The following is a 53714-nucleotide window of genomic DNA, read 5'->3' on the forward strand; positions in this document are numbered from 1 at the left end:
GGACAAGGCGCTGATCGAGCGCCTGGGGCTGGCGGCCAAGTGACGGCCGACCGCTGGCAGGCGCTCGACGACGCCGTAGCGCGGGACGTGGCCGCCGGCCGCATCCCCGGTGCAGTGATGCGGGTGCAGCACGCCGGCGACGTGGTGCACCAGCGCGCCATCGGCCAGCGCGATCCGGCCAGCGGCGCGGCCATGACCGAGGACACGATCTTCCGCATCTATTCGATGACCAAGCCGATCGTCTCGGTGGCCACGATGATGCTGGTGGAAGCGGGCCGCCTCGGCCTGGACGATGCGGTCGCGCTGCACCTGCCGGAGTTCGGCAGCCTGCAGGTGGCCACCGAAACGGTGGACGGCGACGGCCGCAAGACGCTGGCGCTCATGCCCTGCCCGCGCCCGCCCACGGTGCGCGACCTGCTGCGCCACACCGCCGGCTTCACCTACGGCATCTTCGGCCAGTCGCTGCTGAAGTCACGCTACCTGCAGGCGGGCGTGGAATCGCGCCAGGCCAGCAACACCGAATTTGCGCACCGCCTCGCGCGCCTGCCGCTGGCCTATGCGCCAGGCACGGTGTGGGAATACAGCCGCGCCACCGACCTGCTCGGCGCCCTGATCGAGCGCATCACCGGGCAGACCCTGGGCGAGCACCTGGCGCAACAGATCTTCCAGCCGCTGGGCATGGTGGACACCGGTTTCCATGTGCCGGCCGCGGAACAGCATCGCCTGGCGCAGCCCTTTGCGGCCGATCCCGAGACCGGCCAGCCGATCCGCCTGCTGGACGCCACCCAGCCGCCGGTGCTGGAGTCGGGTGGCGGTGGCCTGGTGTCCACCGCGGCAGACTACCTGCGCTTTGCCCGCCTGCTGCTGGCCGGCGGCGAGCTGGACGGCACGCGCCTGCTGCGCGCGGACACCATCGCGCTGATGACGCAGGATCAGCTCGGTGCGGAGATCATCCGCGCCAGCCAGGTGCCCGGCGCCACCACCGAGTACCTGCCCGGCCCCGGCTACGGTTTCGGCCTGGGCTTTGCGGTGCGGCTGGCCGACGCGGGCGCGCGCTACCCGGGCCATGCAGGCGACTACCACTGGGCCGGACTGGGCGGCACCAGTTTCTGGATCGACCCGCAGGCCCAGCTCATTGCGATCTGGATGATGCAGGCGCCTTCCTTGCGCGAGGCCTACCAGGCGTTCTTCCGCAGCGCCGTCTACGCGGCGCTGTGAGCCGGGTTCAACGCGCGGCGGATGCCGGGTCGGTCGCCGTGCGCATCACCGGATAGAGCCGGAACTGCTCGTCCCACGACGGGTGGCGCCGGTAGAAGAACTCCAGCCGCGCCTGCGGGCTCCTGGCGAACTCGGCGTCCTCGGCGACGCGTTGGCGGAAGGCCTCCGCCAGCGCCGGGTCGGCCGCCATCTGCTCGCGCGCCACTTCCTCCGCCACATACGGCTCCATGTACTCCTTGGGCTCGAAGGCGTTGTTGAACAGGCCCCAGGCCGCCAGCGAATCGGGCGCCTGCGGCTCCAGCAGCGCCATCACCAACCGGGCCTTGCGCTGCGCGATCGGCACGAAGAGTGCACCGGCCGCCAGGTCGCGCTGCTCAGGTTGCCAGCGGCCGTGCAGGGCGACGCGCTGGTGCGATTCCACCGAGGCCGCCGCAAAGTTCGCCTTGTCAGCACGGAAGGTTTCGAGCGGCACCCGGGCCATCGCCTGAGGCAGCGTGCGAAAGCTGATGCCATGCACAGCCAGGCGCTGCGCCACCCCCGCGGCATGCGCGGCCGGCACCACATACCCGGCGGCCGGCGCGGGCACGCTGAGCGCCGGCTGCAAGTCGTCGCGCAAGGGCACGCGCCACAGTTGCGGCCGGCTTTCGTCGTAGCGCGTCATCAGCGCGCCGGACACCTCCGACGGTGTGCGTGTGTACTCGTAGCCGCGGAACTCGACGATGCGCTGTTTCTCGCTCGCCTGGTAGTCCAGGGCCACGGGCTGCCCGGCCAGGTGCGCCGCGCGCTCGTCGGCCGCCTGCTGCAAGGCTCGCCACGCCTGGCCGTGGGCCGCCACCTGCGCCAGCACCGACACCACGGTGTTGCGCGTGATGCGCACGCGGGTGGGATAGTCCTTCCACGAATGTGCTTCCACCAGCATGGCGAAGCGGTTGCGCAGCAGGAAGTAGCCGGTGGAAAAACGCGGCGGCGACACGCTGTCTTCGAAGCCGGAGGCAGGATCGTCCTCGGTCACGAAGGACATGTAGAACGGCAAGGGCAACGAGCCCTGGCGCGCGAGGTCGCCGATCACCGCGTCGCGCAGCTGCCTGCCCGCATTGCGCAGCGCGGGGTCGCCCGCATGCACCGGCTCCACCTGGATGGACACGTCGTGTTCGAACTTCGCGCCGTCGGTGACATGGAGGTCGATCACCGCCAGCGGATCCCACTCGTTCACCAGGCGCAGCATGGCCTGCATCTCTGGCGAATCGGCCTTGGCGTAGTCGCGGTTCAGGTTGAAGTTCTGCGCGGTGGTGCGCCAGCCCATCTCCTTCGGGCCACGCTGGTTGGGCCGGTTCCAGGCGCCGAAGCGCTCATGGCCGTCGATGTTGAACACCGGCACGAACAGCAGCACCTGCCGGTCCAGCGCACCCGGCGCCGCTGCACCCTCCAGCACCTGGCGCAAAGCCAGGAAGCCCGCGTCCTTGCCGTCGATCTCGCCGGCATGGATGCCGCCCTGCACCAGCAGCACCGGCAGGCCGCGCCGTTGCGCCTCCTTGGCGGTCAGCGCGCCACTGCGCGAGGCCACCAGCGCCTTCATCGGCCGGCCTTCGGGCGTGTGGCCGAAGTCGATGCAGCGCACTGCCGCGGGGTAGGCACGCTGGAAGGCATCGCACAGCGCGATCACCTCTTCATAACGGCCGGTCTGCTGCCAGGCCGTGCGCTCGGCCAGCGTGGTCAACCCAGCGGGCGCCGCGGCCGCGGCGTTGAGCAAGGGCACCACACACAGGCCGGCAGGGAGCAGGGAGCGCAGTTTCATGGGCAAGCGTGGCCGGCGCCATGCCAGGCCACGGGCAGATGTTGGGAGGGCGGCAGCATAGAACCGATCCGGCAACGGCGCAGCCCGAATCCGGGCCGGCGAACGTGAGCACCCGTTTCAAAGGCGATCAGCTACACTGCCCGCTTGTCAGGAGAGAGCTTCACATGAAGCCGCCGAAGGCGCAGGGTCACCCCCGAACGCTCAGGCAAAAGGACTGGCAAGACGCTGCAGACTTGCGGCGTACCTCACTGGAGAGAGACGGGTTGCGAGCTCGTCCACCGAAGGGGCAAGCGGAACCACCGGCCACACCGGCTCCGTCAATCTCTCAGGTAAAGCGGACAGCGAGGGCATCCCCCACCTTCACCGGTGCAGGAATCGATGGCCCTCGGAGAACAACAGAATGTCCGCTGAAGAAAACCTGCTGAAGACCCCGCTCCATTCCCTGCACCTCGAACTCGGCGCCAAGATGGTGCCCTTTGCCGGCTACGACATGCCGGTGAGCTACCCCGCCGGCATCGTGGCCGAACACAAGCAGTGCCGCGAGTCCGCCGCGCTGTTCGACGTGTCGCACATGGGCCAGCTGCGCCTGATCGGCAACGAGGCCGCGGCCGCGCTGGAAACCCTGATGCCGGTGGACGTGGTGGACCTGCCCGTGGGCAAGCAGCGCTACGGCCTGTTCACCAACAGCAACGGCGGCATCCTCGACGACCTGATGATCACGCGGCGCGAGAACGACCTGTTCGTCATCGTCAACGCCGCCTGCAAGGACGCCGACACCCGGCATCTCATCACCCACATCGGCCACCGCTGCCAGATCGTGCCGCTGCCCGATCGCGCGCTGCTGGCGCTGCAGGGCCCCAAGGCGGTGGATGCGCTCGCGCGCATGAACCCGGGCGTGGCCAAGCTCACCTTCATGACCGGCGGCCACTTCGAGCTGGCCGGCGCCGACTGCTTCGTCACCCGCTCGGGCTACACCGGCGAGGACGGCTTCGAGATCTCGGTGCCTGATACCCATGCGATAGCGCTGGCGCGTGAGCTGCTCGCCGCCCCCGAGGTCAAGCCCGCCGGCCTGGGCGCACGCGACACGCTGCGCCTGGAAGCCGGGCTGTGCCTGTACGGCCACGACATCAACGAAACCACCACGCCGGTGGAAGCCGCGCTCACCTGGGCGATCCAGAAGGTGCGCCGCCCTGGTGGGGCGCGGGCTGGCCACTACCCCGGCGCAAGCGTCATCGAGGCGCAGCTCGCGGGCGGCGCCTCCAGCAAGCGCGTGGGCCTGGTGGGCCTGGAGCGCATGCCGGTGCGCGAAGGCGCGCAGATCTTCGATGCCCATGGCCACAAGCTCGGCCATGTGACCAGCGGCACGCTGGCGCCCGGCGTGAACCAGCCGATCGCGATGGCGTACCTGGCCGCCAACCACGCCCTGCCCAGCCACGAGGTGTACGCTGAGGTGCGCGGCAAGCGCTACCCGATGCGCGTGGCGCCCATGCCGTTTGCCCCCCACCGCTACCACCGCGGTTGAACCTTCCTTCTCCATCACGAACACGCCAGGAGCATCGAATGACGACCAAGTACACCGAAGAACACGAGTGGATCAACATCGAGGACCACGAAGCCGCGATCGTCGGCATCACCCACCATGCGCAGGACGCGCTGGGTGACGTGGTCTTCGTCGACCTGCCCGAAGTGGGCAAGAGCTACAAGAAGGGCGAGGTCGCCGGCGTCGTGGAATCGGTGAAGGCCGCGGCCGACCTGTACATGCCCTGCACCGGCGAAGTGGTGGAAGTGAACGAGGAGCTGCGCGCCAACCCGTCGCTGGCCAACACCGACCCGCTGGGCAATGGCTGGTTCTTCAAGGTGCATGTGACCAACATGGCCGAGTTCGACGAACTGATGGATCCGCCCGCGTACGACGCCCTGCTGAAGACCCTTTGATCCTCCCTTTCGGCATGCGGCCACCCGCCGCCTGCCGACGCCGGCGCCCACCGCGCCGTTTCTTTTTCTTCTGCCGCCACAAGCCATGCTGATGTCCGCCGTGAAGCCCCTGGGTGAACTCGAGAACTGTTCCGAATTCGTGGCGCGCCACATCGGGCCGGAGCAACGCGACGAACAGCACATGCTGAGCGTGATCGGCGCGGCCTCGCGCCGGGCGCTGATCGACGCCATCGTGCCGCAGGCCATCAAGCGGGCGCAGGGCATGCAGCTGCCCGCGCCGCTCACCGAAGCGCAGGCGCTGGCCGAGCTGAGGACGCTGGCGCAGCAGAACAAGGTGCTCAAGAGCTTCATCGGCCAGGGCTACCACGGCACCGTCACGCCGGGTGTCATCCTGCGCAACGTGCTGGAGAACCCCGCCTGGTACACCGCCTACACGCCCTACCAGGCGGAGATCAGCCAAGGCCGCATGGAAGCGCTGGTGAACTTCCAGACCATGGTGACCGACCTCACCGGCATGGCGATCGCCAATGCGTCCATGCTGGACGAGGCCACCTCCGCGGCCGAGGCCATGACGCTGGCGCTGCGCGTGGGCAAGAGCAAGAGCCTGAGCTTCTTCGTGGCCAACGACGTGCTGCCGCAGACGCTGGAAGTGGTGCGCACCCGTGCCACGCCGCTCGGCATCACCGTGGTGGTGGGCCCCGCCAAAGATGCCGCACAAGGCGAGCACTTTGCGGCGCTGTTCCAGTACCCCGGCGTGTCGGGGCGCGTGCGCAACCTGAAGCCGCTGACCGAAGCCGTGCACGCCAAGGGCGGCCTGGCGATCGTCGCCGCCGACTTGCTGGCGCTCACCCTGCTCACCCCCCCGGGCGAACAAGGTGCAGACATCGTGGTGGGCACCACCCAGCGCTTCGGCATGCCCATGGGCAACGGCGGCCCGCACGCGGCCTACATGGCGACCAAGGACGAGTTCAAGCGTTCCATGCCGGGCCGGCTGGTGGGCGTGAGCATCGACAGCCACGGCAACAAGGCCTACCGCCTGGCGCTGCAGACGCGCGAGCAGCACATCCGCCGCGAGAAGGCCACCTCCAACATCTGCACCGCGCAGGTGCTGCCCGCGGTGGTGGCCAGCATGTACGCCGTGTACCACGGCCCGGAGGGCCTGAAGCGCATCGCGCGCCGCGTGGCCAGCTACACCGCCATCCTGGCCGAGGGCCTGAAGTCCATGGGCTTCACGCTGGAGCACGAAGAGGCTTTCGACACGCTGGAAGTGCACACCGGCGTGCGCACCGACGAGCTGCTGTCCAGCGCCATCGCGCACGGCATGAACCTGCGCCATGCCAGCGCCACCACGCTGGGCATCACGCTGGACGAAACCACCACCCGCGCCGACATCGAGGCGCTGTGGCGCATGTTCGCCGGCGGCCAGTCGGTGCCCGGCTTCGACCGCTTCGAAAAAGGCATTTCGCCGCTGTACCCCGCCGAGCTGGAGCGCCGCAGCGCGTTCCTGTCGCACCCGGTGTTCAACGCGCACCACAGCGAGACCGAGATGCTGCGCTACCTGCGCGGCCTGGCCGACAAGGACCTGGCGCTGGACCGCACCATGATCCCGCTGGGCTCCTGCACCATGAAGCTCAACGCCACCAGCGAGATGATCCCCATCACCTGGCCGGAGTTTGCGCATGTGCACCCCTTCGCGCCGCGCGACCAGCTCAAGGGCTACGAGCTGCTGAATGAGCAGCTGTGCGCCTGGCTGAGCCAGGCCACGGGTTATGCCGGCGTGAGCCTGCAGCCCAATGCCGGCTCGCAGGGTGAGTACGCCGGCCTGCTGGTGATCAAGGCCTGGAACGAAGCGCGTGGCCAGGGCCATCGCGACATCGTGCTGATCCCCGAAAGCGCGCACGGCACCAACCCGGCCAGCGCCATGATGGTGGGCATGAAGGTCGTCGTCACCAAATGCGATGCCGATGGCAACGTGGACTTCGGTGACATGAAAGCGAAGTGCGAACAGCACAGCGACAAGCTGGCCGCGGTGATGGTGACCTACCCGTCCACCCACGGCGTGTTCGAGGACCACATCAAGGAGCTGTGTGCCGTGGTGCACCAGCACGGTGGCCGGGTGTACGTGGACGGCGCCAACATGAACGCGCTGGTGGGCGTGGCCGCGCCCGGGGAGTTTGGCGGCGACGTGAGCCACCTCAACCTGCACAAGACCTTCTGCATCCCGCACGGCGGCGGCGGCCCGGGCGTGGGCCCGGTGGCGGTGGTGGAAGACCTCAAGCCCTTCCTGCCCGCGCACCGCACGGCCGGCATCGGCACCGACAAGCAGATCGGCGCCGTGAGCGCTGCGCCCCTGGGCAACGCCGCCGTGCTGCCGATCAGCTGGATGTACTGCCGCATGATGGGCGCCGACGGCCTCACCCTCGCCACCGAAACCGCCATCCTCTCGGCCAACTACATCGCCGCGCGCCTGAACGAACACTTCCCCGTGCTCTACAGCGGCGGGATGGACGGCCTGAAGGGCGGTGGTGTGGCGCATGAGTGCATCCTCGACCTGCGCCCGCTGAAGGACGCCACCGGCATCAGCGCCGAAGACGTGGCCAAGCGCCTGATCGACTACGGCTTTCACGCGCCCACGCTCAGCTTCCCGGTGCCCGGCACGCTGATGGTCGAGCCCACCGAGAGCGAGCCGCTGGTAGAGCTGGACCGCTTCTGCGACGCGATGATCCAGATCCGCGAAGAGATCCGAAAGGTCGAACAAGGCGCCTGGCCGAAGGAAGACAACCCGCTGAAGAACGCGCCCCACACCGCCGAAGCCCTGCTCAAGACCGAGTGGACGCATGCCTACACCCGCGAGGAGGCCGCCTATCCGGTGGCCACCTTGCGGCGGCAGAAATACTGGGTGCCGGTGGGCCGGGTGGACAACGTGTACGGCGACCGCAACCTCTTCTGCGCCTGCATCCCCACTTCCGAATACGAAGCCTGATGTGCCAGCCGCCCGCGTCACGAAACTGTTCCTGGCGCTGGTGGTGCTGAGCTTCCTGGCCGGCTGCGTGGAGCGGCAGTTCTTCTACCCGGACCGCACGGTCTACACCACGCCGCAGCAGTTCGGGCTCGCGTCGCGGGACGTGACCATCCCCGGGCCGGACGGCAGCCGCCTGCATGGCTGGTGGCTGCCGGCTCAGGGCCCCGTGCGCGGCACGGTGCTGCACCTGCACGGCAACGCGGCCAACATCTCCAACCACCTGCCGCTGGTGGAATGGCTGCCCAAGGCCGGTTTCAACCTGCTCACCTTCGACTACCGCGGCTTCGGCCAGTCCAGCGGCGAGCCCAGCCTGGACGGCGTGGTGGCTGATTCCCTGGCAGCCCTGCGCTGGCTGCGCCAGCAACCGGGCGTGAACGCGCAGCGGGTGGTGGTGCTGGGGCAGAGCCTCGGCGGCGCCACGGCCGTGCGCACCGTGGTGGCAGATCCGGCGGGCGTGAAGCTGCTGGTGCTGGACTGCCCCTTCAGCAGCTACCGCGGCATCGCGCGTGATGCCGTGCGCGGCAGCGCGCTGGCCGCCCTGCTGCCCGCGGCGCAGTGGCTGCTGCCCGGCGCGGAGCGTGACCCGCTCACCGCCGTGAAAAAACTTACCGTGCCGGTGTTCGTGCTGCACAGCGCGGACGACACGGTCGTGCCTTTGGCACATGGCCGGGCCTTGTTTGCGGCCGCACCCGAACCGAAACAGTGGCTGGAAGTCCAACAGACCCAGCATGTCGACGGGCTCACACACGAGCCCGTGCGGCAGCAGGTGATCGCCGCGATGCAAACCGCATTGCAGGCGCCCTAGAACCGGAGACAACGAGATGGCAGTTTCAGCCTTCGATCTGTTCAAGATCGGCATCGGCCCCAGCAGCTCCCACACCGTGGGCCCCATGCGCGCCGCGCGCATGTTCGCGCTGCGCCTGCAGCACGAGGGCCTGCTCGATCGCACCGCCCGCGTGCAGTCGCAGCTGTATGGCTCCCTGGGCGCCACCGGCAAGGGCCACGGCAGCGACAAGGCCGTGCTGCTGGGCTTGCTGGGCCATGAGCCCGACACGGTGGATGTGGAGGCGGTGCCCGCGATGCTCGACGGCCTGCGTGGCACCGGCCGGCTGCGCCTGCTGGGGCAGCACGAGATCGCGTTCAACGAAGCGCAGGACCTCATCTTCCTGCGCCGCGAGACCCTGCCCTTCCATGCCAACGGCATGCGCATCACTGCCTTCGACGCCGCCGGCGCCGAGCTGCTGAGCAAGACCTACTACTCGGTGGGCGGCGGCTTCGTGGTGAGCGAGGAAGTGGCGGCCGACGGCAGCAAGCACAAGGCCGTCGCGCCTGACACCACCGTGCTGCCCTACCCCTTCCACAGCGGCGACGACCTGCTGGCGCTCACCCGGCGCGAACACTGCAGCATCGCCGAGATCATGCGGCGCAACGAGCGCCACTGGCGCACCGACGCCGAGATCGACGCCGGCCTGTTGCGCATCTGGAAGGCGATGCAGGATTGCGTGGCCCGCGGCTGCCGCACCGAAGGCATCCTGCCCGGCGGCTTCAAGGTCAAGCGCCGCGCGGCCGCGCTGTTCCAGGCGCTCACCAGCAACCCCGAAGCCGCCCTGCGGGACCCCCTGCAGGTGATCGACTGGGTGAACCTCTACGCCCTGGCGGTGAACGAGGAGAACGCCGCCGGCGGCCGCGTGGTGACGGCGCCCACCAACGGCGCTGCCGGCATCGTGCCCGCCGTGCTGCACTACTACGCGCGCTTCATCCCGAATGCGAATGACCAGGGCGTGATCGACTTTCTGCTTACCGCCGCGGCCATCGGCATCCTCTACAAGGAGAACGCCTCCATCTCGGGCGCCGAAGTGGGCTGCCAGGGCGAGGTCGGCGTGGCGTGTTCGATGGCTGCCGCCGCATTGGCAGCGGTGCTGGGCGGTACGCCGGAGCAGGTGGAGAACGCCGCCGAGATCGGCATGGAGCACCACCTGGGCCTCACCTGCGACCCGGTGGGCGGGTTGGTGCAGATCCCCTGCATCGAACGCAACGCCATCGCGTCGGTGAAGGCGCTGAACGCCGCCCGCATGGCGCTGCGCGGGGATGGCACCCACCATGTGAGCCTCGACAAGGTCATCAAGACCATGCGCGAGACGGGCGCGGACATGCAGGTGAAGTACAAGGAAACGGCGCGCGGCGGGCTGGCGGTGAATATCGTGGAGTGCTGAGGTTGTTCGGGTTGCTGCTCGTGCGTTGACCGAGCGAGCCAAGCCCCAGACGGGCAGCCGTCGGCGCTTCATCTGCTGGCCCTCGCTGCGCGAGGGTTCCCTGCGATGCTCGGTCTTGCGGCCCGTGGCTCAACTCGCTGCGTTCGCTTCGCTCACTGCGCTCAAACAGTCGCCACGAGTCAGTTGTTGATGCGCGCTAACGCGCGCGGCCGCAAGTCCTGTGCTTCTCGGCTGCGCACAGGCGCGCCGCCGTCTGCCCGCCTGGGGCTTGGCGGAAGCGTGGTGGGACTGGAGTGAACGCATGCGACCCTGAAGAGAGATACGGTGTCCCAATCTCTTTTCCGCAAAAGGTGTCGGTCCCACCTGATCGCCTGCTTCGAGCGGCCTGCCGAGTGCACGGTACACGTGGACGGCACTGCGCAGTCGCGACCCGCCCAAGAGGGCATCGTCATCTCGCAGCGGCCCACCCGCATCCAGGCGCAGTTCGACGCGAGCTGCCGCATTCGCGGCAGCTCGCGTCGGTTGGGGCATGGGCCCGGCGGGTGGCAGTGTCTGACGAATTCGGGGCCTTCAGCACCGCCCGCGCCGGCGCCCCGACTCACTTGCTGCCAAATACCTTGTTGACGTATCCCAGATCGAAGCTAAGCCCGAAGCTGGTGCCCTTGGCCCAGGTCTGCTTCGTGGGGATGGCGGTAGCGTCTCCCGTGAACGCGCTACCCACCGCCACGCCATCCAGCGCGGTCTGCTTGTTCCACTCGCGAACCACCAACAGGTTGATGCCGTTGGCGATCTCGTACGACAGGCCCAGGCCGAATCGTTTCGTGGGCTCCTTAAGACCGAACACGAGCAAGAGGCCGGTGCGATCGGCTACGTCGTTGTCGTGCAGTAGATCGCGGCCGGGGTACCCGAATCCGCCGCCCTTCATGAAATAGCGCGGGAAGGCTTGGACGACCACCGCGGCAACGTACTGCGTACCGCGTTGCTCAGCTTCTCGATCGGTGATCACGGATCCGGCTGAGGTGCTGCGCAGCGCATAGTCGGGCTCGCGCAACTTTGAGGCCAGCACCCCCAGGTGCAGCGTCGCGGTGTGGCGTTGGTACAGCGGGACGGCCTGCCCTTGTCCGGCCTGACCGCCGTCGATGCTGACGGCGACGGTCACCGAATCGCTGCTACACGACAGGGGCGAGCCGACGGTTTCCAGGACGGTCGGGCTACTGGCGCGAGTGGCTGTCTGCCCGCTAGGGCCGGACTGCAGTTGAGGCAGCGATCCACTGCTGAAGACCCGGACACCGGGAGCCGGCGTCGTGCAACCCGTGACGTTGGTGCTACGCCGGGCGGGTAGCACCTCTCCTGTGTTCACAACCACGCCGACATGCAAGGTGTCGTACTGGCGCACCGGGTACGGCACATGGCAGATAACACCTTTGCTGTCGAACAGTATCCAGCTGTGATTTCGCACCGTACGCTCCTCGGCGAGTGCGGCGCACACTTCCGGCGGGGCCGGTGTGGTGGTGGGCGTGTTCGCGGCCAGATCGGCCAGCGCAGGCGCGGCCTCCTTGCACGCCACCGCCTTGTCGGCGTCTTCTGCGGGTGTCACGTAAAACGGCTGCGCAACGCCGGGATCGGTGAGCTTGCCATTTTTGATGAACGCGAGCCGAAAGGCCTGTCGGTTCGGCTTGCCCTTGACCTCCGCCGTGACTTGCTCCACGGCCTGCTTGGGCGCGGTCCATCGTCCGCCCGATGCCACGGTTCCGCCCAGGCTGGCGATCACGACCTGGGCGTTGGCATCAGCGCCGCGGACGAGCCCGACGGCGGTGGCACCGGGCGGGGTGTCGACCTCCATTTGCGCGCCCGGCTCAAAAGCTAGGCACGTGTTCGCTGCGTGCGCGTGTACGCCTCCGCACAGCAGAGCCATGACCAGCATGTTGCGTGCAACTTGGCATGCTCTGCCAGCGTATGGATCGATTTTCTGTCGTTTCATAGTTCCTCCAAAACATCACCCCTGAAACAGGGACACACCTGCTACGTCGAGCACGATCTGCGCTGGCACGTAGAACGAGAACCTCACATCGAGTCGGCCCAGCAGGAAGCCCCACAGCCGATTTCCGTCGTCGACGAGCGCGCCGCCGGAATCGCCGGATTCGGAGACTGCGTCGGTCAGGATGAGGTTGTTGTAAGTCGCTCCTGGCGCATTGAAGGAACCATTCACGCCGGAGCACCGGGTCCTTCGAATTCCGCCGTCACCGTGAAGCAGGTACACAGTTCGGTGCAGGTCCGCCGGTCCAGGGGTATAGACAGGACCGATACGCACCTGGTCGCGGAAGAGGTTGTCCAGGCGCGCCGAACCCGTCGGGCTGAGCAGGGCATAGTCCACCGAGCCCTTCTGGCGCCTTTCGATGACATTGCAAGCGATGCGGTTCACTCCACTTTGGACCACCGCGCCGATGGAAGAAACCTCGCCGTTAGCCGACGACACGTCGCCGGGACCGAAGACCGTGCCGGCCTGATGCTCGAACTCGGCCGGGAGTCCGATCACATCGGTGGGAAGTGAGAACTCGTTGCGCCCCTCCTGCCAGTGCACGCGTTGGGGAATAGCGGCCACGGCCGAGGTGGGTGACGGCGCGTGCTTATCCGAGGTCATCACCACCAAACACAGTTCGTTGACGCGGCGCCTGCGCCGGTGCCGATGGCCGACAAAGGCGCCGAAGGCGTACCAGCGCTCCAACAGCGCGGGCAACTCGTCCTGCATCCACGAGGCAGGGGGCTGCCGACCGAACTCCGGGAGCGTCAGCCGCTTCAACAGTTCTGAGTCGATCGCCGCCTTTCGGATGCGGGGTGCCGAGCGCGCGCGAATTGTGTTGGATGGCATGGGCCCCAAGTGGAGAGCAACCGGGGCGACTTCGCATCCCCAATCCGGATGACGGCGCTGCGGCGACACGCGCGTTCGGGTTGCCAACGTTCCTGGAGAGATGTCAGCTTTGCAAGCTCGAAGGCCGACGCATAAGTGCTCGCCGTCGGCCAAGCGGTGGTGTACGGAGCGCCTGGCAGCAGTCGTTGTCGACGGTCAGCTCTTGGCCGTTTGCTGCCTCCCCATGCCACCACCCGCGCCCAGCCCCAGGCGGGCAGACGGCGGCGCGCCTGTGCGCAGCCGAGAAGCGCAGGGCTTGCGGCCGCGGGCGTCAGCGCGCTTCAGCGCCGCAGCGGCACCGCAATGACCTGCGGTGCCCTCAACGTGTCCGCATCCTTCAACGCCCCATCCGCCTGATACCGCCCGACCTGCGAATTCGCAATCACGTACAGCGCATCCCCCACCACCACGCCAGTGGTGGGCTCGTCGAACGCCGGATGGTGGTGCGACTGCAGCACCGTGTGCCCGGTGATGCGCCGCCCGCTCTCGTCCAGCGCGATGCGGATCACCCGCCCCGGGTTGCTCACGTTCTGGATGCCCACCAGTGCGCCGTCGTGCCACACCAGCCCGTCGATGCCGCCGGTGACCGTGTCGTCCGGTTGCGGCAGGCGCATCGCCTCGCCGGTCTGCGTGTCCACCAGCGCGATGCCGGTGGACAGCGCCACGTAGAGCCGCCCGTCCGGCGCCAGCGCCAGGCCGTTGGCCCCGCGCAGCCCACCTTCTGCGCCCACCCGGCTCATGGCCTTTTCGCCCGGGTGGCTGCGGAATAGGCTGCTGCCGCCGGAGTCGGTGGCGTACACCGTGCCGTCGGCCGCAATCGCCAGGTCGTTGAGCTGGTTCGCCTCCGGCGCCTCATGGCGCGACAGCAGGCGCCCGGTGCGCAGCTGAAAACACACCACCGCATTGCGGCGTTGCTGCTTCACGCTGTCTTCGAAGGCATTGGTGCTCACGGCGCACAGCCGCTGCCGGCGCGCGTCCACCGCCAAGCCGAGCACCGCGTCCAGCGCTGCTCCCTTGGGCGAGAAGTCGTGTGCGCGCCCGCGGGCGTTCACCGCCACGATCTTGTGCTGCGCCACGCTGCCCAGGAACACCCGCCGGCCGGCCGCGTCATGGGCGATGCCTTCCGGTATCAGGCGCGCGTCTGCCAGGCGCAGCACCACCGGCGCCGCCGGGGTGGCGGGCTCCTGGTCCCACAGGCGCTGGCGCAGGGCCTGAAACGCCGGGTCGCTCCAGATCGGGTCGAAGCCGATGCCTTGCGTGGGCACGATGCCCAGCCGCCGGCCCTCCAGCGCGCCCAGCGTCTTCAATGCCGCCGCGCGGTCGCCCAGCTGCACCTGCGTCAAGGCTTCGAAGTAGACGAGCAAACCATCGCCGGGCCGCTCGGTGCGCAGGGCCTGGATGCGGGCGAGCTGCTGTTGCAGCGGGTTGGCGGGCTGCTCTTCCGCCGCGCCGCGGGTGGGCAGCACCAGCGCGGCCAGCAAGCAGGTCCAGGGAATCAAGCGCAACAGTGGCATGGCGGCTCCGATGTCAATATCGTGGAATGTTGACGCTGTGGGCGGCGTGACGACGCCCCGGCGCCCGTCCCGGGGGGACCGGCGCCGCGGCTGCGCCGGCACAATCCCGGCTGCCTCGCAAGAGTGCGCACCACGCGTGCCGGAGGCCGGAGGGATTGCAACATGATCAGCACGTCATTGCGTGGAGGATGGCAGCGCCCGGCGCTGTGGAGTCTTTGCCTGTCGTCGGCCCTGCTGCTGGCGGCCTGCGGCGGAGGCGGTGGCGGCAGCAGCGGGCCGTCGTCCGTGAGCGTGGGCCGGGCCAGCCCCGCCAGCATCAGTGGCGAGGTGATGGTCAACGAGCGCATCCCCAGCGTCCACTTGACCGGCACCCTGAGCGGCGACGTCGAGAGCCTGCAGGGCAAACCGCTCTACGTGGTGGTGGAGGACCCAGCCTCGCTCTTCGAATCCACCGCCACCCTCATGGTGTTGCGGCAGGGCGTGGGCTACAGCTACACGCTGGACCTCTACCCCAAGCCCTTGCCCACCGCCGGCCACTTCACCGGCAACCTGCGCATCCACGCCTGCCTGGACAACCAGTGCAACCAGCACCTGGCCGGCACGCCGATGGCGGTGCCCTTCGACGTCACCGTGCTGGCCGGTCTGACGCTCAGCCGCAACGAGGTGACGCTCAACGTGCCCTTCGGCACCGTGCCGGACCCGCAGGCGATCGACGTCGCCGTGTCCAAGTACAGCACCGGCTGGGTGGCCAACAACACCACGCCGTACGTCTACGGCGTCCCCAAGACGACCAGCGTGCTGCCCGCGCAGGGCATGCTGCTCACCGCCCCGCAGCTCACGCTGCAGTGGCTGCCGGCGCCTCCCGGCACCCATGAGGAAACGGTGAAGGTCCAGGCGCAGGCGGTGCTGCCCGACAACCGCCACCTGAGCTACGAGCAGTCCATCGCCGTGCACTACACCGTGACACCCAACCCCGCCGTGGACCATGTGTTCTGGCCCGCTGGCGGGCTGGTGGTCCAGCAGTCGCGCACCGATAAGCTGATCCACGAGGTGAGCTACGGCATCGTCACCAACACCGGCGTGACCGCTGCACTCGTGGGTGTGGAATACCTGTCGCATCCCGCGGGCTCCGGCCCCAACGCGCCGGTGAACAGCTGGTGGAGCGAATACCCCTACCGCGAATACCACGCGTGCGTGGGCATCGGCGCCAGCTTCGACTGCCTGGTGCCCGGCGTTTACGCCGCGCAGGTTCGCTACCGGCTCACCTCGGCCGGCGGCACGCGCGACGTGCTGTACCCGATCACGCTCACCGTCACGCCCTGACCGCGGCGGTCTGGCGGTGAACACGGTCGAGTGCTGACCCTGGCACCGACCCGGCGACTGGGCTTCGGCCGGCGCGGCCGGTGCTACGCTGGCCTTCCGGGGGGAACATGCCATGTGGCTGCCACGCTGGAGCATTGCTCGCCTGCTGTTGTGGGCCGCCCTGCTGGGCGGCGTGCCGGCCGCGGCCGGCGCCGACCAGCGTGTGTTCCTGATCGGCACCGACCAGGTGGACACCGCGTTCACCGGCCTGTGGCAACGCCGCGTCTATGCCGAGGCGTTCAGGCGCCTGGGGTTGAAGGCCGAGTTTCCCTACTACCCGACCAAGCGCCTGAGCGCGCTGGTGGACGCCGGCGAGCTGGACGGCGACATGCTGCGCCGGCGCAGCTACGGCCTGGCCCACCCCGAGCAGGTGCAGGTCGATGTGCCAGTGATCGAGGTGCGCTTTGCGCTCTACACCGCCCATCCCGCGCTGCGCCTGGCGCGCCTGGAGGACCTGTCGGCCACCGGCTGGCAGGGGCACTACCGGCGCGGCGTGCTGTTCTGCGAAGACACGCTGAAGGCGCATGTGCCGGCACAGCGCCTGGCTGAAGTGACCACCACGGCGCAGGGCCTGAAAAGCCTGCTGGCAGGCCACACCGCCTTCCTGTGCGACATCGACCTCGCGGTGGACAACGTGCTCTACAGCCGGGAGATCCGGGGCGACGAACGTGTACGCGAGCTGCTCGCCATGGGGCCGCCCGAGCCGCTGTACCCGTATCTGCACAAGAAGAACGCGGACCTCGCGCCGCGCCTGGCGGCTGTGCTGCGGCAGATGAAGGCCGAAGGGCTGGTGGAGCGGTTGCGGCGGCAGGCGTTGCGCGACGTGATGTCGGGCCCGCGCTGAGCCTCCTGCCTCAGGCGGCGCCCACGCGCGTGGCGAGCAGGCGCTGCATGTCGGCCATGAAGCGCTCCAGGTCCAGCGGCTTGGTCCAGTAGTCGAGCGCACCGCAGCGTTTGGCGAGCTCCGCATCCTCCGGCTGGGCACCGGCCGACAGCACCACCACCCGCAGGCTCCGGGTCGCCGGGTGGGTGTGCAGTGCGGCCATCACTTCCACACCGTCCATGTCAGGCAGGCGCATGTCCAGCAGCACCAGGTCGGGCTGCAGTTCGCGCGCCAGCGCGATGCCGCGTGCACCGTCGGTGGCCTGGGCAAAACGCACCTGCGGCCAGCGCCCCAGCATCTCCTCCACGATGAGCAGGTTCACCGGGTTGTCTTCGATGTAGAGCACCAGGCCGGCCGGCTGTGGCGCGGAGGCCGGGTCGTCGGCAGGCGCCAGTGTCCCGGCCTCACCGTCCACCGCCGGAACAGGCAGGTGCAGGCGCACGGTGGTGCCCACGCCGACTTCGCTCTCCACCTGGATGGCGCCGTGCATCAGCTCCATCAGCTGGCGCGTCAGCGCCATGCCGATGCCCGAGCCCTCGATGCCGCCGCGCTCGCGGCCCAGGCGGTTGAAGGGCTCGAACAGGTGGGCCAGCTGGTCGCGCGTCATGCCCAGGCCGGTGTCGACCACATCCACCCGCACGCGGCCCGGCTCGCCCACCACCTGCACCCGCACCGTGCCGCCGGCTCGGTTGTACTTCACCGCGTTGCCGATGACATTGAGCATCACCTGGCGCACACGCACCGGATCGCCCCACACCGCGGCGGCCGGCTGCTGCCGGTAGGCCGGCTCCAGCGTCACGCCGTTGCTTTCGGCCTGCACCCGCAGCAGCTGCAGCGCCTCGTCGAGCAGGGCGCGCAGGTCGATGGCGCAGGTTTGCACCTGCAGCCGGCCGGACTCGATGCGCGAGACATCGAGCACGTCATTGATCAACGCCAGCAGGTGCCAGCCGGCCTGGCGGATGGTGTCCAGCTGCTCCTGCTCGCGCTCCGAGATGCGGTCGCGCAGGCCCGACTGCAGCAGCTGCGAAAAGCCCAGCACCGCGTTCAGCGGCGTGCGCAGCTCATGGCTCATGCGCGAGAGGAACTCGGTCTTCGCGCGGCTGGCCGCCTCGGCGGCCAGCTGGGCCTGGCGCGCACGTTCGGCCTCCAGCGCCCGGGTGGTGTCGCGCGCCACCACGGTCATCAACAGGTCCTCGCCCTCGCCCGAGCGCGAGATCGAGGCTTCGATCGGAAACTCCTCGCCATCGGCGCGCAGCCCTGCCAGGCGCCGGGCCTCGCCCATGCGCCGCGCCGACTCGCCGGAGACCGCGTAGGCGGCCACGTGGGCACGGTGTGCGGCACGCAGCGACGGCGGGATGAAGCGGTCGAGCGAGCCGCCCAGCGCCTGCGTGGCCGCGATGCGGAACATCTGCGTCGCGGCCCGGTTGAACACCACGATGCGTTGCTGGGCGTCCACGCTGACGATGGCGTCCAGCGCCGTTTCGATGATGGACGACAGCCGCCCCTCGCTTTCGCGCAGCGCACGCTCCATGCGCTTGCGCTCGGTGATGTCGCTCACGATGGTGAGCGCACAGGCGCGGCCGCCAAACTCGATCGGCTCCGCATTGATCAGCACGTCGCGCAGCTCGCCCGAGCGCACGCGTAGCCTGGTGTCGAAGTCGCGCGCCATACCGTCGCTGTTCACCTTCGCGATCAGGCGTGCGCGCTCGGCTTCGGACATGCCCACGCCCAGGTCCGACAGGCGCCGGCCCAGCAGCTCCGCGCGCCCATGGCCGAAGCGCTCGCAGGCCGCCGCATTGATCTCGACCACGGTTCCGTCGTCCAGCGCGCCCACCACCACCGGCATCGGCATCGCGCCGAACAGCCGGCTGAAGCGCCGGAAGCCGGCTTCCACCTCGCGCTGCGCGGCCACGCGGGCCGCGTCGCGGTCGAAGTTGTCCAGCGCAAACGACAGGTCGGCGGCGAGCTCGTCGAGCAGCTCGATCACGCCGTCGTCGAACACGCCCGTCTCGCTGGCATACAGGCTCAGCGCCCCCGCCACCCGGCCGCCACGGCGCACCGGAAAAGCCGCGCAGGCGCGCACGCCGTGCGCAAGGGCGCGCTCGTGCATCGGCACGGTGTGCGGGTCGGCCAGGTAGTCGTTGCTCACGCCGTGCCGGCCGGCGAACAAGGCCAGCGCCAGCGGGATGCCGGCATCGGCCACGCTGGAGTGCGGGCCCAGGTCGATGCCGGCGAACATCTCTCGCACCGGGCCCACCGAGCCCACGATCACCGGCCGTTCGCTTTGTTCGTCCAGCAGCCACAGGCAGGCCATGCGCGCGTGCCCGGTCTCCACGCAGATGCGGCAGATCTCCGCATACAGCGCTTCGGGATGGTGCTCGCGCAGGATGAGCTGGTTGGAGCGCGACAGCGCCGCATAAAACCGCGACAGCCGGTCGGTGCTGGCCTCCTCCTGGCGCAGGCGCTCCAGCGTGTGGCGCTGCTCGTCGAACAGGTGCTGCAGGGCGTCTCGCATGTGTTCGAGGCGCTCGCCCAGGCGGCCGATCTCGTCGTCGCGGCGGCGCCGCAGCACGGCCGAAAAGCGGCCATCGGCCAGTTCGTTGGCAAACCGGCCCAGCTCGCCCAGCGGCCGCGCCACCCGTGAATGCAGCAATGCCAGTAGCAGCAGCAGCGACACCAGCACCTGGCCGCCCACGGTCCACGCGTACAGCCAGCGCTGCTGCGACAGGGCCGCAGCGGCCGCGCTGTCGTTGATCTCGATGCGCAGCCGCCCCAGTACCTGCCCCTGGCGCTCGATGTCGCGCTCACCCGAGTGGAGGCGGCCGATGCGGCGCTCGCGCTGTTCCAGCGTCACGAAAGGCCGGCTTTGCGCGCGGTCGGTGACTTGCACGCTCACCATGTCGGGCGAGCGCATCGCAGCCTGCACCAGCTCGCGGGCCGATACCTCGTCCAGGCCCCACATCAGCTCGCTCAGGCCGCGCGCCAACAGGTCCAGCCGGGCGTCCATCTCCTGCTGCTGGCGTTCGGCCACCGCGGCCGGCTGGTGCACGCCGATGAGCAGCACCCCCACCAGCGCGGCCGGCACGAGCAGGCCCACGCAGACCACGAGGGCCATGGCCGAAAAAAGCGACCGGGGACTGCGCTCCTTCGACATCGATCCCTTCTCCGGCGAGGAAACCCGCGGGCAGCGTACACCATGCTGGTGCGCTGGAAGACCGCCGCCATCCCTGGCATAGGGTTTGCTCTACACCGGGTTTCGGGGTCTCAGGACCAGTCGCGGTCCGGCCGCAGTTGCAAGCGCCGCGCCGCCTCGGTCACGTCGCCCAGGTCCACCGGGTCGCTGAACGGGTCCTCGTCCAGCACCGTCACGCGGTTGAGCTGCTTCTGCCAGCGCCGCAGCTCGTCCACATAGGGCCCGAAGGGCTGGCGCTTGAGTACGCCGGCCTCGTCGACCAGGTCACACAGGCCGTTGTGCAGCCACTCGCCGGTGTGCCAGTCCGGCATGTCGACCGCAGGGAACAGGCAGATGCCGTGCAGGGCTATGCCCTGGTTCACCGCGGCGAGCGACTCTTCCATCACGTCCTTCAGCCAGGCCTCGCGGCCCTCTTTCATGCCGCTGGTCTCGGCAATGATCATCGGCCGGCCATAGCGCTTCCACACGCCGGCGAGCAGATCGCACAGCGGCACGATGCGCGGATCGCTGGGCTCCAGCGCCATGTGCGGCCCGTGCTCGCGGTATTCCATCTGCCCGAAGGAATAGCAGTTGCACCCCACGATGTCCAGCACCTCCGGCGCACCGCCCAGCTCCGGATGCTGACGGCCGGCCAGCACATCCCAGGCGAAGAACGCGTCGTCCTCCATCTCGCGCCGGGCCGCCTCCGCCTGGTCGGGGCGGTCGTGGGGCGGCACCACGCGGATCAGCGGCTCCACGTGCACCATGCGCGCCTCCCGGTCCACCCGGCGGATGGCATGCACCCCCGCCACCGCGGCCTGGCACAGCACGCGCCGCAAGCGCATGCGGGTGTCCCTGTCCTTGCCGAAGGGGCCCATCCAGCCCCACTCACCGCCGGCAAAGCCCCAGAAGGTGATCTCGTTGATGGGCGTAAAACAATGCGGCCCGCGCACGCGCTCGGTGACGTAGCGCGCCGCGGCTTCGCAATAGCGGGCGAAGCGCTCGCAGAACCCGGCCGAGAACGGCGCGGCGTCGTCGGGGTAGCCGTAGTGGCAGAGGTCCCAGACGGGCAGGATCTGCGCCTCGTTCATCGCCTCGATCAACGGGTCGATGAGCGAGAAGTCATAGCGCCCGCCGCCCTGGTCCACCATCGGCCAGGGAATGCCCTCGCGGGCCACCGCGATGCCGAGGCTGCGCAGGAGTTGGTAGTCCTCCCGCGCATGGCGCAGATGCTGCGTCTCGGCGGCGAGGTCACGCCGGCCCTTGTCCTTCCACAAGAAGGTCGAGCACTCGAAGCCCGACAGGAAGAAGGTGGGGAAGATGCCGGCGCGGCCCGCCATCGGGGTCACTTGCCGTCGCGGTCGGAGTCACCCGGCACGGCGCGCTCCACCGTGTCCTTCACCCGGTGCCAGGCATCACGGCTGGCGTGCCTGGCATCGTCCCAGGCCAGGCGCGAGCTGCCGCGGGCACTGTCCCAGCCGGTGGCGAGATCGCTTTCGCTTTCGTCCCAGGCGCGCTGGCCGCCCGTGCGGGTGTAGGAGTCGACGCCATAGCGGTAGGCGGGGCCATAGTCGTCATAGCCGTAGCTCTGGGACACATACGGACGGCTGGCGTAGTTGTCGCGCCAGTAGGCGTCCTCGGCCTCCGGGTCCACCATCTCGGCGATGCCGCCGCCGGCCAGGGCACCGGCGACCGCACCGGCAGCAGCGCCCACCAGCGTGCCCACCGGGCCGGCGGCAGAACCAATCGCTGCACCCGCGGCCAGGCCACCCACAGCACCCACGCTGGTGCCCACGGGATGCGAGCCGACGGCGTCGCGCATGGTGTCGCTCGCGGTCCTGGTTTCGCCCTTGGCGAGGGGTTTGTCTTCTCTCATCGCGTTCTCCTGTCGTTCAACACATGGGAGGGCATGCAGGCCGCCACCCCCGGCAGCCATTGCAGCGTGAACGCAGGCGGGCATGCATCGTCCACAGCCCCGTTGGCGTGTAGGGCTGGGATGACGCCGCGCTCATTCGTGGCCCAGCACCGGATGCGGCTCGTAAGCCTCCGCAAGGCTCTTGAGTTCCTGCTCGCTGAGCTGCAGCGACACCGCGGCGGCGGCGTCGTCCAGCTGGGGCAGCTTGCTGGCGCCGATGATGGGTGCGGTGACGCCGGGCTGGTGCAGCAGCCAGGCATAGGCCACCGTCGCAGCACTCACGCCGCGCTCGGCGGCCACCGCCTTCACACGCTCCACGATGCGGAAGTCGCTGTCGCGGTAGTAGTAGTTCTGCGCAATGGAATCTGTCTGCGCACGCGAGGTGGCCGCGCCGGCCTTGTCCTCGCGGCCGCGGTTGCCGGCCAGGAAGCCGCGCGCGAGCGGGCTCCACGGGATGAGCGCCACGCCCTGGTCGCGGCACAGCGGAATCATCTCCCGCTCTTCTTCGCGATACACCAGGTTGTAGTGGTTCTGCATGCTCACGAAGCGGCTCCAGCCGTGCTGGTGCGCCAGCGCCTGCGCCTTGGCGAACTGCCAGGCCCACATGGAGCTGGCGCCGAGGTAGCGCACCTTGCCGGCTTTCACCACCTCGTGCAGCGCCTCCATCGTCTCCTCGATCGGCGTGTGCGGATCCCAGCGGTGGATCTGGTACAGGTCGATGTAGTCGGTGCCAAGGCGCTGCAGGCTGCAGTCCACCGCATGGAAGATGCGTTTGCGCGACAGGCCTTGTGCGTTGGGGCTGCCGGTCCAGGCGCCGCCGCGGTAGTCCAGGCTCACCGGGAAGTAGAGCTTGGTGGCGATCACCACCTCGTCGCGCTTGCAGAACTCGCGCACGAAGCGGCCGGTGAGCACTTCGCTTTCGCCGGCGGAATACATGTCGGCGGTGTCGAAGAAGTTGATGCCGAGTTCGACGGCGCGTTGCACGAGCGGGCGGCTGGCGGCTTCGTCCAGCACCCAGGGCCGCCACTGCGGCGTGCCGTAGGTCATCATGCCCAGCGCGATGCGCGAGACGGAAAGGCCGGTGTGGCCGAGGCGGGTGGTTTGCATGCAGCGCGCTCCTTGGAGCGCAGCAGCCTACGCGCTCGCGCGCAACCCTGCAGGCGGCCGGGCAAGTGCCCGGCCCGTGCCGTCAGCCTGCGTTCAGAACAGGCCGGCCTTGTCGGCCGCGCCCAGCACCGTGCGCGCCAGCTCACCCACCTGCGCGCTCACGTCACTCGAAGGCGGCGCGCTGGCCTTGGCGGTCCACAGCATGCGGCCGCTGGCCACATCGGTGAGCGTGCCGTTGGCCGCATAGCCGTTGCGGCCCTGCCCGCCGCCCACCGGCAAGGTGACACCCACGCCGCCGCCCACATGACTGCCGCCGCCGAAGCCGCCCAGGCCCACCGAGAAGCCCGAGCCCGCCGACTGGTCGGCGATCTGCATGGTGGTTGACCACACCGCCTTGGCGCCCGCAAGCCGCGCGGCGCCGAGCAACTGGTCCGCCGGCACCGGGCGGCCCGGCGTGCTGTTGGGCACGTCGGCGGCCAGTACGGGCGAGGCACCGCGCGCGGTGAGCTCGGAGGCCATCTGGTCCAGGCACAGGCGCTTGACCACCGGCTCATAGGCCTCGCAGGCCACCATGACCTTGGCGCCGCGCAGCAGGCCGGGGGCGAGCTGCGGGTCGGCCCATTGCGCGTCCAGGCGGGTGGACGCGCAGCCGGCGGCCAGGAACAGTACCGCCGTGGCCAGCACGGTGTTCAGGGCGATGCGGGGTGCGAGCGTGTTCATGGCGTGGTCTCCAGTCACCAGGAGAGGGGCAAGCGCTGTGCCGCGGCAGGGCACGTGGGTTGCCGCCTGGACACATCACTCAACAACGGAGCGGGCCATGGGCTTGATGGACACTCTTCAGCAGTACGCCGTGCGGGCGACCGACACGCACACCGACTTCGACGAAGTGGCGCGCCAGGTGCCGCCCGACGTGCTGGGCGCCGGCGTGGCGCACGCCTTCCGGGCCGACCAGACGCCGCCATTCGGGCAGATGCTGGGCCAGCTCTTCGGCAACTCCGGGCCTCAGCTGCGTGCGGGCGTGCTGAACCAGCTGATCCGCACCGTGGGGCCGGCCGTGCTGAGCAACCTGGCCGGCGGCGTGCTGGGCCGCCTCGGTCAGGGCGCGGGCGGCAGCGCCCCGCCCAACATCACTCCGGAGGACGCCGCCCGGATCACCCCGGAGCAGGTGCACGAGATCGCCCAGGAGGCCGAAAAGAAGGACCCCGGCGTGATGGACAAGATCGGCAGCGTCTACGCACAACACCCCGAGGTGGTGAAGGTGCTGGGCGGCGCCGCGCTGGCCGTGGCACTGGGCCACATGGCACAGCGGATGAACCGCTGACGCGCCCGCATCGGCCGCAGATCGCGGCCCCCTGGGACAGGCCCGAGCGGTCAGGGGTCCTCCCCCACGCGCCTACCCGTCCCCAAGGGGCCGAGAGTCCCTCTGGGACAGGCCGCAAAGCGGCCAGGGGCAGCCTTGGAGGCGGGGCGAAACGCGGACGGGTTGCCCGGCCGCGTTTCGTAGCCCCCACGGGGGGCGGCCGCCAGGCGGCCAGGGGCTCACTTTCAGCGGCCGTCGCCGTCCGAATCGCCGGGCACGGCGCGCTCCACCCGGTCGCTCACCCGCTGCCAGGCGTCGCGAGTGGCGTGTTTGGCGTCGTCCCACTCCAGCCGGGAGCCGCTGCGCGCCGCATGCCAGCCGGCCGACAAATCGGTCTCCGCCTCCGAGAAGGTGCGGCCTTCCTGCCGGTTGAACTCGTCCACGCCATAACGGAACGCCGGGCCGTAGTCGTCGTAGCTGGCGCCCGGGCTCACATAGGGCCGGCCGGCGAAGTTGTCGCGCCAGTAGGCGTCCTCCAGCGTCGGGTCCACCAGCTCGGCCACGCTCTTGCCGGCCAAACCGCCGACGACGGCGCCCACCGCGGCACCGACCACCGTGCCCACCGGGCCGGCGACGGTGCCCACCGCCGCGCCGGCCGCCAGGCCGCCGGCGGCTGCACCCACGCCCACGCCGACCGGGTGGGCGCCGGGCGCACCGGTGAGTGGGTCCTTGTTCAGGCTGCCCTTGCGGCTGCTGTCCGGGTCGCCCTTGGCCAGGGGTTTGTCTTCACGCATGAGGATCTCCTTCACTGCTTGGGAGGCTGGGCGGGAGCGGCGCTCCCGTTCGTGGCGCTCGTGCCGCTGGTGGAGGTGGTGGGCGCCGGGGTGGTGGCGTCCGGGGCCGCCGGGGTGGCGTTCGAGCCAGCCGCAGGCGGCGTGCCGATCTGCACTGTGGTCGTCTCCTTGTAGAGGCCGCCACCTTCCACGCTGCCGCTCACCGTGCCGCGGCCTTCGGCACGCGCCACGCAATCGGCCTGGTCCTGCGCCGGCAAGGCCTGGCACCGCGCCAGGGCATTGCGCTTGTAGGCAGCCTGCTGGCCGTTGTCCAGGCGGCCCCGGCGTGCTTCGGCCAGGGCATTGCGCGCCTCTTTCAGGCAGGTGGCGCGGTCCTGCTGGGACTGCCCGCTCATGCAACGGGCCTTTTCCTGCTGGTAGCGCTGCTCGGCCGCGCTCTGGTTGCCGGCCGCCCAGGCGGCGCAGGTGGCCATCAGGGCCAGCGCCGTGCACACGCGCCGGCCGGCGAACAAACGCCTGGCAGTGGGTTTCATGTCCATGCGGGTCTCCTTGGCTTGGCCCGCAGACGGCGCGGGCCCTCTACCCCGCTCTGTCGGCAAGCGCCGTGCGCACGCTGCCGCGGGCAGCGCCCAACCGGGCCTGCGCCTGGTCCACATCCACCCCCTTGAGGATGGCGACGATGGCCACCTTGACGCGGTGGTCGCAGGCCTGCAGCGTGCGCAGGGCGGTGGCCTCGTCGGCGCCGGTGGCCCGCATGGTGAGGCTAAGCGCCCGCCGGTGCAGCTTGGCGTTGGTGGGATGCACGTCCACCATCAGGTTCTTGTAGACCTTGTTCAGCCGCACCATGATGGCGCTGGACAAGGTGTTGAGCGCGATCTTCTGCGAGGTGCCGGCCTTGAGGCGCGTGCTGCCGGAGATGATCTCGCTGCCGGTGTTGAGCGTGATGCCGAGCTCGGCTTCCTTGGTGAGCGGCGCGGCCGGGTTGTTGGCAATGCCGATCGTCAGCGCACCGGCAGCCCGGGCCGCCGCCAGCGCACCCATCACGTAGGGGGTGGTGCCGGAGGCGGCCAGCAGGATCACCACGTCATGGGGGCTTACCGCCGCGCTGGCGATGTCCGCCGCGCCTTGTTCAGCGCTGTCCTCCGCGCCTTCCACCGCCTCGAACATCGCCGGCGTGCCGCCCGCGATCAAGGCCACCGCCTGGTCACGCGGCCACGAGAAGGTGGGGTAGAGCTCCACGCTGTCCAGCACGCCCAGGCGGCCGGAGGTGCCGGCACCCACGTAGACCAGCCGGCCGCCAGCCGCGATGCGCGGCACCGCCGCCTCCACCGCGGCGGCAATGCGCCCGCCGGCCCAGCGCACGGCGTTCAGCGCATGCGCCTGGTCGTCGATGAAGGCATCGACCAGCTGCTCGGTGGGATACAGGTCGAGGTCGGGATGGGTATCGCTCGGTGCTTCGGTTTTCAGCATCGCGGGGCGGAAAGCGGGTTCGCAGTGGTTATACGCCGAACAGGGCAAACCCTGAACCTGCGGCCCGGAAGTGTTGCCTGGGCGCACTGCGCTGCGAGGCGTCAGCAATGTGGCACGGCCCGCCCTGCCGAGCCAAAAGCCTCAAGAAACCGCCGGCGTGCCCCCTTGGGATAGGCGCCCAGCGCCTATCCCACGACTCCGATATTCCAGGGCACAAACTCGTGGTCGCCCAAGCCCAGCAACTCGCTCTTGCTCTTTTCCCCTGAGGCCACGCGCAGCATCAGCTCGAAGATCTTCTGGCCCATCTCGGCCATGGACGCGGTGCCGTCCAGGATCTCGCCGCAGTTGATGTCCATGTCCTCGGTGAGCTTGGCGTACATCGGCGTGTTGGTCGCCAGCTTCACCGACGGCACCGGCTTGCAGCCGAACATGGAGCCGCGCCCGGTGGTGAACATCACCAGGTTGGCGCCGCCCGCGATCTGGCCGGTGGCCGAACACGGGTCGAAGCCCGGCGTGTCCATGAACACCAGGCCGGGCTGCTTCACCGGCTCGGCGTACTTGTAGACCTCCATCAGCCCGGTGGTGCCGCCCTTCATCGACGAGCCCAGGCTCTTTTCGAAGATGTTGGCCAGGCCCCCGGCGTTGTTGCCCGGGCTCACCTTGCCGTTGATCTGCACGTCGCGGCCGACGGTGTATTCGTCCTTCCACCAGCGGATGCGCTCCACCAGCTTCTCGCCCACTTCGCGGCTGCGCGCACGCGAGGTGAGTGTGTGTTCCACGCCGTAGATCTCGGGCGTTTCGCTCAGGATCGCCGTGCCGCCATGGCGCACGAGGATGTCCATGGCCGCGCCCAGCGCCGGGTTGGCGGTGATCGAGGAAAAACCATCGGAGCCGCCGCACTGCAGGCCGATGCTCAGGTGGCTGGCCGGCACCGTGCGCCGCGTGACGCGGTTGGCCCCCGGCAAAAGGGCCTTCACCGCCTCGATCGCGGCCTCGATCGTCTTGCGGGTGCCGCCCTGCTCCTGCATCACGAAGGTGTGCAGGTTCTCCCCGGCCACCAGGCCCTGCTGCTGCATGAAGCCGGTGAGCTGGTTGCGCTCGCAGCCCAGGCCGATCACCAGCACCGCCGCAAAGTTCGGGTGCACCGCATAACCGCCCATCGTGCGGCGCAGCAGGTCCATCGGCTCGCCGCTCATCTCCATGCCGCAGCCGGTGTCGTGGGTGAAGGCGGCCACGCCGTCGATGTTGGGATAGTCGGCCAGCCGCTCCGGCGTGAACCATTCCGCCACCTTGTGGCACACCGTGGCCGAGCAGTTCACGGTGGACAGGATGCCGATGTAGTTGCGCGTGCCCACCCGGCCGTCGGCGCGCACGATGCCCTCGAAGGTGGCGCGCTCGCTTTCGGGCAGCAGCGGCGTGGGCACGTAGTCGCGCGTGAAGGCGTAGTCGCGGTCGAACTCGCGGAAGGTGATGTTGTGCGAGTGCACCATGGTGCCGGGCGGGATGTCGGCCGCTGCAAAGCCGATCACCACGTTGTACTTGCGGATCGGCTCGCCGGCCGCGATGGCGCGGGCGGCGATCTTGTGGCCGGCGCTCACCTGGCTGCGCGCGGTGAAGCCTTCGCCGGGCACCGGCGTGCCGATGCCCACGTCAACGCGGGCGATGACGATGTTGTCGTCGGGGTGGAGCCGGATCACCGGGCCGGTGATGCGCTTGGAGGAGAGGTTCAACATCAGGGAAGGCTCACGATCTCCACCCAGTGGGGGCCTTGCCCCACGGGTATGGACTTCAGGGGCTGCAGGCCGCCGTTGTCGCGGTCCATGGCATACACCGTCACCGCATGCGACAGCTGCCCCGCGGCCAGCAGCCAGCGGCCGCGGGGATCGACGGCAAAGCCGCGCGGCTGCTTCTCGGTGGGCGTGTGCGCCACAAGCGCGAGGCGGCCGGTGGCGGCGTCCACCGAGAACGCGGCCAGCGTGCTGGACGTGCGCTCGGAGGTGTAGAGAAAGCGGCCATCCGGGCTGAAATGCAGGTCGGCCGCCCACGGCTTGCCGGCAAACCCCTCCGGCAGCGTGGACAGCGTTTGCAGCGACGACAAGGTGCCACGCGCGCGGTCGAAGGCCAGCATCTCGACGCTGGCATCCAGCTCGTTGAGCAAGGCGACAAAACGCCCGTTCGGATGGAACACCAGGTGGCGCGGACCGGCCTTGGCGCGCACCGCCAACGTGGCCGGTTCATTGGGCTGCAGCGTGCCGCGATCCGCATCGAAGCGCCATTGCATCACCGCGTCGGACCCGAGGTTGGTGACAAAGACATAGCGGTTGGACGGGTCCACCAGCGAGGCATGGGCGTTCTGCCCGGTGGGCAGCACCTGCACCGGCTCGCCCGCCCGGCCGTCGGCCGCGATCGGGCTCACGCTGACCTTGTGGCCACCATAGGAGGCGCCGAAGAGATGGCGGCCGCTGCGGTCGGTGGCGATGTGGGCCATGCTGTCCGGCAAGGGCGCATCGCCCAGCGGCTTGAGCTGGCCGTTGCCCGCATCGATCGCGAAGCTGCTCACCGTGTAGGGCTGCGAGCGCAGCGCCACGTAGAGGAAGCGGCGGTCCGGGCTGATGGCCAGCGGCCCGGCCTGGCCGCCCACGGCAACGGTCTGCAGCGGCTTGAGCGCACCGGCGCTGTCGAGCTGCAGCACCGAGATGTCGCGGCTGTCGGCATTGGAGACGTAGACGAAGGTGGCGGCGTGGGTCATGGCGCTGAACATCAGGGCGGCCAGCGCCCCCAGGGCCCGGCGGGTGCGGTGGATCACGGGGTGACTTTCGCTTCCTTGACGATGCGCGACCACTTGGCGATCTCCGCGCGGCCGAACTCGGCAAACTGCTCCGGCGTGTTGGGCGTGTACTCCAGGCCCAGGCCCTCCATCTTGGCCTTCACCTCGGGCAGCGCGATGATGGCCGCCAGCTCGCTGTTGAGCCGCTTCACGATCGCCGGCGGCGTGCCGGCCGGTGCATAGAAGGCCTGCCACGACGCCACGTCGAAGCCCGGCACGCCGGCCTCGGCCAGCGTGGGCGTGTCGGGCAGCACCTTGGTGCGCTTACCCGAGGTGACGGCCAGCGCCCTCACCTTGCCGCTCTGGATGTGCGGCAGCGCCACGGTGGCCGTTTCGAAGCTCATCGGGATCTGGCCGCCGATCAGGTCCTGCATCGACGGCGCACTGCCCTTGTAAGGCACGTGGGTGATGTCGGTGCCGGTCATCAGCTTGAAGGTCTCGCCCGACATGTGCTGCGAGCTGCCTGTGCCGGCGGAGCCGAACTGCAGGCTGCCGGGTTTGGCCTTGGCCTGCGCGATCAGCTCCTTCACGTTGTGGGCCGGCTGGGCCGCGCCCACCAGCAGCACGTTGGAGATCGAGCCCAGCAGCATCACGGGCGCGAAGTCCTTGGCCGCGTCATAGGGCATCTTCGGCTGTAGCGCGGGGTTGATCGCATGGCTGGAGATGGTGCCCAGCAGCAGCGTGTAGCCATCCGGCGGCGCCTTGGCCACCGCGTCGGCGCCGATCACGCCGCCGGCGCCGGCCCTGTTCTCGATCACCACCGTCTGCTTCAGGCGCGACTGCAGCTGCTCGCCCAGCAGGCGGGCCAGGATGTCGGAGGTGCCGCCGGCGGCAAAGGGCACCACCAACTTGATTGGTTTGGCAGCCGGCCAGTCGCCCTGGGCCAGCGCGGCCCCCGTGGACAGCAGGGCCGCCAGCGGCAGCAGGCCGCGCAGGATAGAACGTCGTTTCATCGGAACACCAGGTTGGGAAGCCAGAGGGAGAAGGCCGGCACGTAGGTCACCAGCAGCATGGCTGCGATCAGCGCGCCATAGAAAGGCCAGATCGTGCGCATCACCGTGCCCACCGACACACCGCCGATCGCACAGCCCACGAACTGGGTGGTGCCCACCGGGGGTGTGTTCAGGCCGAGCGCGCAATTGATCAGCAGCATGATCCCGAACTGCACCGAGCCCATGCCGTAGTGCTGGCAGATGGGCAGGAAGATCGGCGTGCACAGCAGGATGGTGGCCGCCATGTCCAGGAAGGTGCCCAGCACGAACAGGATCACGTTGACCAGCAGGAACACGACCCAGGGTGTCTGCGTGATCGAGGCCAGCGCCTTGCCGGTCAGGTCGGCCAGCTCGTACAGGCTGATCAGGTAACCGAACACATTGCTGATGCCGATGAGCAACAGCACCACGCCGGTGGTCTTGACCGCCTTGCGCGCGGCCTTGATGAACTCCTCCCGCGTGAGGCTGCGGTAGACGATCAGCGTGAGCACCAGCGCATAGAGCACCGCCACGGCGGCCGACTCGGTGGCCGTGAACGCGCCCAGCAGGATGCCGCCCAGGATGATCACCACCACCATCAGCCCTGGCAGCGAGCCGGCGAAGGCGCTGGCCACCGCGGCCCAGCCGGGGAACTTGCCCGAGGGGTAGCCGCGCTTGACCGCCACCAGGTATGCAGCCGCGAGGTTGCACAGCGTGAGGATCAACGCCGGGATCAGGCCCGCGAGGATCAGGTGGCCCATCGACACCTTGCCGCCGGTGGACAGGGTGTAGATGATCATGTTGTGCGAGGTGGGCATCAGCGCACCCACCAGCGCGGCATGCGTGGTCACGTTCACCGCGTAGTCGGCGTGGTAGCCCTGCCGCTTCATCATCGGGATCATCACCGCGCCCATGGCCGACACGTCGGCCACCGGGCTGCCGGACACGCCGCCGAACAAAGTGCACGCCACCACGTTGCTCATGCCCAGGCCGCCGCGCACATGGCCCACCAGGTTGTTGGCGAAGCGCACGATGCGGTCGGCGATGCCGCCATAGAGCATCAGCTCGCCGGCGAAGATGAAGAACGGGATCGCGAGGAACGAGAACACGTTCATGCCCGAGGCCATCTGCTGGAAGCCCACCGCCAGCGGCAGGCCTTCGTACAGGATGGCGGCCATGCTGGCCAGGCCGATGGCAAAGGCCACCGGCACGCCGAGAATCAGCAGCGCGAAGAAGCTGATCGACAGAAGGGTCACGCCCATGTCGGCTCCACCTCGGTGCCGCGCAGCTGCGCGACGATGTGTTCAATCGAGAACATGGTGATCAGCACGCCGGCCATCACCGCCGGCACGTAGCGCCAGCCTTCGGAGATGGCCAGGGTGGGCAGGCGGTAGGTCCACACGGATTCCACCAGGATGGCGCAGTTCCAGGCCATCAGGGCGCCGAAGGTGCCCACCAGCGCATGGATCAGCAGCTCCAGCTTGCGACGCAGGCCCTCGGGCACCAGCACCAGCAGCGACTCCATGCCGATGTGGCCGGCGTCGCGCACGCCCACCGCCACGCCGAACATGGTGACGTACAGCACCACCAGCAGCGCCAGGCTCTCGGCCCAGGTGGGCGTGTTGTTCATCACGTAGCGGCCGAACACCTGGTACAGCACCGCGGCGATGAGCACCATCAGGCCCACGATGCCCAGCGCCATGCAGCCGCGCGACAGCGCGCGGCACAGGCGCGTGTAGCCGGCGGCCAGGCGGGCGCCGGCGCTGGCGGGCGCCGGCGCCGTCATCGCGAGGCGCCCTGCATCGAGTTGCGCGTTACTGGACATCCTGGATCCGCTTCACCAGCGCCTGCAGCTTGGGCTCCTTCAGGAACTTGTCGTACACCGGCTTCATGGCGCTGCGGAACGAGGCCTTGTCCACCTCGATGATCTCGGCGCCCGCGGCCTTCACCGTGGCCAGCGACTTCTCCTCGCGCTCGTCCCACAGCTTGCGCATGTAGGGCACCGACTCCTTGGCCAGCTTGCGGATCAGCTGCTGGTCGGCCGGGGTGAGCGTGTCCCACACGCGCTTGCTGAACAGCAGCATCTCCGGCGCCATGGAGTGCTCGGTCTTGGAGTAGTACCTGGCCACCTCGAAATGGCGCGAGCTTTCGTAGGACGGATAGTTGTTCTCGGCCGCATCCACCAGGCCGGTCTTGAGCGCGGTGTAGACCTCGCCGAAGGGCATGGGCGTGGCGTTGGCGCCCATCGCTTCCAGCAGCGCCACCCACAGGTCCGACTGCTGCACCCGCACCTTCAGGCCCTTGGCATCGGCCATCGTGCGCACCGGCTTCTTCACCGTGTAGAGCGAACGCGCGCCGCTGTCATAGAAGGCCAGGCCGACGAAGCCCTGCGGCTCGCAGGCCTTGAGGATCTCGTCGCCGATGGGGCCGTCCAGCACCTTGCGCATGTGTTCCTTGCTGTGGAACAGGAAGGGCATGGTGGGCACCACCGTCTCGGGGCAGATGTTGTTCATCGGCGCGATGTTCACGCGCGTCATCGCCAGTGCGCCCAGCTTGGTCTGTTCGATGGTGTCCTTCTCGCTGCCGAGCGCGCTGTTGTTGAACACCTTGATGCTCAGCCGGCCATTGGTGGCCTTGCTCAGCTGCTGGCCCATGTACTTGACGGCTTCCACCGTGGGGTAGCCGTCGGGGTGGATGTCGGAGGAGCGGAAGTCGGCGGCGTGGACCGACGCGGCGCTCAGCGCGGCGAGGGCAGCCGCTGCGTGGGCGAGGCGGCGAAGAAGGGGTTGGCTCATGCGTATGTCTCCTGTGTCGTGTCGGCTGTGCCGGTTCTGGTGTGGCAAAGATGCGGGCGAGATCAGTCGTAGGGGCCGAGGTGGACGAAGGCGCCGCCCTGCCAGGTCTGCGCCGCGTTGCGCGGGTCCAGCGGCTCGACGGCCTCGAGTTCGTCGCGCCAGGGGTCGGCGCTGTCACGCGGCCGATAGCCGAGGTGGCCGGCCAGGGTGTTGTCCCACCAGCGGGTGGCGTTGTCGCTGGTGCCATAGATCACCGTGTGGCCCGCGCTGGGCGCGGTGAGCCCGGCGATCACCAGGCGCTCCAGGTCGTCGTGGCTCAGCCAGGTGGCCAGCATGCGGCGGTTTTCCGGCTGGGGCGTGGCGCTGCCGATGCGCAGGCACACCGTCTCGATGCCGTAGCGGTCGTGGTACATGCTGGCCAGGTTTTCGCCGAAGGCCTTGCTCACGCCGTACAGCGTGTCCGGGCGCGGCGGCACACGGGTGTCCAGCACCTCGTTCTGCCGGTAGAACCCCACCACGTGGTTGGAGCTGGCGAAGACGATGCGCTTCACACCCTGCTTGCGCGCCGCCTCGTAGAGGTTGAACACGCCCACGATGTTGGCCTGCAGGATCCGCTCGAAGGCGGCCTCCACCGACACCCCGCCCAGGTGCACCACCGCGTCCACGCCCTGCAGCAGCGCCAGCACGGCCGCGCCGTCCTGCAGGGCCGCGGGCGCCAGCTCCTCATGCGCCGCGGCGTCGCCCAGCGCCGCGTGGTCGGATACCCGCAGGCGATCGCAATAGGCCGCCAACCGGGGCCGCAAGACGCGGCCCAGGCCACCGGCGGCGCCGGTGAGCAGCAAACGGGAAAAACGGTGGCGGGGCATCGTCAGTTATCAGTCGTCGTACAACTACGTGAATCGTCGCTGTGCAGGCCCGGCACGTCAAGTGGGATTTATGCCAGAGCGGGTATCAGCGATCGCCCAGCCTCCTGGCCTGCGCCGGGCCGTCGGGTGGGTAGTGCGCGCAACCCAGGCGCTGGGAAACGTCGCGCGCTGCGTCGTGCAGCATCGCCACGAGCTCCGGCTCCTTCGTGGGGTCGTAGCGGAAGGTGGGGAACGACACGCTCAGGCCGGCCACCGGCTGGCACAGGCGGTCGAAGATGGGCACGCCCAGGCAGCGGATGTGCTCGTCGAACTCTTCCCGGTCCTCGCCGAAGCCCTGCTCGCGCACCCGCTGCAGCTCCTTCAGGTAGGCCGGCCGCTCGGTGATGGTCTTGTCGCGGAAACGCTGGAACTCGGCGCCGTCGAGGATGCGGTCACGCCGCTCGGGGTGCTCCCAGGCCATCAGCACCTTGCCGATGGCGGTGCAGTGCAGCGGCGCGCGCCGGCCCACTCGGGAGTACATGCCCAGCATGTGGCGCGAGTCCACCTTGTGCACGTAGATGATTTCGCTGTCGATCAGCATGCCCAGGTGCACCGTCTCGCCCGTTTGGTCGGCCAGCAGCTGCATGTGGTGCTTGGCCAGCTCGATCAGGTTGGGCGTCTGCAGGGCCTTGGTGCCCAGCTCGTACACCTTCATCGTGAGGCCGTAGCGCTCGCTGTCGGACTCCTGGCGCACATATCCCAGGGTCTTCATCGTCTGCAGGAAGCGGTAGACCGTGGCCTTGGGCATGGCCAGGCGCACGGACAGCTCCGAGATGCCGGTGTCGGCGTTTTCGCCCAGCGCCTGCAAGATGGCGAACACCTTGAGCACCGCGGCCACCGAGTCGGGCTGCTTGGGGTCGAACGGATCGGCATCCATGTTTCGATTGTTCCGGTATGGGGTTTCGAAAGCCGATTCTCGGCCAATTTCCCCGGTGGAAGGCACTGCGTTCACAGGTGGCCCGCCCCGGCTTCGGCGCGCACGCGGCGGGCCGCTTCGTCGGCCGCGTCGATGCGGCCGTGCGACATCGGCCACCAGCCGGCGTCCTCGTTCAAAGGGGAAGGCGCGGCCTCGCGCAGGTCGACCGGGCGCGCGTTGAACAGGTTGTTCGCGCCGGCCAGGCGCACACCCTTCTTCACCGACACAAGCGACGTGGGCTTGACGCCTTCCGGCGCTTCCCAGGCGTTGTGTTCGGCCACGATGCGCGACTCGACGCCCACACCGATGGCGTAGGCGAAGGCGTAGTCCCCCGAGCTGCGCGGCAGGTAGAGGTTGTTGAACACGTGCACGCGGCCATAGCGCACCCGCGGCATGCGCTCCTTCAGGTTCTCCCACAGGTTGTGGTGCAGGCTCACCCGCAGGTGGGTAGCGTCGGCCTGGGCGCCGTCGCTGCCGCCGATCAGCATGGTCTTGTCGTGGTTCCTGAAATGGCTCCACGACACGGTGACGAAGTCGGACTGCTGCGTGATGTCGAGCAGGCCGTCGTGGTGCTGCATGCGCTGGCCGAGCGCCGTGCGGGCCTGGGAGTCGGGCCGCTCGCCGTCGCTGAAGCTGCAATGGTCGATCCACACATGGTGGGCGCGGCGCAGCGTGAGGTTGTCGTACTCCGAGTTCCACTCGCCGTGACCGTTGTCGTTCGGATCCCAGGCCGGAAAGTGGTCGAAGGCGTCCTCGAAGGCGAGGTTGCGCACGATCACGTCGCTCACCTCCTGCAGCAGCAGCGTGCCGTGCAGGAGGCGTGCAGCGGCTCCCACGCCGACGATCGTGGTGCGGCTTGGCACCCGCAGCACCACCCGCTCGGCCTGGCGCTGCTGCGAGCGCCGGCGCGCCTCTTCCAGCGGCCCCTCGGGCGGCTTGCGGCCCCACACGGCCGGGTCATAGGCCCTCAGGTAGGCCTCGAAGTCGAAGGCTGGGTCGCGATAGTCCTCAGCGCCCAGCGACCGGCCGGCATCGTCGGTCGAGAGGTCGATGCTGCCGTGCACGCGCACGATGCGCGGCTCGTCGGGCGCCCCCCTGCCCTGCGCCAGCGCGGCCGCCAGCTCGGCGCGGTTGCGGACGTCGAACACACGTTCAGGCCGCGCATCGGCCCCGCCACGCGTGCCGCCCTCGGCACTGGCCCAGCCGTCACCTTCGGCCAGCACCGACCGCTCCAGGCTGGCCTGGGGCGTGGCGCTGGTCGGACCGAGGTTGCGGTATTCGGCGAGAAAGGGCTCCGGCGGCGTGGCACGGCGGTAGCCCAGCGAGGCCGGGTCATGGCCCGCTTCGGCGAGCTGCTGCCAGAACGCGTCGGTGTCCGCCTGTACCTTGCGATACGCACGATGGCCGCGGTCGCTGTTCCAGTCGGCCCAGGGCGCATCGCGATCGAGGTGCGCGCCCAGCCAGGAGCGCAGCACCAGCATCTTGCCCACCGCCTCGGTGCTGGCCTGGGCCGGTTTGCAGTGGCGTGCGTTGTCGCCATAAGGGCTGCAAGGCGTGGCCTCGAACCACTGCCGCGCCAGCTTCACGCTGCCGGCCGGTGCGGCCGGCTCTGCGGTGAAGTCGCAATGCTCGAACACGAAGCCATAAGGCGTTTTCAGGCGCGTGCTGGGCGCGGCCAGGTAGCCGCCCTGCCGGCCGCGCGCGGCGCCCACCCAGCGGATCTCGCTGTCGAGGAAGTAGGCGGTGGCGTTGCCGAAGATGAAGTCCACGTCGCCCGCCACCAGGCTGCGGTGCACGAACACGCGGGCGATGCGGTCGGGCGACGCGCTGCGCAGCAGCAGCGTGTCCTGGTTGCCCAACAGCCGCACCTGGCGCAGCTGCACCCGATCCGCACCGTCACTGGCGAAAGCCACCGCCTGGTGCTGGTTGCCCGGATCGCTTTCGTCGTAGTCGTTCTCCACCGTGAGGTCGCGCAACTCGAAGCCGTCGTTGCGCACCTGCATCCCGGCGGAGCAGAAGGTGCCCAGGGTCTGGCGTGCGGCGCAGGCGCGGTACGCGGCCGCCACCTCGGCAGGCACACCGGGCGCTTCGTACACCGCGGCATGCAGCGCGCGGTAGCGTGCGCCTGCCATGCCGGAGTGGGTGGCCTGGTGGATGCGCACCTCGCGGGGGTCGGCCGTGAGCCCCTGCAGGCGGATGGACACGGGGGCCGGCGGCACGATCACCAGTTCGGGATAGTCGCCCGGCATCACCTCGATGAGCACCGGCACCGGGTTCCCGGGGCCGGCCTGCAGATCCACGACCGCGCGGTTCACCGCGCCCTGCACCGTGCGGAACACCGTCCGCCCGTCCGCCGCAGCGGGCTCCACGCGATAGCGCCGCAGCGGCTGGGGCATCACGGGCCGCATGGGATCCCAGCCATCACGCACCGGCGCGGCCACCGGCCCGGCCACGCCGAGCACGGCCGCACGTGTCGCGGCCGCGGCCTGCGCATCGCCGAGCTGCAGGCGCTGGGCCGCGGCCGGCAGCACCGCGCCCGCGAAGCAGGTTGCCAGGGCCAGGAAGCGCAGCCAGCGTTTCACGCCGGCGACACGTCCGAACGCGGCTGCAAATCGGCCAGGAACACCCCCGGCTCGCCCGCCTTGTCGCAACTGAACAGCACCTGCCTTTCATCCGGCGTGAAGGAGGGATGCGGATGCGTCACCTGGCGGTCGCCCTTGTAGACCTGCCAGGAGCTGTCGTGGCGCGCGATCGGCCGCTCGGTGCCCGCCTTCAGGTCGAACAGGTGCAGGTAGGGGTCGGGTGCTATCGAGTAGCCGCTTTTGTCATCCACGTCGGCCGGGCTGGCGCAGCCATCCCCCACGATCAGCGTGCCATCAAAGTTGCTCATCAGGTGAGAGCACGGCGGCATCACGGTCAGCGCACGGTCCTGCAGGGTCACCGGGTCCAGCGACCGGATCCAGCGTTCGGCATGGCCCTTGAGGTACGACACGTACACCATCGCCGAGCCGTCGGGCACCCAGAACTCGTGGGTGCAGCTTTCGCCTTCGGCGTGGCGCTTGCCGCAACGCAGGTTGCTGCCGTCCTCGTCGATGAACCACATGCGCGCGTCCACCAGATCGTGGTTGCCTTCGTGGCAGAAGGCCACGGTGCTGTCGTCGAAGGGCCGGTACTGCGGATGACCCAGCCAGCAATCCACCTCGTGGATGGTCTCGCGCTGCCCGGTCGCCAGGTCGATGCGGATCAGGCGGCAGCGCGGCTTGCGGAAGAACATCTCGCGGAATTTCTGCCAGTCGGTCAGCGGGAACCAGTCGCTCGCGCGGATCTCGATGCCGACCATCTTGGTGCAGGCGCTGTTGGCCACCCAGGTGCCGTAGCCCACCCAGCCTTCGGGCACGACGTAGGCCACCTCTTCCTGCAGCGTGGCCAGGACCAGGCGGATCAGCTGGCGCTTGGCGCGCACGAAGTACAGGTGCCTGTCGTCCGGGCTCAGGAAACCGCCGAAGGTGTTTTCCTCCGGCTGGTCGGTGAGCTGCAGGCAATCACCCGTCTGCAGGTCCAGCAGGTGGTAGTGCCAGTCGGTGCCGGGACCGAACTCACCGCCGAACACCAGCTTCTGGCCGTCGTTCGTGAAGCACTTCTGATAGAAGTAGTTGCGGTGGCAAGTCACGTCGATCGGCGTGAGGCGTGTCACGCGCGCGCCGGTGTCCGGGTCCTCGCTGTACTGGAACTGCAGGTGGCGAAGAGTGTTCTTGCTCATGTCATGCGGCTGAGAAGTGCGTTGCCCTCGTCCAGCAGGCGGCGTGCGGCCTCCTGGTCGGTGAGCTTGCGGTAGGAGATGCGCTCGAACACCTCGCGCATCAGGCGGCGCAGGCGGGCGTCCTCGAAGCGCGGTGACGGCACCTGCACGCGGCCGGCCTCGCGCAGCTGGCGGATCTGGCGCTGCGCCGCCAGCTCCAGCGGCGGCACCTGGCCTTCGCGCTCCAGTGCATCGCGCGCACGCGCCGCGGACGGCAAGGCCCGCGTGGTGCCCAGGATGCGGGCCGCGTCCACGTCGGTGGTCATGAAGTCGAGGAAGCGCGCGGCGAGCTCCGGCTGCCGGGTGTGCCGGCTCACCGAAAACAGCAGCGTGGGCCGCGCGAACAGGCCGCTGGTCTGCGCACCGGGCAGCGTGAGGTACTCGCCCAGCGCCAGCTGCTGCCCCTTGGCCAAGGTGGACGCGCGCAAGCGGAAGGCCGAGTCCCAGGTGAAGTTGCCGGCCCAGCGGCCCGCCACCCAGTCCTGCTGCTGCTCGGTGGGTTTGTCCACGCCGCCCAGGCTGGCGCGGTAAGGCACTGGCGTGCAGGTGCCGGTGTCGCCCAGGCGCCGGTAGGTCTGCACCCAGTCCAGCAGCGCCGCCGCGCTCATGGCCACGCGCGGCTCGGTGGGGTGCACATACGGCGTGCCGTGTTGCTGCATCACATGGGCATGGGCCAGCAACAGCATGTCGTAGGGCTCGCCGTCCAGCGGATAGAAGCCTTCACCCAGCCGCGCCTTGAAGGCCGGACCGGCGGCGAAGAGCTCGTCCCAGCTCCGCGGCAGCGCCAGACCGGCGCGTTGGAAGGTGGATTGGTTCCAGAGAAAGAGCCTCGCGGTGTAGGACACAGGCAGGCCGTTGAGCCTGCCGTTCACCCGGCAGCTGTCGAGGTCGGCCGCGCTGAACTGGTCGAGCGCGATCGCACCGGCCTGCTGCTGCAGGTCCAGGAAGCCGGTGCCCTGGCGGCTGAACATCGCCAGCCACGCCCAGTTGATCTGCAGCACATCGGCTTCGGTGCCGCTGGCCATCTGCATGGTCAGCTTCTCCAGGTAGCCGTTGAAGCCCATGTACTCGGCCTTGACGCGCACGCCCGGATGGCGCGCTTCGAAGGCAGCGATGGCCTTCAAGGTGCGCGCATGCCGGTCGCTGCCGCCCCACCAGAGAAAGCGCAGCGTGGTGGGCGCCTGGGCCCGCGCCGGGCGTGCCGCCATCGCCGCGGGGGCGAGAAGAAAGATGCGGCGCTGCATCAGAGGAGCAGGTTGACGCCGGTGTCGGCGTCGAACACATGGCAAGCCTGCGCCTGCGCATGGAAGGTGTGGGCCTCGCCACGCGCCTTGGTGGCCAGGTCGCCCAGTGCATCGGGCGGCACGCGGCTGGTGAAACGCAGCCCACCGATCTCGGCATGCACGAACACCTCGCTACCCATGTTCTCCATGAAGCGCAGGCGGCCGGGCAGCGGCACCGCGCCGGCATGGGTGCGCTGCGCCGTCAGGTGCTCGGGCCGCAGGCCGAGGGTGACAGCGCCCTGCCGCATGCCCACGCGCGCCGCCTTGGCCGGCGGCAGGGGTAGTTGCACGCCGCCCCAGTGCACGGCGCCTTGGGCCAGGTCCACCTTGTGCAGGTTCATCTCGGGCGACCCGATGAAGCCGGCGACAAACGCATTGGCCGGCCGCTCGTACAGCGCCGCCGGCACGTCCACCTGCTGGATGCTGCCGTCCTTGAGCACGCAGATGCGCTCGCCCATGGTCATGGCCTCCACCTGGTCGTGGGTGACGTACACCACGGTGGCCGGCCGGCCGCCGGAGCGCAGCGTCTGGTGCAGCTCGGTCAGGCGCACGCGCATGGACGCGCGCAGCTTGGCATCCAGGTTGGACAGCGGCTCGTCGAACAGGAACACCGCCGGGCGCTTGACGATCGCGCGGCCCACCGCCACCCGCTGCGCCTGGCCGCCCGACAGCTGCTTGGGATAGCGGTCCAGCAGGTGCTCCATCTCCAGCAGCCGGGCGGCTTCGAGCACGCGCTGCTCCACCTCGGCCTTGGGCGTGCCGGCGAGCTTCAAGCCGAAGGCCAGGTTCTCGCGCACCTTCATGTGCGGATAGAGCGCATAGTTCTGGAAGACCATCGCGATGCCGCGCTGCTTGGCCGGCAGCGCATTGACCAGCTGCTCGCCGATGTGCAGCTCGCCGCCGGTGATGCTTTCCAGCCCGGCGATCATGCGCAGCAAGGTGCTCTTGGCGCAGCCGCTGGGCCCCACGAAGACCATGAACTCGCCGTCGCGCACCTCAAGGTCCACCCCATGCACGGCCTTGAAGCCATTGGGATAGACCTTCTGGATTCCTCTCAAGCTCACGTGTGCCACGCGCCTGCTCCCTCAGCCCTTGATGCCGCTGGAGGCGGCGCTTTCGATGAAATGCTTCTGCGCGGCGAAGAACACCGCCACCGAAGGCAGCAGCGCTACCACGGAGATCGCGATGGCACTCGCCCACTCCACCTCCTCGGTGGCGCCCATGGTCATCTTCAGCGCCAGCGACACCGGGTACTTCTCCACCGAGCTCAGGTAGATCAGCGGGCCCATGAAGTCGTTCATCGTCCAGATGAACTGGAACACGATCACCGACACGATCGCCGGCTTGAGCAGCGGCATGATCACGTACAGCAGCACCTGCAGCGGATTGCAGCCGTCGATCTGCGCGGCCTCCTCCATGTCGCGCGGGATGCCGCGCAGGAACTGCACCAACATGAACACGAAGAAGGTGTCAGTGGCAAAGGCCGAGGGCACGATGATCGGCAGGTAGGTGTCCAGCCAGCCCAGCTCCTTGAACAACAGGTACTGCGGGATGCGCAGAATGATCTGCGGCAGCATCAGCGTCGCCACCATCACCGCGAACAGCAGCTTCTTGCCCCAGAAGTCGCAGCGCGCAAACGCATAGGCCACCAGCACGCAGGAGATCACGGTCACCACGATGCGCGGCACCACGATCAGGAAGGAGTTGAGGAAGTAGGTGGCGAAGGTGTATTCGCTGCTGGTCTTCCAGCCTTTGGCATAGGCCGTGAAGTCGAGCTGCGCCGGCAGCAGCCCCACGCCGCCGAAGATCTCCGCATTGGTCTTGAACGAGGCGCCCACCAGCCAGAAGATCGGGTACAGCATCACCAGGCCCACGAGGCCCAGCGCCAGGTAGCGCAACACGATGCTGATGCGCTCGCGGCGCAGCTGCTGCCCGTTGAGCGCGTCGGTGGCCGGCGGCATCGCCAGGTGTGCCACGGGCGTGCTCATCGCTTGGCCTCCTTCTCGCCCGAATAGAACACCCAGTACTTCGAGCTCCAGAACGACACCGCGCTCAGGGCCCCCACCAGCGCGAACAGCACCCACGACATCGCGGCGCCATAGCCCAGGTTGAAGTAGCGGAAGCACTCTTCGTAGATGTAGAGGCTGAGCAGGTAGGTGGACTGCAGCGGCCCGCCCTCGGTCACCATGTACGGGCCGTTGAATTCCTGGAAGCCGTGCACCAGCTGCATGATCAGGTTGAAGAAGATCACCGGCGTGATCAGCGGCACCGTGATGCGGGTGAACTGCTGCCACTTGCTGGCGCCATCGATCTCCGCCGCCTCGTACAGCGACTGCGGCACGTTCTGCAGCGCGGCCAGAAAGATCACCATCGAGGAGCCGAACTGCCAGACGAACAGCGTCACGATGGTCCAGATCGAAAAGCGCTCGTCGGCCAGCCAGGCGATCGGCTCCAGCCCCACGCGCGCGAGCACGCCGTTGACCAGCCCATGCTGCGAGAAGATGAAGCGCCACAGCACCGCCACTGCAATCGAACCGCCCAGGATGGAGGGCAGGTAGAACGCGGAGCGGAAGAAGTTGATACCGCGCAGCTTGAAGTTCAGCACATGCGCGATGAAGAGCGCAAAGCCCACGCGCAAGGGCACCGCCAGCGCCACGAACAGCAGCGTCACGCCGAGCGAACGGCGGAACACCGGGTCCTGCACCATCTGGGCGTAGTTCTGCGCGCCGGCAAAACGCGGCGGCGAGAACACGTCGTACTGCGTGAAGCTGACCGCCAAGCTCATCACGAACGGGAACAGCTTGAACATCAGCACGCCGATGAGGAACGGCAGTGCGAAGAGCAGGCCGGTGCGCTTGTTTTCGTACATGGCTTCAGCGGGCCTGCGGGGGGTGTAGCGCCCGAGTAACGTGCGACGGATGGAGCGCCCGAGCGGCTTGGGGTGCGGCGCCGGCGGGCCGATCTCCGGCGGTCGCCCCTGCGGGGCGACTTCGCTGCGGTGCTCGCGCTGGGGGCTGCGCCGTCCATTTAGCTCCGTGCGCTGCGCGCACTGCGCACATCGCCGGCGAGTCAGATGTTGATGCGCGCTGCGCGCGCCGCCGCCAGCACTGCGCTCTTCGCCGCCTGCCACGGCCCGCCGGCGCCGCACCCCAAGCCGCTCTCCTGCGACCGGGGTTGCGCGGCATCAGACTCACCAACGTCTCCGCAAAGGCGGAGGCAGGCCTAGGCCCAGCAAGCACGCTCATCGCGCCAACCAACCACCGTCCACCGCCACGGTGTACCCGTTCACATAGTCCGAAGCCGCAGAAGCCAAGAACACCACCGGCCCCGCCAGATCCTCCGGCACACCCCAGCGCCCCGCCGGAATGCGCTCGAGGATCGCCGTGCTGCGCTCACTGTCCTTGCGCAGCGGCTCGGTGTTGTTGGTGGCCATGTAGCCGGGCGCGATCGCGTTCACGTTGATGCGGTGCTGGGCCCATTCGTTGGCCAGCAAGCGTGTCACGCCCATCACACCGCTCTTGGCCGCGGTGTACGAGGGCACGCGCACGCCGCCCTGGAAGGAGAGCATCGACGCCACGTTGATGATCTTGCCGCCGCTGCCCTGCGCGATGTACTGCCGCGCCACCGCCTGGGAAAAGAAGAACACGGTCTTCAGGTTGACGTTCATCACGTCGTCCCAGTCCTTCTCGCTGAAGGAAAGCGCATCGTCGCGGCGGATGATGCCGGCGTTGTTGACGAGCACGTCCACGTGCCCGCCCCAGGCCACCGCCTCGCGCAGCAGGCCTTCGATGCATGCGATGTCCGACAGGTCGGCACGCAGGTCGAGGAAGCGCCGGCCGGCCGCCTCCACCCGGGCCGCGGTGTCGGTGGGCGCGCTCATGTTGACGCCCACCACGTCGGCGCCCGCCTGCGCCAGCGCGCAGGCCATGCCCTGGCCGAGACCGGTGTTGCAGCCGGTGACCACCGCCACCTTGCCGGCCACGCTGAATTGATCGAGCACCATGTGCTGGGCCACCTCAGCGCAGGCTGGTCATGGGCACGTGGTCCATGTCCTTGAAGACCTGGTTCTCGCCCACCATGCCCCAGATGAAGGTGTAGGCCTGGGTGCCCACGCCGCTGTGGATGGACCAGCTGGGCGCGATCACCGCCTGCTCGTTGCGCACCACCAGGTGGCGCGTCTCGCTGGGCTCGCCCAGCATGTGGAACACCACGCCATCGGCCGGCATGTCGAAATAGAAGTAGACCTCCATGCGCCGCTCGTGGGTGTGGCAGGGCATGGTGTTCCACAGGCTGCCGGGCTCCAGCTGGGTCATGCCCATCAGCAGCTGGCAGGTGGGCAGCACATCGGGCACCAGGAACTTGTAGATCGTGCGGCGGTTGCTGGTCTTGGCGTCGCCCAGCGTCTCGGGTGAGGCTTCCGCCAGCGTGATCTTCTTGTTGGGGTAGTGCGTGTGGGCCGGTGCGCAGTTGAAGTACAGCTTGGCGGGCTTGGCCGGGTCCACGCTGCTGAACGCCACTTCCTTGGCGCCCTGGCCGATGTACAGCGCTTCGCGCGCGGCCACCTCGTAGCGCCGGCCGTCCACCTCCACCACCGCGTCGCCGCCGATGTTGATCAGGCCGAGCTCGCGGCGCTGCAGGAAGAAGTCGGTGCCGGTGTGCCTGCCGAGCTCCGGCGAGAAGCGCACCGCCTGGTTCACCGGCTGGATGCCGCCCACGATGATGCGGTCGATCTGGCTGTAGGTGAGCGTGGCCTGCTCCGGAACGAACAGGTCCTCCACCAAAAACTGGCGGCGCAGGCCGGCGGTGTCCAGCGTGCGGGCGTGCTCGCTGTGGATGGGCTGGCGAATTTCCATGGGGCTCCTCGAATGGCTTGAAGACGTGGCGGGTCGCGTCTGGCGGCAGCGTGCGTCTGGAAGCGCCGCACCGCGTTGGTAGTTTCCCGAAATGCTGGACTTTTTAAATGAACCAGCGTTTCAGTTTTGATTCCGTGCCGCTATAGTACACGCAAATCAGCGTTTCACAAGAGCAGTAAAGCCGAGAAAACCACGAGCGCGCCGCGCTCAATCCGGACGGAGACAAGCCATGACATCACGCCACGCGCCGCGGCGCTTCCCGCTCTCGACCCTCACCCTGGCCGTGCTGGCCACCACCGCCCACGCCCAGACCACGCCGGACGACCAGCCCGCGCGGGTGGAGGTCATCGGCATGCGCGCCGCGCTGGAAAGCGCGCTCAACAAGAAGCGCGAGGACCGCGGCATCGTCGATGTGATCAAGGCGGAGGACATCGCCAAGTTCCCCGACACCAACCTGGCCGAGTCGCTGCAGCGGGTGCCCGGCGTGGTGATCGACCGCGACGCCGGCGAAGGCCGCGGCATCACCGTGCGCGGCCTGGGCGCGGACTTCACCCGCGTGCGCATCAACGGCGTGGAGGCCCTCACCACCACCGGCGGCACCGACTCCTCCGGCGGGGCCAACCGCAGCCGCGGCTTCGATTTCAATGTGTTCGCCGCCGAGCTGTTCAACCAGATCACGGTGCGCAAGAGCTCGCAGGCCGACGTGGACGAAGGCTCGCTCGGCGCCACGGTGGACCTGCAGACCCCGCGGCCGCTGGAGATGCCGGGCTTTCACGCCACCGCGTCGGTGAAGGCCGGCTACAACGACCTGTCGAAGAAGGCGCAGCCGCGGGGCGCGTTCCTGGTGTCCAACACCTTTGCCGACAACCGGGTGGGCGTGCTGCTGTCGGGCGCGCTGTCCAAGCGCGAGCTTTACGAGGAAGGCTTCAGCACCGTGCGCTGGGACAACGGCGCCTCCTCCGGCGGCTGGTGCGCACCGCAGGGCGTGACGCCCGCCAACCCCACCAACAGCACCGCCACCACCTGCGGGCCGGCGGCGCAGGCCGTGCCCCGGCTGCCCAACACGCAACAGAACATCGACGCCTACAACCTGGCGAGCGACCCCAACAACTTTCACCCGCGCCTGCCGCGCTACGGCCGCCTCACGCATGACCAGGAGCGCATCGGCCTCACCGCCACGCTGCAGGTCAAGCCGCAGGACAGCACGCTGATCACCCTGGACATGCTGTACGCCAAGCTCAAGGCCACGCGGCAGGAGGACTTTCTCGAGGCCATCTCGTTCAGCCGCAGCGCCAGCCAGGGTGGCAAGCCGCAGACCAGCGTGGTGGACACCGCCTACGGCCCCAACGGCGCCCTGCTCTACGGCACCTACAACGGCGTGGACATCCGCGCCGAGTCGCGCTACGACAAGCTGTCGACCGAATTCACCCAGCCCACCCTCACGATCCGTCAGGACCTGAGCGAGACGCTGCGCCTGAACGCAATGGGCGGGCGCGCGGTGTCCCGCTTCCGCAATCCGGTGCAGACCACCACCACGCTGGACGCGCTGAACGTCAACGGCTACTCCATCGACTTTCGCGGCAACGACCGCCTGCCCACCATCGGCTACCCCTTCGACGTCACGCAGCCCGGCGGCGCATTAAGCATCGTGGGCGTGCCGCAGGTGAGCTCCGGCACGCAGCCCACCACGATCCCCAACACCACCTCCAGCGAGATCCGCATCCGCCCGCAGGGCACGGACAACCGCAACGACGTGGCCCATATCGACCTCGACTGGGAGGCGATTCCCGACAAGCTGAACCTCAAGGCGGGCGTGGACTACAAGCGCTTCGCCTTCAGCACCTTCGAGTTCCGCCGGGTCAACCAGAACGACACCATCTTCGCGCCGCCGGCCGGCACCTCGGCCGCCGGCCTCACCACGCTGCTCAACGGCTTCGGCGGCGGGCTCAGCCTGCCGGCGGGCGTGCCCACCAGCTGGGTCATTCCCAACCTGAACGCCATCGCCAACACCTACGACATCTACTGCAACTGCATCAAGAGCGGCCCGGCCGGCGGCCCGGGCGACTTCACCTTGTCATCCATCACCAACGGCAACGCACGCGGCAACAACCGCTCGGTGAGCGAAACCGACAAGGGCGGCTTCTTCATGGCCGACTTCTCCACCCAGCTGCTGGGACTGCCGGTGCGCGGCAATGCCGGCGTGCGCTACGTGGAGACGCACCAGGCGGCCACCGGCTACCTGGCCACCGGCAACGGCACCGCGGTGACGCTGGACCAGAGCTATGAAGACTGGCTGCCTGCGGTGAACCTGGCCGCCAACCTTTCCAAGGACCTGGTGCTGCGCCTGGCGGCGGCCAAGGTGATGGCCCGCCCGCAGCTGGGCAACCTGAACCCCGGCGGCACCATCAGCACCACGGGGACGCTGTCCATCACCACCGGCAACCCCTTCCTCAAGCCCTTCCGCGCCAAGACCTTCGACGAAAGCATCGAGTGGTACTTCTCGCGCAACGGCTTCATCGGGCTCGGCTTGTTCCAGAAGAACATCGACACCTACATCCAGAGCCTGCGCACCACCATGCCGTTCAACCAGACGGGGTTGCCGCTGTCGCTGCTGCCGTCGAACTTCACCGGGGAAGAGGAGTTCCAGGTGACGGCGCCGGTCAATACCTCGGGCGGCCGGCTCTCCGGCTTCGAGATCAACTACCAGCAGCCCTTCACCTTCTTGCCCGGCGTCTGGCGCAACTTCGGCGTGCTGCTGAACTACACGCAGGTGAAATCCAAGATCAACTACATCGTCTCGCCCACGGCCGGCAGCACGATCACCGACGACCTGATCAACATGTCGCCCAAGGCCTGGAACGCGACGCTGTTCTATGACGATGGCCGCCTCAGCGCGCGCGTGTCGGGCGCCTACCGCTCCAGCTTCCTCACCCGCGTGCCGGGCCAGAACAACAACGACGTGGAAGGCAAGAACAAGACCTTGAACGTAGACCTGTCGGTGTCGTACAAGCTGCGCGACAACCTGGAGGTCACCTTCGAGGGCGTGAACCTCACCAACGAGGCCAACGACCAGTTCGTGAGCCGCGCGCGCGACAGCGCTGTCGTGTACAACGTCACCGGGCGCGAATACATGCTCGGCATGCGCTACAAGTTCTGATCTTCTGCACCCAGGAGCCGCCCCATGTCGAACTACTTCCTCAACGACGAACAGCCGTGGACCGAGCTGGGCGACGGTATCCGCCGCAAGGTGGTGGCCCACACGCCGCAGCTGATGTCGGTGCTGGTGCAGTTCGACCAGGGTGCGGTGGGCACGCCCCATGCACACGACGTGCACGACCAGATCGCCTTCGTGGTGCGCGGGTCGTTCGAGTGCGAGGTGGGCGGCGCCAAGCGGGTGCTCAAGCCCGGTGACGCCTTCATCGCGCCGCACGGCACGATGCACGGCGTCGTCGCGCTGGAGCCGCAGAGCACGCTGCTCGACCAGTTCTCGCCGCGCCGCGACGACTACCTCTGACCACCCGCGCAGGCGCTTCGGCGCCTTCGCCATTCGGCGACGCGGCTCCCCCGGCAGATTGCGGCCGCGGTGGGCATCGCCTTTCCGCTGTGCTGCCCCGATGCATCCCCTTCGCCTGCTTTGCTGCGTCGTGATCGTGTTCACAACGCCACTTTTTGCCCAGGCCCAAGCGGTGTCCCCATCGCCGGGCGCACCCGTGGCCACGGTCCACCCCGCCCTGCACCTGGCCGGCGATTCCACGATGGCCGACAAGCCGCAGGACCCGCCCAACCCCGAGCACGGCTGGGGCCAGCTGTTCCGCGAGCGGCTGCTGGAGCCGGCGCGGCTGGTCAACCATGCGATGAACGGCCGCAGCACGCGCAACTTCCGCGACGAGGGCCGCTGGGATCATCTGCTGTCGCAGTTGCAGGCCGGCGACCAGGTGCTGATCCAGTTTGGCCACAACGACGCCCGCATCGACGACCCCAAGCGCTACGCCGACCCGGCCACCTACCGCGAGAACCTGCGCCGCTTCGTGCGCGAGGTGCGCGAGCGCGGCGCCACGCCCTTGCTGGCGACGCCGCTGGTGCGCCGCAAGTTCGACGAAGCCGGGCGGCTGCAGGACACGCACGGCGCCTACCCCGACGAGATGCGGCGTGTTGCCTTGGAAGAGCGTGTGCCGCTGCTGGACCTGCAGCGCGCCAGCCGCGAGTTCGTGCAACGCGTGGGGCCGGAGGCTTCACGCGCGCTCTACCAGTGGCTGGCGCCCGGCGAGTGGGCCCGTTACCCCGACGGCCGGCGCGACGACACCCACTTCAGCGAGGACGGCGCGCGCGCCATGGCGGGCCTGGCCGCCACCGAGATACGCGCGCTGGGCCTGCCGCTGGCGGCCTGGCTGAAGCCCATGCCGGCCTTCAACCATGCGAGCTACGACGTCAAGGGCTGGGCCGCGGCCACCCGCGGTGGGCACGGCGGCAAGATCGTGCGCGTGACCACGCTGGCCGCGTCAGGCCCCGGCTCCCTGCGCGCCGCGCTCGAAACGCCCGGGCCGCGCATCGTGGTGTTCGAGGTGGCCGGCGTGATCGATCTCGCCGGCAAGGGCATCACCATCCGGCAGCCCTACCTCACCATCGCGGGCCAGACCGCGCCGCACCCGGGCATCACGCTGATCCGCGGCGAGCTCGAGATTGCCGCGCACGACGTGATCGTGCAGCACCTGGCCCTGCGCCCGGGCGACTGGGGCCGCCCGCCGCGCAGCGGCGGCGACCAGGACGGCCTGTCCACCAACGCGGGCGCCTACAACGTGATCGTGGACCACTGCAGCTTCTCCTGGGCCACCGACGAGAACCTGTCCGTCGGCGGGCCGCGCTTCGCCGGCAACGACCCGGACGAGTGGCGCCACTACACGTCGCACGACATCACCTACAGCCACAACCTGATCTACCAGGGGCTGTCGAACTCGGTGCACGAGAAAGGCGAACACTCCAAGGGCACGCTGGTGCACGACAACGCCAGCGGCGTGCTGCTGTACGCCAACGTCTACGCGTCCAACCGCCAGCGCAACGCGCTGTGGAAGGGCGGCACGCGCGGCGCGATGGTGAACAACGTGGTCTACAACCCGGGCGACCGTGCGGTGCACTACAACCTCTTCGCCAAGGAGTGGGCTGGCCAGCCCCTGCAACCGGGGCAGCTCGCGCTGGTGGGCAACGTCTTGCGCCACGGGCCGGACACCGTGCCAGGCACGCCGCTGTTCATGCTGGGCGGCGAAGGTGAACTGGCGCTGTACCTGGAAGACAACCTCGCGCACGACACGCGCGGCCGACCGGTGCCGCTGCTGGGCCGCTACGGCTCCGGCCAGGCGCGCCTGCTGCCGACCGTTGCAGCCGGGCTGCCGCCCGACGTGAAGGCTGTGCCGGCGGCGCGGCTGATGGACGAGCTGCCGCAGGCGGTGGGCGCGCGGTCCTGGCAGCGTGACCCCATCGACGCTCAGCTGCTGGCCGACATGGCCGAGGGGCGCGGCCATATCATCGATTCGGAGCGCGAGACGGCATCGGGATATCCATCGCCGCAGCCGACGCGCCGGCCGTTTGTCGAGGCCGAGTGGAACCTCGATGACATGAGCCCGAAGGCCGGCTGGGGTGCGCTCTTCAAGCCGCGCTGAGTTTTCAGCGTTTCACTGGATCAACCTCGGCGCGAGCCGCAGGGACGCGATCAGCAGAGATCGGCCATCACCTCGCGCGCGATCACTGCACCGGGGTGCTGGATCACCCGCGCCGCCAGGCGGTTGCCGAACGCGGCTGCCTCCGCCGGTGCGGCGCCGGCAAGGCGCTGGCACAGGTAGCCCGCCCCGAATGCATCACCAGCGGCCGTGGTGTCCACCACGCGCGCCACGCGCTCGGCAGGCACTTCCAGCCAGCCGCCATCCGGCCCGCGCAGCAAGGCGGGCTCGGCGCCCCGCTTGACCACGAGTTCCGCGGTGGGCAGCGCACGCGCCGCCTCCAGCGCCTGTGCCGGCTGCTCCAGTTGCAGCAACGCCTGGTGGTCGTCGGCGGTAAGCAGCGCGATGGAGGCCGCCTCGAACGCGAGGCAGAACCATTTGCGCGCTTCCGTGGCGGCTGGCCACAGGCGCGGGCGGTAGTTGTTGTCGAACACCACCGTGGCACCGCGCGCGCGCAGGGTGCGCATCAACGCCAGCAGGCGCTCGCGCCCCGCCACCGGCAGCACCGCCAAGCTGATGCCGCTGACGTACAGCGCGCCCCACTCGACGGCGCGCTGTTCCAGCGGCGTGATGTCCACATCGAAGTAGGCCTTGGCGGCGCTGGTGTCGCGCCAATAGGTGAAGCTGCGCTCGCCGCGCTCGTCCACCGAGATCTGGTAGAGGCCCGGCATGCGGCCGGGCAGTCGGCGCACCAATGAACAATCAACGCCTTCGGCCTCCCAGCGAGCGAGCAGCCCCTCGCTCAAGGCATCATCGCCCAGTGCAGTGGCATACAAGGCCTGCTGGCCCAGCGGCGCACCGCAGCGCGCGAGGTACACGGCGGTGTTGAAGGTGTCGCCGCCGTACCCTTGCTGCAGCGTGCCGAAGGCCTGACCGCGCAGTTCGAGCATGCATTCACCGATGAGGGCCACCTTGTGTGGAGAAGAGGGCATGGCAGAAGATTCGAGGCGTTTTCGAAACGGTGTTTCGTTATTCTAGTCTGGTAAAGTGCCTCGTCCGTTGTCACACGACATGAACGAAACCCAAGATCCCCCTTTTCCCCCCCGCCGCCGCGCGCGCACCCTGGCCGCCGAACTGGTAGAGGCGCTGGGCATGCGCATCCGCGAAGGCAAGATGTCGCCCAATGACAAGCTGCCCACCGAGGCGGCCATGATGGCCGAGTACGGTGTGAGCCGCACCGTGGTGCGGGAAGCGATCTCGCGCCTGCAGGCCTCGGGCCTGGTGGAAACACGCCACGGCATCGGCACCTTCGTGGTGGGCCTGGGCGACAGCGGCAGCTTCCGCATCGCACCGGAGCAGGTGGCCACCTTGCGCGACGTGGTGGCCGTGCTGGAGCTGCGCATCGGCATCGAGACCGAAAGCGCTGCGCTCGCCGCAGTGCGCCGCACGCCGGAGAACCTGGCCGCCATGCGCACGGCGCTGGATGCGTTTGCCGAAGCCATCGAGCAAGGCCGTGCGGCGGTGGCCCCGGACTTCCAGTTCCATGTGGAGATCGCGCGCGCCACGCAGAACCACCATTTCACCGAAATCATGACCATGCTGGGGGCCACCATCATCCCCCGCGCGCGGCTGGAGCCGGCGGAAGTGACCAGCGACGAGCGCCGCACTTACCTGCGGCGGGTGAACGCGGAGCACGAGAGCATCTTCGACGCCATCGCGGCGCAGGACACGGACGCCGCCCGGGCGGCCATGCGCACCCACCTGGCCAACAGCCGCGAACGGCGCCGGCGCGCCGCGGCCAATACCCCCTCCCACTGATCCAGCGTTCAACAGCTCTGGTGTAGACATCGGCTATGTTGTACGATGTCTTATCTCTTCTCGGAGCGCTGGATGAATCCCCAAGAACTGAAGCAGGCCCTGTCCTCCGGTTTGCTGTCCTTCCCCCTCACCGACTTCGACGCGGACCTGCGCTTCGCACCCCGGCCGTATGCCGACCGGCTGGAATGGCTGATGCCGTATGGCGCCACCGTGCTGTTTGCCGCCGGTGGCACCGGGGAGTTCTTTTCGCTGGCGCCGGCGGAATACGCCGAGGTGGTGAAGACCGCCGCGCAAACCTGTCGCGGCCGCGTGCCCATCGTGGCGGGCGCCGGCGGCGGCACCACCCTCGCCATCACCTACGCCCAGGAAGCCGAGCGCGTGGGCGCCCAGGGCATCCTGCTGCTGCCCCACTACCTGACGGAGGCGACGCAGGAAGGCTTGGTGGCCCACGTGGAAGCGGTGTGCAAGAGCGTGAAGATCGGCGTGATCGTCTACAACCGCGGCGCCTGCAGGCTCAACGCCGACTCGCTGGTGCGGCTAGCCGAGCGCTGCCCCAACCTCATCGGCTTCAAGGACGGGCTGGGCGACATCGAGCGCATCGTGCAGATCCGCCAGCGCCTGGGCGAGCGCTTCGTCTATGTGGGCGGCATGCCCACCCACGAGGTGTATGCCCATGCCTACAAGGCGCTGGGTGTGCCGGTGTATTCATCGGCCGTCTTCAACTTCGTGCCGCGCACCGCGATCGAGTTCTACAACGCCTATGCGGCCGGCGACACCGCCACCACCGGCCGCCTGCTCGACGAGTTCTTCCTGCCCTACCTGGAGATCCGCAACAAGGGCGAGGGGTATGCGGTGAGCATCGTGAAGGCCGGGGCCACCATCGTCGGCCACAGTGCCGGGCCGGTGCGGCCGCCGCTGTCGGATCTGAAGCCTGCCGAGGTGGAGCAGTTGCGGGTGCTCATTGACCGGCTTGGGCCGCAGTAACGATCGGTGCGGCGTTGTTCACCGAGCAGCAGACTGAATGGTGGCGGGCGTGAGACCGAGCGGGGAGGCTGGGCCCGGGTGGCCGTCGGGGCTTCATCTGGGTCGGCCTCGCGCAAGCGCGAGGCTGCCCTGCGATGCTCACTCCGGGAGGGCGGCTGCGATGACTCCGGCTCCGGGCCTGAACGGCCCGGCCCATAGAGCCTTCTCGCCGGTCCGCCGCTGCGCAGCGGACTTCCCCTCCCTGCGCTGCGCTTCTCGGCGACCCAAGGCGCCCCGCCGGCCACCCGAGCCCAGCCACCTCGAC

The 53714-nt window shown here is 68.9% G+C and carries 44 protein-coding genes and 2 riboswitches (1 of these 46 only partly in view); of the genes, 15 read left to right on the forward strand and 29 right to left on the reverse strand.

Annotated features, from left to right (window positions below; all coding sequences use genetic code 11):
• Both VPH43_RS21295 and VPH43_RS21300 read left to right on the forward strand, forming a co-directional pair.
• Positions 1–43, forward strand: the end of a protein-coding gene (locus VPH43_RS21295) for a tripartite tricarboxylate transporter substrate binding protein (protein ID WP_442909323.1). The gene continues 941 nt to the left of window position 1, outside the view; 43 of the gene's 984 nt are visible here — the last part of the coding sequence; its start codon lies off the left edge, out of view; it ends in the stop codon at positions 41–43.
• Positions 40–1218 (forward strand): serine hydrolase domain-containing protein, encoded by a 1179-nt coding sequence (locus VPH43_RS21300; protein WP_328579762.1) that lies wholly within the window; start codon positions 40–42, stop codon positions 1216–1218. The genes VPH43_RS21295 and VPH43_RS21300 overlap by 4 nt, the downstream gene beginning before the upstream one ends.
• Positions 1219–1225: 7 nt before the next feature.
• Here the strand turns inward: VPH43_RS21300 and VPH43_RS21305 are convergent, their stop codons facing one another.
• Complete coding sequence (locus VPH43_RS21305; protein ID WP_328579763.1) at positions 1226–3013, reverse strand: M14 family metallopeptidase; 1788 nt, start codon at positions 3011–3013, stop codon at positions 1226–1228.
• A 138-nt stretch (positions 3014–3151) separates the two neighbouring features.
• A riboswitch (glycine riboswitch) is annotated at positions 3152–3240 on the forward strand.
• An 11-nt stretch (positions 3241–3251) separates the two neighbouring features.
• Positions 3252–3365: riboswitch (glycine riboswitch) on the forward strand.
• Positions 3366–3413: 48 nt separating this feature from the next.
• Between VPH43_RS21305 and gcvT the strand changes: the two genes are divergently transcribed.
• From gcvT to VPH43_RS21330, 5 genes are all read left to right on the forward strand, one after another.
• On the forward strand, positions 3414–4535 hold the full coding sequence (gene gcvT, locus VPH43_RS21310; RefSeq protein WP_328579764.1) for a glycine cleavage system aminomethyltransferase GcvT: 1122 nt from the start codon (positions 3414–3416) through the stop codon (positions 4533–4535).
• A gap of 38 nt (positions 4536–4573) precedes the next feature.
• Positions 4574–4948 (forward strand): glycine cleavage system protein GcvH, encoded by a 375-nt coding sequence (gene gcvH / locus VPH43_RS21315; RefSeq protein ID WP_328579765.1) that lies wholly within the window; start codon positions 4574–4576, stop codon positions 4946–4948.
• An 85-nt stretch (positions 4949–5033) separates the two neighbouring features.
• Complete coding sequence (gene gcvP / locus VPH43_RS21320) at positions 5034–7931, forward strand: aminomethyl-transferring glycine dehydrogenase (protein WP_328579766.1); 2898 nt, start codon at positions 5034–5036, stop codon at positions 7929–7931.
• A gap of 1 nt (position 7932) precedes the next feature.
• Positions 7933–8775 (forward strand): alpha/beta hydrolase, encoded by an 843-nt coding sequence (locus VPH43_RS21325; protein ID WP_328579767.1) that lies wholly within the window; start codon positions 7933–7935, stop codon positions 8773–8775.
• Between the two features lie 16 nt (positions 8776–8791).
• A complete protein-coding gene (locus VPH43_RS21330; protein WP_328579768.1) occupies positions 8792–10183 on the forward strand; it encodes an L-serine ammonia-lyase in 1392 nt (463 codons plus the stop codon).
• A 598-nt stretch (positions 10184–10781) separates the two neighbouring features.
• On the opposite strand, the gene VPH43_RS21335 is transcribed toward VPH43_RS21330, so the two are convergent.
• The 3 genes from VPH43_RS21335 to VPH43_RS21345 all read right to left on the reverse strand — a co-directional run bounded on the left by VPH43_RS21335 (position 10782) and on the right by VPH43_RS21345 (position 14605).
• A complete protein-coding gene (locus VPH43_RS21335) occupies positions 10782–12026 on the reverse strand; it encodes a hypothetical protein (protein ID WP_328579769.1) in 1245 nt (414 codons plus the stop codon).
• Between the two features lie 153 nt (positions 12027–12179).
• Positions 12180–13052, reverse strand: coding sequence for a hypothetical protein (locus VPH43_RS21340; RefSeq protein WP_328579770.1), 873 nt, complete (start codon positions 13050–13052; stop codon positions 12180–12182).
• A 320-nt stretch (positions 13053–13372) separates the two neighbouring features.
• Positions 13373–14605, reverse strand: a complete 1233-nt coding sequence (locus VPH43_RS21345; RefSeq protein WP_328579771.1) for an SMP-30/gluconolactonase/LRE family protein — start codon at positions 14603–14605, stop codon at positions 13373–13375.
• A 162-nt stretch (positions 14606–14767) separates the two neighbouring features.
• On the opposite strand from VPH43_RS21345, the gene VPH43_RS21350 reads away from it, so the two are divergent.
• Both VPH43_RS21350 and VPH43_RS21355 read left to right on the forward strand, forming a co-directional pair.
• Positions 14768–15928 (forward strand): hypothetical protein, encoded by a 1161-nt coding sequence (locus VPH43_RS21350; RefSeq protein ID WP_328579772.1) that lies wholly within the window; start codon positions 14768–14770, stop codon positions 15926–15928.
• A gap of 112 nt (positions 15929–16040) precedes the next feature.
• The gene (locus VPH43_RS21355) at positions 16041–16811 is read left to right on the forward strand and encodes a substrate-binding periplasmic protein (RefSeq protein WP_328579773.1); all 771 of its coding nucleotides are present in this window, start codon (positions 16041–16043) and stop codon (positions 16809–16811) included.
• A 10-nt stretch (positions 16812–16821) separates the two neighbouring features.
• Here the strand turns inward: VPH43_RS21355 and VPH43_RS21360 are convergent, their stop codons facing one another.
• From VPH43_RS21360 to VPH43_RS21380, 5 genes are all read right to left on the reverse strand, one after another.
• On the reverse strand, positions 16822–19965 hold the full coding sequence (locus VPH43_RS21360) for a PAS domain S-box protein (protein ID WP_328579774.1): 3144 nt from the start codon (positions 19963–19965) through the stop codon (positions 16822–16824).
• A gap of 149 nt (positions 19966–20114) precedes the next feature.
• Positions 20115–21362 (reverse strand): family 1 glycosylhydrolase, encoded by a 1248-nt coding sequence (locus VPH43_RS21365; RefSeq protein WP_328579775.1) that lies wholly within the window; start codon positions 21360–21362, stop codon positions 20115–20117.
• Positions 21363–21367: 5 nt separating this feature from the next.
• The gene (locus VPH43_RS21370) at positions 21368–21898 is read right to left on the reverse strand and encodes a glycine zipper domain-containing protein (protein WP_328579776.1); all 531 of its coding nucleotides are present in this window, start codon (positions 21896–21898) and stop codon (positions 21368–21370) included.
• 132 nt (positions 21899–22030) lie between these two features.
• The gene (locus VPH43_RS21375; RefSeq protein ID WP_328579777.1) at positions 22031–23044 is read right to left on the reverse strand and encodes an aldo/keto reductase; all 1014 of its coding nucleotides are present in this window, start codon (positions 23042–23044) and stop codon (positions 22031–22033) included.
• Positions 23045–23137: 93 nt separating this feature from the next.
• Positions 23138–23764 carry a hypothetical protein gene (locus VPH43_RS21380; protein ID WP_328579778.1) on the reverse strand — a complete coding sequence of 209 codons (627 nt, stop codon included), beginning with the start codon at positions 23762–23764 and terminating at the stop codon, positions 23138–23140.
• Between the two features lie 97 nt (positions 23765–23861).
• Between VPH43_RS21380 and VPH43_RS21385 the strand changes: the two genes are divergently transcribed.
• Positions 23862–24365 carry a hypothetical protein gene (locus VPH43_RS21385; protein WP_328579779.1) on the forward strand — a complete coding sequence of 168 codons (504 nt, stop codon included), beginning with the start codon at positions 23862–23864 and terminating at the stop codon, positions 24363–24365.
• A 224-nt stretch (positions 24366–24589) separates the two neighbouring features.
• On the opposite strand, the gene VPH43_RS21390 is transcribed toward VPH43_RS21385, so the two are convergent.
• From VPH43_RS21390 to kduI, 19 genes are all read right to left on the reverse strand, one after another.
• Positions 24590–25138: a hypothetical protein gene (locus tag VPH43_RS21390; protein ID WP_328579780.1), complete on the reverse strand. Its 549-nt coding sequence runs from the start codon at positions 25136–25138 to the stop codon at positions 24590–24592.
• Positions 25139–25149: 11 nt separating this feature from the next.
• Positions 25150–25677, reverse strand: a complete 528-nt coding sequence (locus tag VPH43_RS21395; protein ID WP_328579781.1) for a hypothetical protein — start codon at positions 25675–25677, stop codon at positions 25150–25152.
• Between the two features lie 40 nt (positions 25678–25717).
• The gene (murQ, locus tag VPH43_RS21400; protein ID WP_328579782.1) at positions 25718–26608 is read right to left on the reverse strand and encodes an N-acetylmuramic acid 6-phosphate etherase; all 891 of its coding nucleotides are present in this window, start codon (positions 26606–26608) and stop codon (positions 25718–25720) included.
• A 185-nt stretch (positions 26609–26793) separates the two neighbouring features.
• Positions 26794–28341, reverse strand: coding sequence for a UxaA family hydrolase (locus VPH43_RS21405; RefSeq protein ID WP_328579783.1), 1548 nt, complete (start codon positions 28339–28341; stop codon positions 26794–26796).
• Complete coding sequence (locus tag VPH43_RS21410) at positions 28341–29414, reverse strand: lactonase family protein (RefSeq protein WP_328579784.1); 1074 nt, start codon at positions 29412–29414, stop codon at positions 28341–28343. Before VPH43_RS21410 ends, VPH43_RS21405 begins: the two co-directional genes overlap by 1 nt.
• Entirely contained in the window at positions 29411–30388 is a 978-nt protein-coding gene (locus tag VPH43_RS21415) for a Bug family tripartite tricarboxylate transporter substrate binding protein (protein WP_328579785.1), read from the reverse strand. Before VPH43_RS21415 ends, VPH43_RS21410 begins: the two co-directional genes overlap by 4 nt.
• Positions 30385–31668 carry a TRAP transporter large permease gene (locus VPH43_RS21420; protein ID WP_328579786.1) on the reverse strand — a complete coding sequence of 428 codons (1284 nt, stop codon included), beginning with the start codon at positions 31666–31668 and terminating at the stop codon, positions 30385–30387. The genes VPH43_RS21415 and VPH43_RS21420 overlap by 4 nt, the downstream gene beginning before the upstream one ends.
• Positions 31659–32192 (reverse strand): TRAP transporter small permease, encoded by a 534-nt coding sequence (locus VPH43_RS21425; RefSeq protein ID WP_328579813.1) that lies wholly within the window; start codon positions 32190–32192, stop codon positions 31659–31661. The genes VPH43_RS21420 and VPH43_RS21425 overlap by 10 nt, the downstream gene beginning before the upstream one ends.
• 28 nt (positions 32193–32220) lie before the next feature.
• Positions 32221–33201, reverse strand: coding sequence for a TRAP transporter substrate-binding protein (locus VPH43_RS21430; RefSeq protein ID WP_328579787.1), 981 nt, complete (start codon positions 33199–33201; stop codon positions 32221–32223).
• 62 nt (positions 33202–33263) lie between these two features.
• A complete protein-coding gene (locus tag VPH43_RS21435) occupies positions 33264–34067 on the reverse strand; it encodes an NAD-dependent epimerase/dehydratase family protein (RefSeq protein ID WP_328579788.1) in 804 nt (267 codons plus the stop codon).
• Between the two features lie 85 nt (positions 34068–34152).
• The gene (kdgR, locus tag VPH43_RS21440) at positions 34153–34983 is read right to left on the reverse strand and encodes a DNA-binding transcriptional regulator KdgR (protein WP_328579789.1); all 831 of its coding nucleotides are present in this window, start codon (positions 34981–34983) and stop codon (positions 34153–34155) included.
• A 71-nt stretch (positions 34984–35054) separates the two neighbouring features.
• Positions 35055–37604 carry a pectinesterase family protein gene (locus VPH43_RS21445; RefSeq protein ID WP_328579790.1) on the reverse strand — a complete coding sequence of 850 codons (2550 nt, stop codon included), beginning with the start codon at positions 37602–37604 and terminating at the stop codon, positions 35055–35057.
• Positions 37601–38782 (reverse strand): oligogalacturonate lyase family protein, encoded by a 1182-nt coding sequence (locus VPH43_RS21450; protein ID WP_328579791.1) that lies wholly within the window; start codon positions 38780–38782, stop codon positions 37601–37603. The genes VPH43_RS21445 and VPH43_RS21450 overlap by 4 nt, the downstream gene beginning before the upstream one ends.
• A complete protein-coding gene (locus VPH43_RS21455; RefSeq protein WP_328579792.1) occupies positions 38779–40065 on the reverse strand; it encodes an ABC transporter substrate-binding protein in 1287 nt (428 codons plus the stop codon). Before VPH43_RS21455 ends, VPH43_RS21450 begins: the two co-directional genes overlap by 4 nt.
• The gene (locus tag VPH43_RS21460; protein WP_442909324.1) at positions 40065–41177 is read right to left on the reverse strand and encodes an ABC transporter ATP-binding protein; all 1113 of its coding nucleotides are present in this window, start codon (positions 41175–41177) and stop codon (positions 40065–40067) included. The genes VPH43_RS21455 and VPH43_RS21460 overlap by 1 nt, the downstream gene beginning before the upstream one ends.
• 12 nt (positions 41178–41189) lie before the next feature.
• Positions 41190–42092, reverse strand: coding sequence for a carbohydrate ABC transporter permease (locus tag VPH43_RS21465; RefSeq protein WP_328579794.1), 903 nt, complete (start codon positions 42090–42092; stop codon positions 41190–41192).
• The gene (locus VPH43_RS21470; RefSeq protein WP_328579795.1) at positions 42089–42973 is read right to left on the reverse strand and encodes a carbohydrate ABC transporter permease; all 885 of its coding nucleotides are present in this window, start codon (positions 42971–42973) and stop codon (positions 42089–42091) included. The genes VPH43_RS21465 and VPH43_RS21470 overlap by 4 nt, the downstream gene beginning before the upstream one ends.
• 372 nt (positions 42974–43345) lie before the next feature.
• Positions 43346–44107, reverse strand: a complete 762-nt coding sequence (kduD, locus tag VPH43_RS21475; RefSeq protein ID WP_328579796.1) for a 2-dehydro-3-deoxy-D-gluconate 5-dehydrogenase KduD — start codon at positions 44105–44107, stop codon at positions 43346–43348.
• A gap of 13 nt (positions 44108–44120) precedes the next feature.
• Complete coding sequence (kduI, locus tag VPH43_RS21480; protein ID WP_328579797.1) at positions 44121–44957, reverse strand: 5-dehydro-4-deoxy-D-glucuronate isomerase; 837 nt, start codon at positions 44955–44957, stop codon at positions 44121–44123.
• Positions 44958–45186: 229 nt separating this feature from the next.
• On the opposite strand from kduI, the gene VPH43_RS21485 reads away from it, so the two are divergent.
• From VPH43_RS21485 to VPH43_RS21495, 3 genes are all read left to right on the forward strand, one after another.
• Positions 45187–48114, forward strand: a complete 2928-nt coding sequence (locus tag VPH43_RS21485; RefSeq protein ID WP_328579798.1) for a TonB-dependent receptor — start codon at positions 45187–45189, stop codon at positions 48112–48114.
• Between the two features lie 24 nt (positions 48115–48138).
• Positions 48139–48471 (forward strand): cupin domain-containing protein, encoded by a 333-nt coding sequence (locus tag VPH43_RS21490; protein ID WP_328579799.1) that lies wholly within the window; start codon positions 48139–48141, stop codon positions 48469–48471.
• A gap of 196 nt (positions 48472–48667) precedes the next feature.
• Positions 48668–50611: a GDSL-type esterase/lipase family protein gene (locus tag VPH43_RS21495; protein ID WP_328579800.1), complete on the forward strand. Its 1944-nt coding sequence runs from the start codon at positions 48668–48670 to the stop codon at positions 50609–50611.
• Between the two features lie 50 nt (positions 50612–50661).
• Here VPH43_RS21495 and VPH43_RS21500 read toward each other — a convergent pair whose 3' ends face one another.
• Positions 50662–51600: a sugar kinase gene (locus VPH43_RS21500; RefSeq protein ID WP_328579801.1), complete on the reverse strand. Its 939-nt coding sequence runs from the start codon at positions 51598–51600 to the stop codon at positions 50662–50664.
• 79 nt (positions 51601–51679) lie between these two features.
• Here VPH43_RS21500 and VPH43_RS21505 point away from each other — a divergent pair, with 79 nt between their 5' ends.
• Both VPH43_RS21505 and kdgD read left to right on the forward strand, forming a co-directional pair.
• The gene (locus tag VPH43_RS21505; RefSeq protein WP_328579802.1) at positions 51680–52426 is read left to right on the forward strand and encodes a FadR/GntR family transcriptional regulator; all 747 of its coding nucleotides are present in this window, start codon (positions 51680–51682) and stop codon (positions 52424–52426) included.
• 72 nt (positions 52427–52498) lie between these two features.
• Entirely contained in the window at positions 52499–53410 is a 912-nt protein-coding gene (gene kdgD / locus VPH43_RS21510; RefSeq protein WP_328579803.1) for a 5-dehydro-4-deoxyglucarate dehydratase, read from the forward strand.
• The last annotated feature ends 304 nt before the right edge of the window (positions 53411–53714 follow it).

The sequence above is a fragment of the Ideonella sp. BN130291 genome, from assembly GCF_036231905.1.
GTDB lineage: Bacteria > Pseudomonadota > Gammaproteobacteria > Burkholderiales > Burkholderiaceae_C > CAMLIZ01.

Coding starts and splice junctions, on each gene's coding strand:
- VPH43_RS21305 (WP_328579763.1), bottom strand. CDS start 3,013: ATGAAACTGCGCTCCCTGCTCCCTGCCGGCCTGTGTGTGGTGCCCTTG.
- gcvT (WP_328579764.1), top strand. CDS start 3,414: ATGTCCGCTGAAGAAAACCTGCTGAAGACCCCGCTCCATTCCCTGCAC.
- gcvH (WP_328579765.1), top strand. CDS start 4,574: ATGACGACCAAGTACACCGAAGAACACGAGTGGATCAACATCGAGGAC.
- gcvP (WP_328579766.1), top strand. CDS start 5,034: ATGCTGATGTCCGCCGTGAAGCCCCTGGGTGAACTCGAGAACTGTTCC.
- VPH43_RS21330 (WP_328579768.1), top strand. CDS start 8,792: ATGGCAGTTTCAGCCTTCGATCTGTTCAAGATCGGCATCGGCCCCAGC.
- VPH43_RS21335 (WP_328579769.1), bottom strand. CDS start 12,026: ATGGAGGTCGACACCCCGCCCGGTGCCACCGCCGTCGGGCTCGTCCGC.
- VPH43_RS21340 (WP_328579770.1), bottom strand. CDS start 13,052: ATGCCATCCAACACAATTCGCGCGCGCTCGGCACCCCGCATCCGAAAG.
- VPH43_RS21345 (WP_328579771.1), bottom strand. CDS start 14,605: ATGCCACTGTTGCGCTTGATTCCCTGGACCTGCTTGCTGGCCGCGCTG.
- VPH43_RS21350 (WP_328579772.1), top strand. CDS start 14,768: ATGATCAGCACGTCATTGCGTGGAGGATGGCAGCGCCCGGCGCTGTGG.
- VPH43_RS21355 (WP_328579773.1), top strand. CDS start 16,041: ATGTGGCTGCCACGCTGGAGCATTGCTCGCCTGCTGTTGTGGGCCGCC.
- VPH43_RS21360 (WP_328579774.1), bottom strand. CDS start 19,965: ATGGCCCTCGTGGTCTGCGTGGGCCTGCTCGTGCCGGCCGCGCTGGTG.
- VPH43_RS21365 (WP_328579775.1), bottom strand. CDS start 21,362: ATGGCGGGCCGCGCCGGCATCTTCCCCACCTTCTTCCTGTCGGGCTTC.
- VPH43_RS21370 (WP_328579776.1), bottom strand. CDS start 21,898: ATGAGAGAAGACAAACCCCTCGCCAAGGGCGAAACCAGGACCGCGAGC.
- VPH43_RS21375 (WP_328579777.1), bottom strand. CDS start 23,044: ATGCAAACCACCCGCCTCGGCCACACCGGCCTTTCCGTCTCGCGCATC.
- VPH43_RS21380 (WP_328579778.1), bottom strand. CDS start 23,764: ATGAACACGCTCGCACCCCGCATCGCCCTGAACACCGTGCTGGCCACG.
- VPH43_RS21385 (WP_328579779.1), top strand. CDS start 23,862: ATGGGCTTGATGGACACTCTTCAGCAGTACGCCGTGCGGGCGACCGAC.
- VPH43_RS21390 (WP_328579780.1), bottom strand. CDS start 25,138: ATGCGTGAAGACAAACCCCTGGCCAAGGGCGACCCGGACAGCAGCCGC.
- VPH43_RS21395 (WP_328579781.1), bottom strand. CDS start 25,677: ATGGACATGAAACCCACTGCCAGGCGTTTGTTCGCCGGCCGGCGCGTG.
- murQ (WP_328579782.1), bottom strand. CDS start 26,608: ATGCTGAAAACCGAAGCACCGAGCGATACCCATCCCGACCTCGACCTG.
- VPH43_RS21405 (WP_328579783.1), bottom strand. CDS start 28,341: ATGTTGAACCTCTCCTCCAAGCGCATCACCGGCCCGGTGATCCGGCTC.
- VPH43_RS21415 (WP_328579785.1), bottom strand. CDS start 30,388: ATGAAACGACGTTCTATCCTGCGCGGCCTGCTGCCGCTGGCGGCCCTG.
- VPH43_RS21420 (WP_328579786.1), bottom strand. CDS start 31,668: ATGGGCGTGACCCTTCTGTCGATCAGCTTCTTCGCGCTGCTGATTCTC.
- VPH43_RS21425 (WP_328579813.1), bottom strand. CDS start 32,192: ATGACGGCGCCGGCGCCCGCCAGCGCCGGCGCCCGCCTGGCCGCCGGC.
- VPH43_RS21430 (WP_328579787.1), bottom strand. CDS start 33,201: ATGAGCCAACCCCTTCTTCGCCGCCTCGCCCACGCAGCGGCTGCCCTC.
- VPH43_RS21435 (WP_328579788.1), bottom strand. CDS start 34,067: ATGCCCCGCCACCGTTTTTCCCGTTTGCTGCTCACCGGCGCCGCCGGT.
- kdgR (WP_328579789.1), bottom strand. CDS start 34,983: ATGGATGCCGATCCGTTCGACCCCAAGCAGCCCGACTCGGTGGCCGCG.
- VPH43_RS21450 (WP_328579791.1), bottom strand. CDS start 38,782: ATGAGCAAGAACACTCTTCGCCACCTGCAGTTCCAGTACAGCGAGGAC.
- VPH43_RS21455 (WP_328579792.1), bottom strand. CDS start 40,065: ATGCAGCGCCGCATCTTTCTTCTCGCCCCCGCGGCGATGGCGGCACGC.
- VPH43_RS21465 (WP_328579794.1), bottom strand. CDS start 42,092: ATGAGCACGCCCGTGGCACACCTGGCGATGCCGCCGGCCACCGACGCG.
- VPH43_RS21470 (WP_328579795.1), bottom strand. CDS start 42,973: ATGTACGAAAACAAGCGCACCGGCCTGCTCTTCGCACTGCCGTTCCTC.
- kduD (WP_328579796.1), bottom strand. CDS start 44,107: ATGGTGCTCGATCAATTCAGCGTGGCCGGCAAGGTGGCGGTGGTCACC.
- kduI (WP_328579797.1), bottom strand. CDS start 44,957: ATGGAAATTCGCCAGCCCATCCACAGCGAGCACGCCCGCACGCTGGAC.
- VPH43_RS21485 (WP_328579798.1), top strand. CDS start 45,187: ATGACATCACGCCACGCGCCGCGGCGCTTCCCGCTCTCGACCCTCACC.
- VPH43_RS21490 (WP_328579799.1), top strand. CDS start 48,139: ATGTCGAACTACTTCCTCAACGACGAACAGCCGTGGACCGAGCTGGGC.
- VPH43_RS21500 (WP_328579801.1), bottom strand. CDS start 51,600: ATGCCCTCTTCTCCACACAAGGTGGCCCTCATCGGTGAATGCATGCTC.
- VPH43_RS21505 (WP_328579802.1), top strand. CDS start 51,680: ATGAACGAAACCCAAGATCCCCCTTTTCCCCCCCGCCGCCGCGCGCGC.
- kdgD (WP_328579803.1), top strand. CDS start 52,499: ATGAATCCCCAAGAACTGAAGCAGGCCCTGTCCTCCGGTTTGCTGTCC.